The organism is Paracoccus sp. 08, assembly GCF_024105395.1.
GTDB classification, from domain to species: domain Bacteria; phylum Pseudomonadota; class Alphaproteobacteria; order Rhodobacterales; family Rhodobacteraceae; genus Paracoccus; species Paracoccus marcusii.
In genome coordinates this window covers 1-55,198 of sequence record NZ_WEKR01000071.1, presented here as the reverse complement: position 1 = coordinate 55,198, position 55,198 = coordinate 1, and the positions used below count along the sequence as shown (strand labels likewise).

At 68.3% G+C, this 55,198-nt stretch carries 54 protein-coding genes, 1 other RNA gene and 1 pseudogene; 27 read left to right on the top strand and 29 right to left on the bottom strand.

Annotated elements, in window-relative coordinates; genetic code table 11:
• Nucleotides 1–26: 26 nt before the first annotated feature.
• The gene (locus GBO37_RS18630; protein WP_252930410.1) at nt 27–1,892 is read right to left on the bottom strand and encodes an ABC-F family ATP-binding cassette domain-containing protein; all 1,866 of its coding nucleotides are present in this window, start codon (nt 1,890–1,892) and stop codon (nt 27–29) included.
• 121 nt (nt 1,893–2,013) lie between these two features.
• On the opposite strand from GBO37_RS18630, the gene GBO37_RS18625 reads away from it, so the two are divergent.
• The 4 genes from GBO37_RS18625 to GBO37_RS18610 all read left to right on the top strand — a co-directional run bounded on the left by GBO37_RS18625 (nt 2,014) and on the right by GBO37_RS18610 (nt 5,135).
• Nucleotides 2,014–3,231, top strand: coding sequence for a GTP-binding protein (locus GBO37_RS18625; RefSeq protein ID WP_252930409.1), 1,218 nt, complete (start codon nt 2,014–2,016; stop codon nt 3,229–3,231).
• Nucleotides 3,228–3,797: a DUF1826 domain-containing protein gene (locus tag GBO37_RS18620; protein ID WP_252930408.1), complete on the top strand. Its 570-nt coding sequence runs from the start codon at nt 3,228–3,230 to the stop codon at nt 3,795–3,797. Before GBO37_RS18625 ends, GBO37_RS18620 begins: the two co-directional genes overlap by 4 nt.
• Nucleotides 3,797–4,060, top strand: a complete 264-nt coding sequence (locus GBO37_RS18615) for a DUF6525 family protein (RefSeq protein ID WP_139598908.1) — start codon at nt 3,797–3,799, stop codon at nt 4,058–4,060. The genes GBO37_RS18620 and GBO37_RS18615 overlap by 1 nt, the downstream gene beginning before the upstream one ends.
• A 97-nt stretch (nt 4,061–4,157) precedes the next feature.
• Nucleotides 4,158–5,135, top strand: a complete 978-nt coding sequence (locus GBO37_RS18610; protein ID WP_252930407.1) for a zinc-binding dehydrogenase — start codon at nt 4,158–4,160, stop codon at nt 5,133–5,135.
• Nucleotides 5,136–5,159: 24 nt separating this feature from the next.
• Here GBO37_RS18610 and GBO37_RS18605 read toward each other — a convergent pair whose 3' ends face one another.
• Together GBO37_RS18605 and GBO37_RS18600 are read right to left on the bottom strand one after the other, a co-directional pair.
• A complete protein-coding gene (locus tag GBO37_RS18605; RefSeq protein ID WP_252930406.1) occupies nt 5,160–5,516 on the bottom strand; it encodes a YigZ family protein in 357 nt (118 codons plus the stop codon).
• Complete coding sequence (locus tag GBO37_RS18600; RefSeq protein ID WP_252930405.1) at nt 5,516–5,932, bottom strand: Fur family transcriptional regulator; 417 nt, start codon at nt 5,930–5,932, stop codon at nt 5,516–5,518. Before GBO37_RS18600 ends, GBO37_RS18605 begins: the two co-directional genes overlap by 1 nt.
• A 97-nt stretch (nt 5,933–6,029) precedes the next feature.
• Here GBO37_RS18600 and GBO37_RS18595 point away from each other — a divergent pair, with 97 nt between their 5' ends.
• The 5 genes from GBO37_RS18595 to GBO37_RS18575 all read left to right on the top strand — a co-directional run bounded on the left by GBO37_RS18595 (nt 6,030) and on the right by GBO37_RS18575 (nt 10,878).
• On the top strand, nt 6,030–6,905 hold the full coding sequence (locus tag GBO37_RS18595; protein WP_252930404.1) for a metal ABC transporter solute-binding protein, Zn/Mn family: 876 nt from the start codon (nt 6,030–6,032) through the stop codon (nt 6,903–6,905).
• On the top strand, nt 6,898–7,770 hold the full coding sequence (locus tag GBO37_RS18590; protein WP_252930403.1) for a manganese/iron ABC transporter ATP-binding protein: 873 nt from the start codon (nt 6,898–6,900) through the stop codon (nt 7,768–7,770). The genes GBO37_RS18595 and GBO37_RS18590 overlap by 8 nt, the downstream gene beginning before the upstream one ends.
• Nucleotides 7,771–7,837: 67 nt before the next feature.
• Entirely contained in the window at nt 7,838–8,698 is an 861-nt protein-coding gene (locus GBO37_RS18585) for a metal ABC transporter permease (protein ID WP_127897993.1), read from the top strand.
• Complete coding sequence (locus tag GBO37_RS18580) at nt 8,695–9,510, top strand: metal ABC transporter permease (protein ID WP_252930402.1); 816 nt, start codon at nt 8,695–8,697, stop codon at nt 9,508–9,510. The genes GBO37_RS18585 and GBO37_RS18580 overlap by 4 nt, the downstream gene beginning before the upstream one ends.
• Nucleotides 9,511–9,582: 72 nt before the next feature.
• Complete coding sequence (locus GBO37_RS18575) at nt 9,583–10,878, top strand: GH1 family beta-glucosidase (RefSeq protein WP_252930401.1); 1,296 nt, start codon at nt 9,583–9,585, stop codon at nt 10,876–10,878.
• On the opposite strand, the gene GBO37_RS18570 is transcribed toward GBO37_RS18575, so the two are convergent.
• Nucleotides 10,875–12,473 carry a GMC family oxidoreductase gene (locus GBO37_RS18570; RefSeq protein WP_252930400.1) on the bottom strand — a complete coding sequence of 533 codons (1,599 nt, stop codon included), beginning with the start codon at nt 12,471–12,473 and terminating at the stop codon, nt 10,875–10,877. The genes GBO37_RS18575 and GBO37_RS18570 overlap by 4 nt on opposite strands.
• A 124-nt stretch (nt 12,474–12,597) precedes the next feature.
• Here GBO37_RS18570 and GBO37_RS18565 point away from each other — a divergent pair, with 124 nt between their 5' ends.
• From GBO37_RS18565 to GBO37_RS18540, 6 genes are all read left to right on the top strand, one after another.
• A complete protein-coding gene (locus tag GBO37_RS18565; RefSeq protein ID WP_164871398.1) occupies nt 12,598–12,762 on the top strand; it encodes a hypothetical protein in 165 nt (54 codons plus the stop codon).
• The gene (locus GBO37_RS18560; protein ID WP_252930399.1) at nt 12,762–13,943 is read left to right on the top strand and encodes a VWA domain-containing protein; all 1,182 of its coding nucleotides are present in this window, start codon (nt 12,762–12,764) and stop codon (nt 13,941–13,943) included. Before GBO37_RS18565 ends, GBO37_RS18560 begins: the two co-directional genes overlap by 1 nt.
• The gene (locus GBO37_RS18555) at nt 13,940–14,521 is read left to right on the top strand and encodes a DedA family protein (RefSeq protein ID WP_252930398.1); all 582 of its coding nucleotides are present in this window, start codon (nt 13,940–13,942) and stop codon (nt 14,519–14,521) included. The genes GBO37_RS18560 and GBO37_RS18555 overlap by 4 nt, the downstream gene beginning before the upstream one ends.
• 5 nt (nt 14,522–14,526) lie before the next feature.
• Nucleotides 14,527–15,210, top strand: coding sequence for a M48 family metallopeptidase (locus GBO37_RS18550; RefSeq protein ID WP_045981511.1), 684 nt, complete (start codon nt 14,527–14,529; stop codon nt 15,208–15,210).
• A 59-nt stretch (nt 15,211–15,269) separates the two neighbouring features.
• Complete coding sequence (locus tag GBO37_RS18545; RefSeq protein WP_252930397.1) at nt 15,270–16,433, top strand: hypothetical protein; 1,164 nt, start codon at nt 15,270–15,272, stop codon at nt 16,431–16,433.
• Nucleotides 16,430–17,758 carry a cytochrome P450 gene (locus GBO37_RS18540; protein WP_252930396.1) on the top strand — a complete coding sequence of 443 codons (1,329 nt, stop codon included), beginning with the start codon at nt 16,430–16,432 and terminating at the stop codon, nt 17,756–17,758. Before GBO37_RS18545 ends, GBO37_RS18540 begins: the two co-directional genes overlap by 4 nt.
• Nucleotides 17,759–17,771: 13 nt before the next feature.
• Here the strand turns inward: GBO37_RS18540 and GBO37_RS18535 are convergent, their stop codons facing one another.
• The 11 genes and pseudogenes from GBO37_RS18535 to GBO37_RS18485 form a co-directional block, all read right to left on the bottom strand.
• Nucleotides 17,772–18,872, bottom strand: a complete 1,101-nt coding sequence (locus GBO37_RS18535) for an ABC transporter ATP-binding protein (protein WP_252930432.1) — start codon at nt 18,870–18,872, stop codon at nt 17,772–17,774.
• 14 nt (nt 18,873–18,886) lie between these two features.
• Nucleotides 18,887–19,699 carry an ABC transporter permease gene (locus GBO37_RS18530; protein WP_045981508.1) on the bottom strand — a complete coding sequence of 271 codons (813 nt, stop codon included), beginning with the start codon at nt 19,697–19,699 and terminating at the stop codon, nt 18,887–18,889.
• Nucleotides 19,696–20,568: an ABC transporter permease gene (locus GBO37_RS18525; RefSeq protein ID WP_046000153.1), complete on the bottom strand. Its 873-nt coding sequence runs from the start codon at nt 20,566–20,568 to the stop codon at nt 19,696–19,698. The genes GBO37_RS18530 and GBO37_RS18525 overlap by 4 nt, the downstream gene beginning before the upstream one ends.
• Before the next feature lie 84 nt (nt 20,569–20,652).
• Nucleotides 20,653–21,423 (bottom strand): squalene/phytoene synthase family protein, encoded by a 771-nt coding sequence (locus GBO37_RS18520; RefSeq protein ID WP_252930395.1) that lies wholly within the window; start codon nt 21,421–21,423, stop codon nt 20,653–20,655.
• Nucleotides 21,420–22,645 (bottom strand): annotated as a pseudogene (locus GBO37_RS18515) (cysteine--tRNA ligase). Before GBO37_RS18515 ends, GBO37_RS18520 begins: the two are co-directional and overlap by 4 nt.
• A gap of 33 nt (nt 22,646–22,678) precedes the next feature.
• Nucleotides 22,679–23,902: a glycosyltransferase gene (locus GBO37_RS18510; protein ID WP_252930394.1), complete on the bottom strand. Its 1,224-nt coding sequence runs from the start codon at nt 23,900–23,902 to the stop codon at nt 22,679–22,681.
• Nucleotides 23,899–25,533, bottom strand: a complete 1,635-nt coding sequence (locus GBO37_RS18505) for an ABC transporter ATP-binding protein (RefSeq protein ID WP_252930431.1) — start codon at nt 25,531–25,533, stop codon at nt 23,899–23,901. Before GBO37_RS18505 ends, GBO37_RS18510 begins: the two co-directional genes overlap by 4 nt.
• 65 nt (nt 25,534–25,598) lie before the next feature.
• On the bottom strand, nt 25,599–26,702 hold the full coding sequence (locus GBO37_RS18500; RefSeq protein WP_045981503.1) for an ABC transporter permease: 1,104 nt from the start codon (nt 26,700–26,702) through the stop codon (nt 25,599–25,601).
• The gene (locus tag GBO37_RS18495; RefSeq protein ID WP_252930393.1) at nt 26,702–27,784 is read right to left on the bottom strand and encodes a microcin C ABC transporter permease YejB; all 1,083 of its coding nucleotides are present in this window, start codon (nt 27,782–27,784) and stop codon (nt 26,702–26,704) included. Before GBO37_RS18495 ends, GBO37_RS18500 begins: the two co-directional genes overlap by 1 nt.
• Before the next feature lie 102 nt (nt 27,785–27,886).
• Entirely contained in the window at nt 27,887–29,743 is a 1,857-nt protein-coding gene (locus tag GBO37_RS18490; RefSeq protein WP_252930392.1) for an extracellular solute-binding protein, read from the bottom strand.
• A 142-nt stretch (nt 29,744–29,885) separates the two neighbouring features.
• Nucleotides 29,886–30,419 (bottom strand): cytochrome c family protein, encoded by a 534-nt coding sequence (locus GBO37_RS18485; RefSeq protein ID WP_046000146.1) that lies wholly within the window; start codon nt 30,417–30,419, stop codon nt 29,886–29,888.
• A 120-nt stretch (nt 30,420–30,539) separates the two neighbouring features.
• Between GBO37_RS18485 and GBO37_RS18480 the strand changes: the two genes are divergently transcribed.
• Entirely contained in the window at nt 30,540–31,400 is an 861-nt protein-coding gene (locus tag GBO37_RS18480) for a prephenate dehydratase (protein WP_045981499.1), read from the top strand.
• A 6-nt stretch (nt 31,401–31,406) separates the two neighbouring features.
• Here GBO37_RS18480 and GBO37_RS18475 read toward each other — a convergent pair whose 3' ends face one another.
• Nucleotides 31,407–31,865, bottom strand: coding sequence for a hypothetical protein (locus tag GBO37_RS18475; protein ID WP_252930390.1), 459 nt, complete (start codon nt 31,863–31,865; stop codon nt 31,407–31,409).
• A gap of 332 nt (nt 31,866–32,197) precedes the next feature.
• Here GBO37_RS18475 and GBO37_RS18470 point away from each other — a divergent pair, with 332 nt between their 5' ends.
• Nucleotides 32,198–33,937, top strand: a complete 1,740-nt coding sequence (locus GBO37_RS18470) for a bifunctional 2',3'-cyclic-nucleotide 2'-phosphodiesterase/3'-nucleotidase (protein WP_252930388.1) — start codon at nt 32,198–32,200, stop codon at nt 33,935–33,937.
• A gap of 88 nt (nt 33,938–34,025) precedes the next feature.
• Nucleotides 34,026–34,124, top strand: an RNA gene (gene ffs / locus GBO37_RS18465) — signal recognition particle sRNA small type.
• 267 nt (nt 34,125–34,391) lie between these two features.
• On the opposite strand, the gene pheT is transcribed toward ffs, so the two are convergent.
• Entirely contained in the window at nt 34,392–36,779 is a 2,388-nt protein-coding gene (pheT, locus tag GBO37_RS18460) for a phenylalanine--tRNA ligase subunit beta (RefSeq protein ID WP_252930386.1), read from the bottom strand.
• 171 nt (nt 36,780–36,950) lie between these two features.
• Here pheT and GBO37_RS18455 point away from each other — a divergent pair, with 171 nt between their 5' ends.
• The 3 genes from GBO37_RS18455 (at nt 36,951) to GBO37_RS18445 (ending at nt 39,153) form a co-directional block, all read left to right on the top strand.
• On the top strand, nt 36,951–38,162 hold the full coding sequence (locus tag GBO37_RS18455; RefSeq protein WP_252930384.1) for a hypothetical protein: 1,212 nt from the start codon (nt 36,951–36,953) through the stop codon (nt 38,160–38,162).
• Between the two features lie 204 nt (nt 38,163–38,366).
• Nucleotides 38,367–38,666, top strand: coding sequence for a TM2 domain-containing protein (locus GBO37_RS18450; protein ID WP_042244914.1), 300 nt, complete (start codon nt 38,367–38,369; stop codon nt 38,664–38,666).
• Nucleotides 38,667–38,838: 172 nt separating this feature from the next.
• Nucleotides 38,839–39,153, top strand: coding sequence for an NINE protein (locus GBO37_RS18445; protein ID WP_252930383.1), 315 nt, complete (start codon nt 38,839–38,841; stop codon nt 39,151–39,153).
• Between the two features lie 42 nt (nt 39,154–39,195).
• Here the strand turns inward: GBO37_RS18445 and pheS are convergent, their stop codons facing one another.
• The 4 genes from pheS to GBO37_RS18425 form a co-directional block, all read right to left on the bottom strand.
• The gene (gene pheS / locus GBO37_RS18440) at nt 39,196–40,278 is read right to left on the bottom strand and encodes a phenylalanine--tRNA ligase subunit alpha (protein WP_127897976.1); all 1,083 of its coding nucleotides are present in this window, start codon (nt 40,276–40,278) and stop codon (nt 39,196–39,198) included.
• A 75-nt stretch (nt 40,279–40,353) separates the two neighbouring features.
• A complete protein-coding gene (locus GBO37_RS18435; protein WP_194885138.1) occupies nt 40,354–41,760 on the bottom strand; it encodes a sodium:alanine symporter family protein in 1,407 nt (468 codons plus the stop codon).
• 63 nt (nt 41,761–41,823) lie between these two features.
• A complete protein-coding gene (locus tag GBO37_RS18430) occupies nt 41,824–43,179 on the bottom strand; it encodes a cytochrome P450 (RefSeq protein WP_252930381.1) in 1,356 nt (451 codons plus the stop codon).
• 56 nt (nt 43,180–43,235) lie between these two features.
• A complete protein-coding gene (locus tag GBO37_RS18425) occupies nt 43,236–44,156 on the bottom strand; it encodes a LysR family transcriptional regulator ArgP (RefSeq protein ID WP_252930379.1) in 921 nt (306 codons plus the stop codon).
• 91 nt (nt 44,157–44,247) lie between these two features.
• Here GBO37_RS18425 and GBO37_RS18420 point away from each other — a divergent pair, with 91 nt between their 5' ends.
• Nucleotides 44,248–44,856, top strand: a complete 609-nt coding sequence (locus tag GBO37_RS18420) for a LysE/ArgO family amino acid transporter (protein WP_252930376.1) — start codon at nt 44,248–44,250, stop codon at nt 44,854–44,856.
• Nucleotides 44,857–44,913: 57 nt separating this feature from the next.
• On the opposite strand, the gene GBO37_RS18415 is transcribed toward GBO37_RS18420, so the two are convergent.
• The 5 genes from GBO37_RS18415 to pyk all read right to left on the bottom strand — a co-directional run bounded on the left by GBO37_RS18415 (nt 44,914) and on the right by pyk (nt 47,606).
• A complete protein-coding gene (locus GBO37_RS18415; RefSeq protein ID WP_252930375.1) occupies nt 44,914–45,096 on the bottom strand; it encodes a CsbD family protein in 183 nt (60 codons plus the stop codon).
• Between the two features lie 125 nt (nt 45,097–45,221).
• Nucleotides 45,222–45,581 (bottom strand): 50S ribosomal protein L20, encoded by a 360-nt coding sequence (gene rplT, locus GBO37_RS18410; RefSeq protein WP_045981489.1) that lies wholly within the window; start codon nt 45,579–45,581, stop codon nt 45,222–45,224.
• A 15-nt stretch (nt 45,582–45,596) separates the two neighbouring features.
• Nucleotides 45,597–45,797: a 50S ribosomal protein L35 gene (gene rpmI / locus GBO37_RS18405; RefSeq protein WP_042244892.1), complete on the bottom strand. Its 201-nt coding sequence runs from the start codon at nt 45,795–45,797 to the stop codon at nt 45,597–45,599.
• Nucleotides 45,798–45,905: 108 nt separating this feature from the next.
• Nucleotides 45,906–46,130 carry a hypothetical protein gene (locus GBO37_RS18400; protein WP_252930373.1) on the bottom strand — a complete coding sequence of 75 codons (225 nt, stop codon included), beginning with the start codon at nt 46,128–46,130 and terminating at the stop codon, nt 45,906–45,908.
• 30 nt (nt 46,131–46,160) lie between these two features.
• Nucleotides 46,161–47,606 (bottom strand): pyruvate kinase, encoded by a 1,446-nt coding sequence (gene pyk / locus GBO37_RS18395; RefSeq protein WP_046000136.1) that lies wholly within the window; start codon nt 47,604–47,606, stop codon nt 46,161–46,163.
• Nucleotides 47,607–47,704: 98 nt separating this feature from the next.
• On the opposite strand from pyk, the gene GBO37_RS18390 reads away from it, so the two are divergent.
• A complete protein-coding gene (locus GBO37_RS18390; RefSeq protein WP_252930371.1) occupies nt 47,705–48,457 on the top strand; it encodes an N-formylglutamate amidohydrolase in 753 nt (250 codons plus the stop codon).
• A gap of 50 nt (nt 48,458–48,507) precedes the next feature.
• Here the strand turns inward: GBO37_RS18390 and GBO37_RS18385 are convergent, their stop codons facing one another.
• Nucleotides 48,508–49,368, bottom strand: coding sequence for a D-amino-acid transaminase (locus tag GBO37_RS18385; protein ID WP_252930368.1), 861 nt, complete (start codon nt 49,366–49,368; stop codon nt 48,508–48,510).
• Between the two features lie 164 nt (nt 49,369–49,532).
• Here GBO37_RS18385 and GBO37_RS18380 point away from each other — a divergent pair, with 164 nt between their 5' ends.
• The gene (locus GBO37_RS18380; RefSeq protein ID WP_148910535.1) at nt 49,533–50,489 is read left to right on the top strand and encodes an L-malyl-CoA/beta-methylmalyl-CoA lyase; all 957 of its coding nucleotides are present in this window, start codon (nt 49,533–49,535) and stop codon (nt 50,487–50,489) included.
• Between the two features lie 828 nt (nt 50,490–51,317).
• Here the strand turns inward: GBO37_RS18380 and GBO37_RS18375 are convergent.
• Together GBO37_RS18375 and GBO37_RS18370 are read right to left on the bottom strand one after the other, a co-directional pair.
• Nucleotides 51,318–52,220, bottom strand: coding sequence for a TIGR02186 family protein (locus GBO37_RS18375; RefSeq protein WP_252930365.1), 903 nt, complete (start codon nt 52,218–52,220; stop codon nt 51,318–51,320).
• The gene (locus GBO37_RS18370; protein WP_045981483.1) at nt 52,217–53,131 is read right to left on the bottom strand and encodes a sulfite exporter TauE/SafE family protein; all 915 of its coding nucleotides are present in this window, start codon (nt 53,129–53,131) and stop codon (nt 52,217–52,219) included. The genes GBO37_RS18375 and GBO37_RS18370 overlap by 4 nt, the downstream gene beginning before the upstream one ends.
• A gap of 170 nt (nt 53,132–53,301) precedes the next feature.
• Between GBO37_RS18370 and surE the strand changes: the two genes are divergently transcribed.
• The 3 genes from surE to GBO37_RS18355 all read left to right on the top strand — a co-directional run.
• Nucleotides 53,302–54,111, top strand: coding sequence for a 5'/3'-nucleotidase SurE (gene surE, locus GBO37_RS18365; protein WP_252930363.1), 810 nt, complete (start codon nt 53,302–53,304; stop codon nt 54,109–54,111).
• On the top strand, nt 54,108–54,758 hold the full coding sequence (locus tag GBO37_RS18360; protein ID WP_045981481.1) for a protein-L-isoaspartate(D-aspartate) O-methyltransferase: 651 nt from the start codon (nt 54,108–54,110) through the stop codon (nt 54,756–54,758). The genes surE and GBO37_RS18360 overlap by 4 nt, the downstream gene beginning before the upstream one ends.
• Before the next feature lie 36 nt (nt 54,759–54,794).
• On the top strand, nt 54,795–55,198 hold a 404-nt coding region (locus GBO37_RS18355; protein ID WP_252930362.1), incomplete at its 3' end, for a LysM domain-containing protein.

Below are 55,198 nucleotides of genomic sequence, written 5' to 3'. Positions count from 1 at the left end.
GCAACAGCGCGATGATCACCCCGCCGTCAGCCCTTTTCGGCCGCGTCCAGCTTTTCCAGCGCGGCCATCCACAGCTCCTCGGCAAAGGCCAGGGCGCGCACGGCCTCGGCCCGCTTCTTGCCCCATTTCTCGGCCTCGTAGGGATCGTTGTAGAGGCCCGGATCAGCCAGCTTGACGTCCAGCTTGCCCATCATCTCGGTCAGCTTCTGGACCCGCTCCTCGGACTTGCGCACGTCCGACCGCAGGGCCAGCACCGCATCGCGGTTCGGCTTTTTCGGGGCGGCAGACTTTGGCGCCTCGGGGGTCTTCTCGCCGGACTTCTCGGCGGGCGCGTCGCCCGACAGCAGGAACTTGCGGTAATCATCCAGATCGCCCTCGTAGGGGGCGACGGCGCCGTCCTTGACCAGCCACAGCCGGTCCGCGACCAGTCCCAGCAGGTGCATGTCGTGACTGACCAGCACGACCGCGCCGGTGTAATCGTTCAGCGCCTCGGACAGGGCCTCGCGGCTTTCGATGTCCAGGTGGTTGGTCGGTTCGTCCAGGATCAGCAGATGCGGTGCGTCGATCGTGGCCAGCAGCAGCGACAGGCGCGCCTTCTGGCCGCCGGACAGGGCGCGGACCTTTGTCTCGACCTGCGCCTCCATCAGGCCGAAACCGGCCAAACGGGCCCGCTGGCGCGCCTGCGCCTCGTTCGGGCGCACGGCGCGGATGTGGTCAAGCGGCGTGTCGTCCAGCGACAGCTCGTCGACCTGGTGCTGGGCGAAATAGCCGACGCGCAGCTTGTTCGACTGCACCACCTTGCCAGCCATCGGCGTCAGGCGCCCGGCCAGCAGCTTGGACAGCGTCGACTTGCCCTGGCCGTTGCGGCCCAGCAGCGCGATGCGGTCGTCCTGATCGATGCGCAGCCCCAGGCGCGACAGCACGGTGCGGTCGCCATAGCCGACATTGACCCCTTCCATCGCGACGATGGGGGGCGACAGCTCCTCGGGCTGAGGAAAGCTGAAGCGGAAGAACTTGGCTTCTTCGGGGGCGGTGATCGGCTCCATCTTGGCCAGCGCCTTGACGCGGGCCTGGGCCTGCCGTGCCTTGCTGGCCTTGGCACCAAAGCGGTCGACGAAGCTTTGCAGATGGGCGCGGCGCTCTGACTGCTTCTTGGCCTCGGCGGCCTGCAATGCGCGCTTTTCGGCGCGGATGCGGGTGAAGCTGTCATAGCCGCCGGTATACAGCGTCAGCTTCTTGTCCTCGACATGCAGGATATGGCCGACGGCGCGGTTCAGCAGGCCGCGGTCGTGGCTGATGATGATGACCGTGTGCGGATAGCGGGCCAGATAGGTCTCCAGCCACAGCGCGCCTTCCAGGTCCAGATAGTTGGTCGGTTCGTCCAGAAGCAGCAGGTCGGGCTGCGCGAACAGCACCCCCGCCAGCGCCACGCGCATCCGCCAGCCGCCGCTGAAGTCGCTGGTCGGTCGCTGCTGGTCTGTGGTGTCGAAGCCCAGCCCGTCCAGGATCGTCGCGGCGCGGGCCTCGGCCGACCAGGCGTCGATGTCGGTCAGGCGGGTCTGGATGTCCGCGATGCGGTGCGCGTCCGTCGCGGTCAGCGATTCCGCCATCAGTGCGGTGCGTTCCTGGTCTGCCTCCAGGACGGTCTCCAGCACGGACAGCGCGGTCGCGGCCGATTCCTGGGCCACGCCGCCGATGCGGGCGCGCGTCGGCAGGCTGATGGCGCCGCCGTCCAGGCCCAGTTCGCCGCGGATCAGCTTGAACAGCGTCGTCTTGCCCGCGCCGTTCGGACCCACAAGGCCGACCTTGTGCCCTTCGGGCACGGATGCCGAGGCGCCGGCGAACAGCGGGCGGCCCTGGATGGAATAGGAGATGTCATCGATGTGCAGCATCCGCGCGGCATGGCCCATCGGGGGCGGGTCGTCAATGGGGCGGGCAAGGCAGGCTGCAGGATTGTCATCAGTAATGTTATAATATAACTAACCTGACCAGCCACAGCACCGAGGACCTGCCATGACCCACGATCCCCGCCTGCCCGTCACCGTCCTGTCCGGCTTTCTGGGCGCCGGCAAGACGACCCTGCTGAACGCCGTCCTGAACAATCGCGACGGGCTGCGCGTCGCCGTCATCGTCAACGACATGTCCGAGGTGAACATCGACGCCGACCTGATCCGCGCCGAGGGCGGCATGTCGCAGACCCAGGAGACTCTGGTCGAGATGTCGAACGGCTGCATCTGCTGCACCCTGCGCGAGGACCTGCTGCTGGAGGTGCGCCGTCTGGCCCAGGCGGGGCGGTTCGACTATCTGCTGATCGAATCGACCGGGATCAGCGAGCCGCTGCCCGTCGCCACCACCTTCGAGTTCGCAGATGACAGCGGCGCCAGCCTGTCCGACGTGGCGCGGCTGGACACGATGGTGACGGTGGTCGATGCGGTGAACCTGACGGCCGACTTCTCCAGCCACGATTTCCTGTCCGACCGCGGAGAGGTAATGGGCGACGCCGATGCGCGCACGCTGGTCGATCTGCTGACCGACCAGATGGAATTCGCCGACGTGATCGTGCTGAACAAATGCAGCGATGCCGGTCCCGCCCGCGTGGATGCCGCGCGCGAGATCATCCGCGCGCTGAACGCCGACGCGCGCATCATCGAGACGGATCACAGCCACGTCGCGCCCCGCGACATCCTGAACACCGGCCTGTTTGATTTCGACCGCGCCCATACCCATCCGATGTGGGCCAAGGAGCTGTACGGCCATGCCGACCACACCCCCGAGACCGAGGAATACGGCGTCGCCAGCTTCGTCTATCGCGCCCGCCAGCCGTTCGAGCCGCGCAAGATCCACGAGCTGCTGAACGGCCCCCTGCCCGGCGTGATCCGCGCCAAGGGGCATTTCTGGGTCGCCACGCGGCCCGACTGGGTGGCCGAGTTCTCGCTTGCGGGGGCGCTGTCCTCGGTCCGGCCCCTGGGGCAGTGGTGGGCCTCGGTCCCACGCGACCGCTGGCCGACCCACCCCGAGGGGCGCGCCTATCTGGACGCGCATTGGTCCGACCCCTTCGGCGACCGGCGGCAGGAGCTGGTCTTCATCGGCACCGGCATGGACGAGGACCGCATCCGCGCCCGCCTGGACGCCTGCCTTCTGGGCGAGGAATGGGGCGACAACCCGGCGGGCTGGACCGCCCTGCCCGACCCCTTCCCCGCCTGGCGCCGCGCGACGGAGGTCGCGGCATGAACCAGCGCGTCGCCCTGCGCCCGACCCCCGGCGTCGCGGTCGCGCTGTGGCAGCGGACCACCGATCCTGCATGGCAGGCCTGGCTGGATGCATTGCCGCCGGACCGGTTGCCGCGTCTGCGCCAGACCCTGCGCCCGCAGGACGCCGCGACGGCCCTGCGCCATGCCTGCGACGCGGCCGCGCTGGCGGATTGCGATCACCGCAGGGCGCTGATCGACCAGATCGCCGCGCTGGCGCAGCACGCGGCGCGTTCCCTGGGCGCGTTGATGGTCACCCTGCGGGTCGAGGTCACGGATGGCCAGTCCTGTCCGAAATGGCATCTGGATGCAGTGCGCGCACGGCTGCTTTGCACGCTGCGCGGGGCGGGCACGCAGTTCGGTCCCGTGAGTGGTCCGGCCCAGGTCGACCGCATCCAGCAGATGCCCACGGGCACCGCCGCACTGTTCCGCGGCCGGACCTGGGGGGCCCAGCCGACGGGCATCCTGCACCGGTCGCCGCCCGCCATCCCCGGCCAGACGCAGCTGCTGGTGGTGGTCGATCCGGTGGAGGAGGCCGCATCGTGCTGATGCGCCGCTGTGCCAACCTGGGCCGGACCGCGCAGCGCCAGCGGCGGCGCACGCGCGACCCCATGGCGGCCTTCGACGCGCTGCCTGCGCCGTTGCGCGCCTGGCTGAGCCGCGCCGCACTGCCCTGGTCGCCCGCCTCCTGCTTGCGCATCTGGCAGCGACAGCGGGCGCGGGGGGCCACGATCGACCAGATCCTGGCCACCCTGGACCGGGCCGAGGCGCGGGCGCTGGCCCGCGAGGTTCCCGCCGAACGGGCCGCTTGACGCGGAGTCATCCTGTCGCCGCCCGCGCGCCGGCACTGGCAACGGCGGGGGGCAATGCCTAGGTCAGCTGCAACGAACAGGACCGAAAGGATATCTTATGCGCAGCGTCACCCATGACCGCTTCGGCGAACCCGCCGACGTGCTGCAGTCGACAGACACCGACCGTCCCGCCCCACAGGATGGCGAGCTGCTGGTCCGCGTGCTTCTGTCGCCCATCCACAATCACGACCTGTGGACCATCCGCGGCAATTACGGCGTGCGTCCCGACCTGCCCGCCACCGCCGGCAGCGAGGCCGTGGGCATCGTCGAGGAGACCGGCCCCGGCGTCGACCCCGCCCTGAAGGGCCGCCGCGTCGCCGTCGCGGGCCTCAAGGGGTCCTGGGCCGAATACGCCGTGGCGCAGGCCGCCGGCGCCATCCCCGTCCCCGACGAGATGCCCGACGCGGCCGCGGCCCAGCTGATCGCCATGCCCTTCAGCGCCATCACGCTGCTGGAATTCCTGCACGTATCGCGCGGTGACTGGGTAATCCAGACCGCCGCCAACGGCGCGGTGGGCAAGATCATGGCCGTGCTGGCGCAGTCGCGCGGCGTGCGCCTGCTGAACCTGGTCCGCCGCCCCGAAGCGGTCGAGGAACTGACCGCGATGGGCATGACCGACGTCATCTCGACCAGCGACCCGGACTGGGTGGCCAAGGCCCGCGCGATCATCGGCAAGGACGGCGCCCGCGCGGCGGTCGATTCCGTGGGCGGCGCGGTCGCGGCCGGGCTGGTCGACCTGCTGGGCACCGAGGGGCTGCTGGTCACCTTCGTTTCGACCACCGGAGAGGACCTGCAGCTGCCTGCCGGGCCGATCATCTTCAAGCATCTGTCCGTCAAGGGCTTCTGGGGTGCCAAGGTGATGCCCGCCACTCCGGCAGAGGATCGCCAGCGCATGTTCGGCGAACTGATCGGGCTGGTCATGGACGGCAAGCTGGACCTGACCGCGGGCGGCACCTTCGGACTGGACGAACCGACCCAAGCCGTCACCGCCGCCCTGACGCCAGGCCGCACCGGCAAGGTGATGTTCCGGCCCTAGCCGAGGGGGTGACCCGTTGCCGGGTCAGCCCGCCCCCGTCTCGCGCAGGTAATGGCGCACCGCATCGGCGACATGCCGGAACCGGTCCCCGCCCAGATGCTTGCCGCCGTACCAGCGCGTGACGATGATCACATGATCCTGCAGGCCGGCGCGTTCCAGCATCTGCAGGATCAGCTGCCCTGCGCCGCTTTCCCCATCATCGTCCTTGACGCCCTCTCCGCCCAGGATGGCGGCCCAGCTGTGATGGGTGGCCTGTCGGAACCGCTTGACCCGCGTCAGTTCGGCCAGCATCGCGGCCACCGCCGCCCGATCGGCGGCATGCCCGCCCGACACCGCATAGCGCGACCCCCGGTCGCTGATGATCTTGTCGAACACCTGCATCAGCGCCGCCGCACATACAGCTCCAGCCGGTGATGGACGATGTCATATCCCATCTCGGCGGCGATCTCGGCCTGAAGGCGCTCGATCCGTTCGTTGGTGAACTCCATGACCTCGCCGCTGTCCACGTCGATCATGTGGTCGTGGTGGCGCTGGTCGGCGGCCTCCCAGCGGGCGGGTTCGCCCTGGAACTCCAGCTTCTCGATCACGCCCTGCGCCTGCAGCGTCGTCAGCGTGCGATAGACCGTGGCCAGCGACACCCCCGCCCCGACGGTGACCGCGCGGGCATGCAGCTCGGCCGCGTCGGGGTGGTCGTCGGCCGCGGCGATCACCTGCAGCAGCGCCGCGCGCTGGCGCGTGACGCGGACCCCCGCATCCCGCAACGCCTGCTCCAACCTGTCCGCACGTCGTCTGGTCATCCGCGCATTCTGCCGCAGTCGGGGTCCAGTTGCAACTGGTTCTCAACTGTTGACAGTTGCGAACCGTTCGCAGATAACGGGGGCATTGGAGGATGCGATGTATCGATTCCTGACGCCGTTCCTGTTCCTGATCCCGACCCATGCGACCGCCGACCAGCTGCAGGTCGCCACCAGCTTCACCATCATCGCCGACATGGCCCGCAACGTGGGCGGCCACCTGGCCGAGGTCCGTTCGATCACCCCGCCGGGGGCGGAGATCCACGACTATCAACCCAGCCCGCGCGACATCATCGGCATCGCCGATGCCGATCTGATCCTGGTCAACGGCCTGAACCTGGACGGATGGGCCCAGCAATACCTGGACCGTGCGGGCGACGTGCCCATCGTCACGGTGACGCAGGGCATCGACCCCCTGCCGATCCGCAGCGGCGATTACGAAGGCAAGCCGAACCCCCATGCGTGGATGGCGCTGGATTCGGCGCGGATCTATGTCGACAACATCGCCGCCGCGATGGCCCAGGCCGACCCCGACAATGCCGCCGCCTACGCCGCGAATGCGGACGACTACAAGCAGCAGATCGCCGATGTCGTGGGCCCGCTGCGCGACGCCGCCCGCGCCCTGCCCCAGGATCGTCGCTATCTGGTCACCTCCGAAGGCGCCTTTAGCTATCTGGCCCGCGATTTCGGCCTGACCGAGATGTATCTCTGGCCCATCAACGCCGAGGGCCAAGGCACGCCCCAGCAGGTCCGTGGCCTGATCGACGCCATGCGTGACACCGGCGCGCCGGTGATCTTCTCGGAAAGCACCATCTCGGATCGTCCGGCGCGCAGCATCGCAGCGGAAACCGGGGCGGACTATGGCGGCGTCCTCTATGTGGACAGCCTGTCGGACACGGACGGGCCCGTGCCCACCTATCTGGACTTGCTGCGGGTCACGTCGCAGACCATCGTGGACGCGCTGGCCGATGGCTGACCCTCAAACCCAGCGCGACCCCCTGGGCATCGAGGTCGGCGACCTGACGGTTGCCTATCGCAACGGCCACCGCGCCCTGGCGCAAGCCAGCTTCACCGTGCCACAGGGCTCGGTCACCGCGCTGGTCGGCGTGAACGGCGCGGGAAAATCGACGCTGTTCAAGGCGCTGATGGACCTGCTGCCCCATGCCACGGGTCAGGTGCGCATCCTGGGCCTGACCGTGCGCCAGGCCCTGTCGCGCAACCTGGTCGCCTATGTCCCACAGGCGGAGGAGGTCGACTGGACCTTCCCCGTGCTGGTGCGCGACGTGGTGATGATGGGCCGCTACGGCCATATGGGCTTCCTGCGCCGCGCCCGCCCTGCAGACCGACAGGCGGTGACCGACGCACTGGCCCGCGTCGGACTGACCGATTACGCCACCCGCCAGATCGGCGAACTGTCGGGCGGCCAGAAGAAGCGCGTCTTCCTGGCCCGCGCGCTGGCGCAGGAGGCGCGGGTGATCCTGCTGGACGAACCCTTCACCGGCGTCGACGTGCAGACCGAACAGACGATCATCACGCTTCTGCGCCAGATGCGCGACGAAGGCCGGGTGATGCTGGTCTCGACCCATGATCTGGGCTCGGTCCCTGAATATTGCGACCGCGTTGTGCTGGTCAAAGGCACGGTGCTGGCCTTCGGCCCGACCGAGACGACCTTCACACCCACCAACCTGCGCCAGGCCTTTGGTGGCACGCTGCGCCATTTCATGCTGGGCGGCACCGACCTGCATGCCGACGCGGACGCGCGCAACGTGGACGTCTTCACCGACGACGAACGCCCGCTGATCTTCTACGACGACCGTCACCGGACGGGGGGCGGCGCATGAGCATTTCTCCTTTGCCCCAATACCCTGCGGGGGTGCGGGGGTGCAAAACCCCCGCGCGCGACGCCCGATGATCGATCTGGCCCTAACGCCCTTTACCTATGGCTACATGGCGACCGCGATCTGGGTCTCCGCCCTGGTCGGGGGCGTCTGTGCGTTCCTGTCGGCCTACCTGATGCTCAAGGGGTGGAGCCTGATCGGCGACGCGCTGTCCCATTCCATCGTGCCGGGCGTGGCGGGGGCCTACATGCTGGGCCTGCCCTTCGCGCTTGGGGCGTTCCTGTCGGGTGGACTTGCGGCGCTGACCATGCTGTTCCTGAACACCCGCACGGGGCTCAAACAGGACGCGATCATCGGCCTGATCTTCACAGGCTTCTTCGGCATCGGGCTGTTCATGGTGTCACTGAACCCGGTCGCGGTGGACCTGCAGGCGATCACCATGGGCAACATCCTGGCCATCGCGCCGGGCGACGTGATCCAGCTGGTGCTGATCTCGGGCGTCTCGCTGGCGATCCTGCTGATGAAATGGCGCGACCTGATGGTGGTCTTCTTCGACGAAACGCATGCCCGCACCATCGGCCTGCACCCGAACCGCATGAAGGCGCTGTTCTTCACCCTGCTGGCCGCCTCGACGGTGGCGGCGATGCAGACCGTCGGCGCCTTCCTGGTCATCGCCCTGGTGGTGACGCCGGGGGCCACGGCCTATCTGCTGACCGACCGCTTTCCGCGGCTGATCGTGATCTCGGTCGTGATCGGCACGACGACCTCGGCCATCGGCGCCTATGCCAGCTTCTTCCTGGACGGGGCCACGGGCGGCATCATCGTGACGCTGCAGACGCTGATCTTCCTGGCAGCCTTCACCTTCGCCCCCACCCACGGGCTGCGCGCCACGCGCCGCCGCGCCCGCGATGCCGTGCGGACGCAGCCATGAATGCGCTGATCCTGCCCTTCACCTTTCCCGTCATGGCGGACGCGGCGCTGATCGCGGTGATCGTGGCCATCCCGGCGGCGCTGCTGTCCTGCTTTCTGGTCCTCAAGGGCTGGGCGCTGATGGGCGACGGGATCAGCCACGCGGTCCTGCCGGGCATCGTGCTGGCCTATGCCCTGGGCCTGCCGCTGCTGGTCGGAGCCTTCGCGGCGGGCATGGTCTGCGCGCTGTCCTCGGGCTGGCTGGACGCCAACAGCCGCATCAAGTCCGACACCGCGCTTGGCGTGGTCATGGCGGGCATGTTCGCCGTCGGCCTGATCCTGTTCACGGTCTTTCCGCCCGGGGTGCATCTGGACCATATCCTGTTCGGTAACATTCTCGGCATCGGGCCGGGCGATTTCGCCCAGGCCCTGCCCATCGCCGCCGTGGTGACGCTGGCGCTGCTGCTCAAATGGCGGGACTTTGCGCTCTTGGCCTTCGATCCGGTGCAGGCGCGGGTGTCGGGGCTGCGGGTGGGCTGGCTGCACTACGGGATGCTGGCGATGATCGCGGCCTCGGTCGTGGCGATGCTGTCGGCGGTGGGGATCATCCTGGCCGTGGGCCTGCTGATCGCGCCCGGCGCCATCGCCTTCCTGCTGACCCGCCGCCTGACGGTGATGATGGCGCTGGCGACCGCCATCGCGGTGGCCAGCGCGCTGGCGGGCATCTGGGCCAGCTTCTGGCTGGACAGCGCGCCCGCCCCCACGATCATCGTGATCCTGACCGCGGTCTTCGTTCTGGCCTTCGCCTGGCGGCAGATGGCGCCCCGCGCGTGAACGGCGGCGCCTGACCCCTTTCCCGCCCCGCGCGGACATGCCAGCATGGTTGCGCCATCAGGAGGATCCCCCATGCTGCCGCCCCGCACCGACTTTCCCGCAGGTTTCACCTTCGGCGCCGCCACCTCGGCCTATCAGATCGAGGGCACGGCCGGCGCGGGCCCGTCGCATTGGGACACCTTCGCCGCCACGCCCGGCAACATCATGGATGACAGCGACGGCAGCCGCGCCTGCGATCACCTGCGGCTGTGGCCGCAGGACCTGGACCTGATCCGCGACGCAGGCTTTGACGGCTACCGCTTTTCGACCTCCTGGGCGCGGGTGATGCCGGACGGGGTGACGGTGAACCCCGATGGTCTGGATTTCTACGACAAGCTGGTCGACGGCATGCTGGAACGCGGCCTGAAGCCCTTCCTGACCTATCACCACTGGGATCTGCCCGCAGCGCTGTCGTCGCAGGGCGGCTGGCAGAACCGCGACATCGCGCAGCGTTTCGCGGACCTGTGCACCACGATCAACGCCCGCATCGGCGACCGCGTGGCATCGGCCGCCACCCTGAACGAGCCGTGGTGCATCGCCTGGCTGTCGCATTTCCTCGGCCACCACGCCCCCGGCCTGCGTGACATCCGTGCCGCCAGCCGGGCCATGCACTATGTCCTGCTGGCCCATGGCACCGCGATGCAGGCGCTGCGGGCGGATGGCGCCACGAACCTGGGCATCGTGCTGAACTTCGAGACCAGCCACCCCGCCGACACCACCGCCGAGGCGGAACAGGCGGCAGAGACGCAGGACGCGATCTATAACCAGTGGTTCATCCGCGCGCTGATGGGCCAGGGATACCCGGACGCCGCGCTGGCCGGGATCGGTCCGCATCTGCCCGACCGCTGGCAGGATGACATGGACCTGATCGCGCAGCCGCTGGACTGGCTGGGGGTCAACTACTACACCCGGCGACTGTACACCCGGAACGACGGGCTGTGGCCCCACGCCTCCGAGGTGCCGGGCCCCCTGCCCAAGACCCAGATGGACTGGGAGATCCGCCCCGAGGGCCTGACCGAATTCCTGACCCGCCTGGCACGCGACCACACCGGCAACCTGCCGCTGTATGTCACCGAGAACGGCATGGCCTCCGAGGTGCCGACCGACGATCAGGCCCGCATCCGGTTCATCGGCGATCACCTGCGCGCGACCAAGGCGGCGATGGATCAGGGCGTGGACGTGCGCGGGTTCTTCTACTGGTCGCTGCTGGACAATTACGAATGGGGCTGGGGATACGGCCCGCGCTTCGGCCTGGTCCATGTGGACTATGACACGATGGTGCGGACCCCCAAGGCCAGCTGGCACGCGTTCCGCGAAATGCTGACCTAACGCGCCAGGATCATCCCCGCCGCCTTGTCCGCGATCATTGTGACCGGTGCATGGGTGTTGCCCGACACGATCGCGGGCATCACCCCGGCATCGGCGATGCGCAGGCCCGACAGCCCGTGCACGCGCAGCTGCGCATCGACCACGGCCATGGGGTCCGACCCCATCCGCGTCGTGCCGACCGGGTGGAAGATGGTCGTGCCGACCTCTCCCGCCGCCTGCGCCAGATCGGCATCGCTTTGCAGATGCGCGCCCGGCTTGTGTTCCTCGGGTGCGAATTCGGCCATGCGGGCGGTCGCCATCAGGCGGCGCGCATGGCGCAGGCTGTCGATGGCCACCTGTCGGTCGCCCTCGGTCGTCAGATAGCGCGGCGCGATGGCGGGCGCCGTCCGGGGATCGGGCACGGTGATGTGCACGGACCCCGTGCTTTCGGGCCGCAGATTGCAGACCGACACCGTCAGCCCCGAAAAATCGTCCAGCGGGTCGCCGAACTTGCCCAGGGACAACGGCTGCACATGATATTCGATGTTGGGCGTGTCGAACGCATCGGACGATTTCGCGAATATCCCCAGCTGGCTGGGCGCCATCGCCATCGGCCCCGTCCGGCGCAGCGCGTATTCCAGCGCGATGCCGGCCTTGCCCCAGATCGTCCGCGCCCGGTCGTTCAGCGTCCGCGCGCCGCGGATGCGGAACACGGTGCGCAGCTGCAGGTGATCCTGCAGGTTCTCGCCCACCCCCGGCAGGGCATGGACGGGCGCGATGCCCAAGGCCGCCAGGCGGTCCGGCTGACCGATGCCCGACAGTTCCAGCAACGCGGGCGAATTGACTGCGCCCGCGGCCAGGATCACCTCGCCCCGCGCGCGCGCCAGCCGGCGCTGGCCGTGCTGGTCGAACAGGACGCCCGTGACGCGGCGTCCGTCCATCTGCAAGCGCAGGACCTGGGCATCCGTCTCGATCCGCAGGTTAGGGCGGCCGCGGGCGGGGTTCAGGAAGGCCTTCCTTGCGTTCCAGCGGATGCCCTTGCGCTGCGTGACCGGAAAATAGCCGACACCCAGGTTGTCGCCCCGGTTGAAGTCCGGGTTGGCGGGCAGGCCCAGCTCCTGCGCGGCCTGGGCCACCGCGTCTAGGATCGGCCAGCGCAGCCGCTGCTGTTCGACCCGCAATTCGCCCTGGTCGCCGTGGATGTCGCAGGCCGGTTCGTAATGACGCTCTGTCGCGCGGAAATGCGGCAGCACGTCGGACCAGGACCAGCCCGCGTTGCCCATCTGCCGCCAGCGGTCGTAATCGGCCGCCTGCCCGCGCATGTAGATCATGCCGTTGATCGACGAACACCCGCCCAGGACGCGCCCGCGCGGATAGTTCAGGCGGCGCCCGTTCAGACCGGGTTCCGGTTCTGTCTGATAGCACCAGTCCAGCGTCGGGTTGCCCATCGCATAGAGATAGCCCACCGGCACATGCACCCAGAAGCGGTTGTCATGCCCCCCCGCCTCCAGCAGCAGGACCCGGTTCGCGGGATCGGCCGACAGCCGGTTCGCCAGCACGCACCCGCCCGAGCCCGCGCCCACGATGATATAGTCGTAATCCCCGAAATCCTGCATGCCGATCCTCCGTCCCGGTGGCGACGCTAGTGGCACGGCCGCGCGGGGACAAGCGGTCGCGGTTGCGGGCGGGGGCCGGGCACGGTATCTGCTGGGGGCCTTGGGTGCCACGGGAAGGACCGTCATGATCGTCATTGCAGCCGTCATCATCGGTGCCATCCTGGGCTGGCGCCGCGCCGGCCAGCTGGGCGGCACGCGCGCCGACCGCATCCAGTATGCCGTGGCATTCGCGCTTGGCCTGGCCATGATCGGCGTCGTCGCCACTATCATCGTTCATCGGATGAGCTGATGTTCCTGCCCTTTCTGGACAATCTGCGCAGGCACGGGGTTCCCGTCTCGCTGCGGGAATGGCTGGATCTGATGGAGGGCATGGGCGCTGGCCTGGACGGCATGACGGTCGAGGGGTTCCACGGCCTGGCCCGGCTGGTGCTGGTCAAGGACGAACGCCATATCGACCGCTTCGACCGCGCGTTCTCGGACACGTTCTCGGGGCTTGAGCAGGTCGATGTCGGCGACCTGCTGGACCCCCGCGCCCTGCCCGAGGGGTGGCTGGAGAAGCTGGCCGAAAAGCTGCTGTCGGACGACGAAAAGGCGCAGGTCCAGGGCCTGGGCAGCCTGCAGGCGCTGATGGATACGCTGCGCAAGCGGCTGGCCGAACAGCAGGGGCGCCATCAGGGCGGCAACAAGTGGGTCGGCACCGCGGGCACCTCGCCCTTCGGTGCCTATGGCTACAACCCCGAAGGCGTGCGCATCGGCCAGGACGGCAGCCGCCACCGCCGCGCCGTCAAGGTCTGGGACAAGCGCGAGTTCCGCGATTTCGACGACACGGCCGAACTGGGCACCCGCAACATCAAGGTCGCGCTGAAGCGGTTGCGCCAATGGGCCCGCCACGGCGCCGCGGACGAGCTGGACCTGCCCGGCACGATCCGCGCCACCGCTGACCACGGCTATATCGACGTGCAGACGCGGCCCGAACGGCGCAACGCGGTCAAGGTGCTGCTGTTCCTGGACGTGGGCGGCAGCATGGATGACCATATCCGCGTCGTGGACGAGCTGTTCAGCGCTGCCCGCGCCGAATTCAAGCACATGCAGCATTTCTATTTCCACAACTGCCTGTACGAAGGCGTCTGGACCGACAACCGCCGCCGGTGGGACGCGCAGACGCCCACCTGGGACGTGCTGCACCGCTATGGCCGCGACTACAAATGCATCGTGGTGGGCGACGCGTCGATGTCGCCCTACGAGATCGCGGTGCCGGGCGGGGCCAACGAACACTGGAATCCCGAATCCGGGCAGGTCTGGCTGCAGCGCCTTGCCGGGGCCTGGCCCGACCATGTCTGGCTGAACCCCGTCCCCGAGGCGCATTGGGGATACACCCAGTCCATCAGCATGGTGCAGCAGGTCTTTCCCGACCGGATGCTGCCCCTGACGCTGGACGGGCTGACGCGCGCCATGCGGGTGCTGGGATGATCGCCCAGCTGACGGCCCTGCTGCCGGTCTGGGGGCCGTGGCTGGTGGGGGCGATGGCGTTCCTGTCCTGCATGATGGTCCCGGTGCCGACCTCGGCGGTGCTGGTGGCGGCGGGGGCGCTGACAGGGACCGGGCACCTGGACCTGGGGCTGATCGGCGCGGGCGCGGTGCTGGGGGCCAGCGCGGGCGACGCGGCGGCGTTCCTGCTGGCGCGCCGGATGCGGCCGTGGCTGATGCGCGGCAGGCGGGGGGCGATCCTGGCGCGGGCGCAGGCGCTGATCGCCCGGCGCGGCGCGGGAGCGGTGTTCCTGTCGCGCTGGCTGGTCACGCCGCTTGGTCCGGCCACCAATTACGTCGCCGGGGCCGCGGGGGTGTCGCTGGCGCGGTTCATGGCCGCCTCGGTCCCCGGAGAGGCGATCTGGGCCACGCTGCATCTGGGCGCGGGGCATCTGGCCGGGCGCGGCTTTCGCGGGGACGAGGCCGCGGCGCTCAAGGCACTTGCGGCGGCCGCGGTGCTGGCTGCGGCAATCTGGGCGGGGCGCAGGCTCTGGCATCGGCGGTCCGGCGCCGCCATATAAGGGCCATGATGCGTTACCTGCCCTTCATCCTGCTGGCGCTGTACCTGGTCGCGATGTGGTTCTTTTCCGCATGGCGCCTGCGGCAGGAGCTGAATCAGAAGGCCACGCCCCTGACCCATCCGCGCCTGACGCCCATGCTGGACCGGCTTGGCCGCGCGATGGACCTGCCCCCGATCCGCGCCCATGTCTATGAGATCGAGCCGGTGAACGGCCTTGCCGCCCCCGACGGGCGCATCTTCCTGACCCGCGGCTTTCTGCGCAAGCTGGACGCCGAAGAGGTCACGCCCGAGGAACTGGCCAGCGTCATCGCGCACGAACTGGGCCATGTCAGCCTGGGCCATTCGCGCCGCCGGATGATCGATTTCGCAGGCCAGAACGCGATCCGCATGGCGCTGGCCGGGGTTCTGGGGCGCATCCTGCCGGGCATCGGCGCCTGGATCGCCAACCTGATCGCGACCGCCGTCGCCGCCCGCCTGTCGCGCCAGGACGAGTTCGAGGCCGACCGTTTCGCCAGCGCCCTGATGATCAAGGCGGGCCTTGGCACCGCCCCGCAGAAATCGCTGTTCCGCAAGCTGGACCGCCTGACCGGCAGCGGTGGCGCAGGCGCCCCCGCATGGTTCCTGTCCCACCCCCCCGCCGCCCGCCGCATCGCCGCGATCGAGGCGCACGAGGCACGCTGGCGCGGCTGACCGGGTCTTGCCGCGGCGGCATTTCCACCTAAGGTGGTGCCGGACAGTCAAGGGCCCCCATGACCGCNCCGTTCCGCCGCCACGTCCTGTACCTGCCGGGTTTCGACCCCATCCCGCCGCGCCGCTATCGCGAGCTGTATCGGCGCGAGGCCGCGGATCAGGCGCGGATTTCGGGCCACCGGCTGCGTATCACCAAGGCGCAGGCGCAGGGCTTTGCCTGGGCCGTCCACGGCCGGGTCGAGGGTCGCGACACCACCACCGTGATCGAGGTCGCGCTGTGGTCCGACATCGTTCAGGCCTCGATGCGGCAGGGCATCGCGGGGACGTTCGCACAGCTGGCGCGGACGTCCTGGACCTATATCGCGACGGGCACCCTGTCGCGGCTGATGCGGTTGCGGCGCGGGCCGGTCATCGCGGCGCTTTATCCCATCGCGGTGCTGCTGGCACAGTTGGTGCTGGCTTTGCTGGCTGGGGGGCTGGCGGCGTGGCTGGTCGGCGGCTGGCCGGGCCTGCCCGTCGGGGTGACGGTGGCCTGGGGCGTGCTGGTCCTGGGGCGGCGGCTGGATCACCGGCTGTTCGCCTATTACCTGATGCACGATTACGCCTTCACCGCGCGCCATCGCGGCGCCTATCCCCCCGCGCTGGAGGACCGGCTGGCCCAGTTCCGCGCCCGCCTGACGGCGATCCTGGACGACGGACCGGACGAGGTGCTGGTCGTCGGCCATTCCTCGGGCGCCTATCTGGCGGTGTCGCTGATGGCCGATCTGCTGCGCGAACGTGCCGACCCCGGCCCGGCGCTGTCGCTGCTGACGCTTGGGCATGTGGTGCCGATGGCGGCGTTCCTGCCCGATGCCGGGCGGCTGCGCGACGACCTGGGCTGGCTGGCGCGCAGCGACCGGCTGTTCTGGCTGGACGTGACGGCACCGGGCGATGCCTGCTGTTTCGCGCTGTGCGATCCGGTGGCGGTCTGCGGACAGGCCGGCCCGGACCAGCGCTGGCCGCTGGTGATTTCGGCGGCGTTCACGCACACGCTGTCGCCGGACCGGCAGGCCGCGTTGAGGAACCGATGGTTCAAGCTGCATTTCCAGTATCTGTGCGCCTTTGATCGGCCGGGCGATTACGACTATTTCGCGATCACCGCCGGGCCGCGGACGCTGGCGCAGCGGTTCGCCGGGCGCAAGCCGTCGCCGGGGCGGATCACCCGGCCCGTGGGCGCGCGGTGACGCCCCGGCCCCGGGGAGCGGAGGGGCGCGGCACCCTGCGCGGGCTGATCCGCGGGTTCAGGCGCGACTTGCTGGGCGCGCTGCCGGAACGCCTGTACGGCGCGTGGATGGCGGAATTCCGCAGTCCGGTGATCCACAGCTTCTTCTGCAACGACCCGGCGCTGATCCGGCTGATCCTGCAGGATCGGCCGGGCGATTTCCCGAAATCGAACCGCATGCGCGAGGGTCTGGTGCCGCTGTTGGGCAACGGCGTCTTCATCGCGAACGGCGCGGATTGGGCGCGCCAGCGGCGCATCATCGACCCGGCCTTTGACGGCGGCCGCCTGCGCGACAGCTTTCCCGCCGTTTTGGCCGCCGCACGCGCGGCCAGCCAGCGGCTAGCGCCGGGGGTGCAGGACATCGAGCCGCAGGCCGCCCATGCCGCCGCCGACGTGATCTTTCGTACGCTGTTCTCGATGCCCGTCGAACACCGCATTGCGTTCGACGTGTTCGAGGCGTTCCGCGACCATCAGGCCGCTCAACCGTTGGTGAACCTGGCGGCCCTGCTGCCCCTGCCCGCCTGGATGCCGAGGCCCCATTCGCGCCGCACCCGCGTCACGGCCACGCGCATTCGCGGGCTGATCGGCGATCTGGTGCGCGAGCGTCGCGGGGCCATCGCAGCGGGCACGGCGCCCGACGATCTGGCCACGCGGATCATGACAACCCCAGACCCCGACACCGGCACGCCGTTTTCCGAAGCCGAGATGATCGACCAGGTCGCGGTCATGTTCCTGGCCGGGCACGAGACCAGCGCCTCGGTCCTGGCCTGGGCGCTGTGGTTGCTGGCGGCTCATCCTGACTGGCAGGACCGCGTGGCCGCAGAGGCCACGACCCTGGACGACTTCGCCAGCGTCGGCGGGTTGCGCGTCACCCGCGCCGTGTTCCGCGAGGCGCTGCGCCTGTATCCGGCCGTCGCGATGTTCGTGCGCGAGGCCACCGCCCCCGAGACGTTCCGAGACCGTCCCGTGCCGCGCGGGGCGCAGCTGGTCATCTCTCCGTGGCATCTGCACCGGCACAATCGGCTGTGGGACCGGCCCGACGATTTCGACCCCTCCCGGTGGGACACGCCGGAGGGCAAGGCCAGCGCCCGCGCGGCCTTCCTGCCGTTCTCGGCCGGGCCGCGTGCCTGCCCCGGCGCGGGGCTGGCGATGATCGAGGGGGTGGTGATGCTGGCCGCGATCACCGCGCGGTGGCGGCTGGAGGTGACCGACCGCCAGCCGATGCCCATCGCCCGGCTGACGATCCGGGCGCGCGACGGGATCTGGGTCAGGCTGACGCCGCGCTAAGGCGCTGCGCGCCTCAGCGGAACAGCACCAGCGATCCGGGCGACCAGGCCAACCGGGTCCGCGTCCCGACCTCCTGCACGTCGCGGCCAAAGACGTTGCGCATCGAGATGCGGACCGTGCGCGACTTGCCGTCGCCCCGCGCCACGCCGTCCAGGCGCAGGTCGTAATAGGTCATGTCGCCGTAATAGACGACCTCGTCGATGGTGGCGTTGGTCTCGCGCGGCTGCGTGTGGGTCGCGCCCGGACCGACCAGGGTCATCGTCTCGGGGCGGAAACCGATCACTGCACCCGCATCGTCGGGATTGGCGCGACTGACCTGGCGTTCGGGCAGCTCGACCGTACCCAGGCCCGCGACATCGACGGTGACCGCGCCGCCCGCCTCGGACAGGATCGTGGCAGGCAGAAAGTTCATCACCCCGATGAAATCCGCGACCCGGCGCGTGGCCGGGCGGGCATACAGCGCCTCGGGGCCGTCCAGCTGCGCGATCTCGCCCTCGAACATGACAGCGATGCGGTCGGACATGACCAGCGCCTCCTCCTGGTCATGGGTGACCAGGACGAAGGTGATGCCGACCTGACGCTGCAGCTTGATCAGCTCGACCTGCATCTGCTCGCGCATCTTGCGGTCCAGGGCCGACAGCGGCTCGTCCAGAAGCAGCACCTTGGGCTTGAGGATCAGCGCGCGGGCCAGTGCCACCCGCTGCCGCTGGCCGCCCGACAGGGCATGCGCGGATCGCGCGCCGTATCCCTTGAGCCCGACCATGGTCAGCGCCTCCTCGACCGCGGCGGCCTTTTCGGCCTTGCTGCGCGGATCGCGGCGCAGGCCGAAGGCCACGTTCTCGGCGACGGTCAGATGCGGGAAGATGGCATAGGACTGGAACACCATGTTGGTGGGCCGCTTGTTCGCGGGCACCTCCTCCATGCGCTTGCCGCCGATCAGGATGGCGCCGTCGCTGATGTCCTCGAAGCCCGCGATGGTGCGCAGAAGCGTGGTCTTGCCGCAGCCTGACGGGCCCAGCAGGGAGAAGAACTCTCCGGCCCGGATGGTCAGGTCGATCCCGCGCAGCGCGTGATAGTCGCCGTAATACTTGTGGACGCCCTGACATTCGATCATCGGCTTGGCTTCGGTCACATCAACCCTCCGGTGGGCTTGCCGCCGATGCGGGCATTGCCCCGGCGGCGGAAATATTCGCCGATCGCCAGAAGGACGATCGACAGGATCACCAGCACCGTGCCCAACGCCATGATGACGGGGATCGCGCGCGGAAAACGCAGCTGGCTGAAGATGTAGGTGGGCAGCGTCGGTTCGTTCCCCGCCAGGAAGAAGGCCAGGATGAACTCGTCCAAACTGATGGTGAAGCTGATCAGCAGTGCGCTGATGATGCCCGGCATGACCAGGGGCAGCGTGACAAGACGGAATGCGCCCCACTTGCTTTCGCCCAGGTCATAGGCCGCCTCCTCCAGGCTGCGGTCCAGCGACGAGAAGGCGGTGGTCAGCACCGCGATGGCATAGGGCATGCAGATCAGCGTGTGCCCCGCGATGACCGTCATCAGCGACAGCTGCACCCCCATGCCCAGCAGCACGACCAGCAGCGACATGGCCACGATGATTTCCGGCAGCACCATGGGCAGCATGATGAACCCCATCATCCCGCCCTTGCCCGGAAACACGAAGCGGGTCGAGGCGCGCGCCGCGAAGATGCCAAAGCAGGTGGCCAGGATGGACGAGGCCACCGCCACGGTCAGCGAATTGGTCAGCGCCCGGCGCAGCGTCGCGTCGGCCCACATCTGCCGGAACCAGTCTGTCGTCACCCCCTGCAGCGGAAAGGCGATGATCGTGCCCGAGTTGAACGCGAACATCGGCAGCAGGATGATCGGCGCATACAGGAACAGCAGATAGAAGATTGCATAGGCCTGCAGGCCGCGTCCCTGGCGGTTCATTGGCGCACCTTGAGGAAGCGGCGGTTGAGGAACAGGAAGACCAGGCTGACCACCGCCACGATGGCCATGGCCGTCACCGCCAGCGCCGATCCCAGGGGCCGGTTGTCCAGCGCCAGCATCTGGACCTGGATCAGGTTGGCGATCATCGGGATCTTGCCGCCGCCGATCACCTCTGGCGTGACATAGTCGCCGATGGTCGGGATGAACACGATCAGCACTGCCGCGATGACGCCCGGCATCGCCAGCGGCAGCGTCACCCGCCAGAAGGTCATCAGCCGGCTTTCGCCCAGGTCGCGCCCGGCCTCCAGCAGGGATCGGTCGATCTTCTCCAGCGCGACGAAGATCGGCAGGATCGCGAAGGGCGCATAGGCATGGGCCAGCGTCAGCACGATCGCGTTGGTGTTGTAGAGGATGAAGGTCAGCGGCTCGTCGATGATGCCAAGGCCCGTCAGGGACGAGTTGATGACGCCATTATATCCCAGGATCACTTTCCACAGGAACACCCGGATCAGATAGCTGGTCCAGAAGGGAATCGTGATCAGGAACAGCCACATGGCCTTCTTTTCGGGCCGCACGCAGAAGCTGACGTAATAGGCGACCGGGAAGGCCATCACCACGGTCGCCAGCGTGACGATGGCCGCCACGACCAGCGACCGCAGCATCACCGTCCGCACGATCGGGTCGGTCAGCACCTGGGTGTAATTGTCCAGCGTGAAGTCGCGGATGATCTCAAGATAGCCGTCGGTCAGGAAGCTGTAGGCCAGGATGGTCAGCAGCGGCGCCGCCAGGATCACCAGCGCATACAGGAACGGCGGCGCGATCAGCGACAGCCCGGCCCGTGCCTGGTCGTCGAACTTGGCCTTTGCCATGGCGATCCCCTTCCGTCCGCCCCGCCGGGCCTTTCGCAATTGCTGTCACAGGCCGCGCGCGAGGAAAAGAGGTTTCTAGCCCGCCTAGCGCCACCAATGCCCGGTCAGCGCCAGCCGCGCCAGCGATGCGCGCCGCTGAAACGGCGTGATCGCGGTGGTGGCCTCGAACGGATCGGTGCGCCCGGCCATGATCTCGGACAGCAGGCGCGGCACGCGGGGGCCGGGATACAGCGCAGCCGCCGCCCGGCGCGGCAGCTTGCGGTGCATCCGCGCCGCCATGCGCAGCCCATCGCGCGCCTGTTCCGCCAAGGCCCGCGCGTCCTCAGGGCGGGCCGGTTCCAGCCCCAGCCGGACTGCCTGCAATTGCGGCAGCGCGCGCAGCCACGCAGCCAGACCGGCACCGCGGGCCTGATGGGCCACGATCTCTCGCGTGCCTTCGCGCGCGCCGCAGCAGCGCGCGGCGGTCCACATCAGCGCGCCCGCCGTCGCGTCGACATAGGCCAGCACCGCCTGCGGCCCGTCAAAGGGCTGGCGTTCGCAATCCCTGCGCCGGGCCTCGGCCAGGGGCGACAGGGCGCCGGCATCGGTCCCCCAGGCCTCCCACAGGGGCGTCAGCACGTCGTGCAGCGGGGGCGCGGTGCCCTGCCCCATCTCGTCCAGGCGGTCGATCCACCATTGCAGCCGCATCTCGGCCAGCATCGGCTCGGCCGACTGGAACGGCGCGCGGGCGATCTCCAGGTTCAGCGCATAGAGCGTGACCAGCGCCGGACGGTCCGCCGCCTCGGCCACCAGCACCGCGCCGAACCGGTCGGGGTCATGCTGGCGCAGCGCCTCGGTGCAGGCCTCCAGGGTCATGTGCCGTGGGTCCGCGCCAGATCGGACAGTCGTGCCGGATCGAACCCCGCGGCCAGCGACCATTCGGGCCCCTTGGCCGTGTCCTTGACCTCGACGCCCGCTGCCGCGAACCCGTCGCGGATCGCATCCGCACGGGCGAAATCACGGGCTTGGCGCGCCGCCAGTCGCGCCGCCAGCAACGCCTCGATCTGGCCCGCCGCACCGGCATCGGCCTGGGCCCACTCGCCCATACCCGGCAGCAGCAGGCCCAGCATCCGGGCCGATGCCAACAGAGTCTCCGCGTCCCCCCGACCCGCCAGGTCGTGCAACGCGGCGATGGCACCCGCAGCGTTCAGGTCATCGGCAAGCGCCTCGATCAGCGCGGGTGCCGGGCTTGTTGCGGGTTCGGCGCCCGCAACAAGCCCATGCCACCGCAGAAGCACGGCTTCGGCCTCCTGCGCCTTGGCCTCGGTCCAATCCATCGGCTTGCGGTAATGCGTGGACAGCATCACGAAGCGGATCACCTCGCCGGGCACGCCCCGGTCCAGCAGGTCGCGCACGGTGAAGAAGTTGCCCAGGGACTTGGACATCTTCTTGCCCTCGACCTGCAGCATCTCGTTGTGCAGCCAGACATTGGCGAAACCCGCGCCGGGATGGGCGCAGCAACTCTGTGCGATCTCGTTCTCGTGGTGCGGGAACTGCAGGTCGATGCCGCCGCCGTGGACGTCGAAATGCGGCCCCAGCAGCGCCGCCGACATGGCCGAGCATTCGATGTGCCAACCCGGACGCCCCCGGCCCCAGGGGCTGTCCCAGCCCGGCAGGTCGTCCGAGGACGGCTTCCACAGCACGAAATCCATCGGGTCGCGCTCGGCTCGTGGTCCGGACGAGCCGCGCCAAGCGCGTCCATGTCGGCGTGATACCAGCCGATCGTCTCCTCGGTCCGCTCGGCGATCAGCGCCTCCAGGGACAGGTCGGACCCGGCCGCACGGCGGCGCTGCGCCTCGGCGTTGATCTTGTCGTCGACATCGGTGAAGTTGCGCACATACGTGACCGCACGGTCGCCGTATTCATGCCGCAGCAGCCGCACCAGCAGGTCAAACACCAGGACCGGCCGGGCATTGCCCAGATGGGCGCGGTCATAGACCGTGGGTCCACACAGATACAGACGCACGTTGGCCGGGTCGATGGGGACGAACTCCTCCTTGCGGCGGGTGCGGGTGTTGGTCAGCCTGATCTGCGTCATGATGCGGCCCTTTTGGCAAGCGTGGCCAAGGGTCTATCGCATCGCGCCCTGGCTTTCCACCCAGGCAATCTGGCGCGGCAGCGATTGCGACGCCAGATCATAGCCCCCCAGGATCGTGGCCCGCGCCGCCTTGCGGATCGCCGCCGCCTGCGGGTCGCCCGCCAAGCCGCGGATCAGGGCCGCCGACAGGGCGGCCTCGTCAAAGAACGGCACCAACCGCCCGTTCACCCCGTCGGTGATCAGCTCGCGCACCGGTTCGGTATCGGACGCCACGACATACCCCCCCGCCGCCATCGCCTCGGTCAGCGACCAGGACAGCACGAACGGATAGGTCAGATAGCAATGCACCCGCGCCACCTGCATCAGCGACAGATAGTCGCCATAGGGCACGCGGCCCAGGAAATGCACCCGCGACAGGTCCAGGCGGGCGCCTACCTCTGCCAGCAGCTTGTCCTTCCAGCTGTTCGCATCGCGCGGCTTGGCGCCATAGCTGGTGCCCTCGGCGCCGACCAGGACCACTTGCGCGTCGGGGCGCGCCGCCAGCACGTCGGGCAATGCCCGCATCAGCACGTGAAACCCGCGGTAAGGCTCCAGAGAACGGGACACGAAGGACAGCACCTCGTCCCCCGCGCGCAGGATCGTGCCGCCCGGAAGGGTCAGGCGGGCCGCGGGATCGGGGGCCACGCGGGCGGTGTCGATGCCGTCATGGATGACGGTGATCTTGCCACGCAGCTCGGGCGGAAAGCTGTCGGCCTGATAACGGGTGGGCGCGATGGCCGCATCGGCCTGCACCATCGCCTGGACCAGATGCGCCGACCGCGCGACCGTCATGAAGCGCACCTCGTCCCGGTCGGGGCTGATCTCGGGGTCGAAGCCCACGTCGTGCCCGCGGGTGCGGTACATCAGCTCGGCATAGACCAGCAGGCGCGCGTGGGGCCAGATCTCCTTTAGGAACAGCGTCTCTCCCCAGCCCGGATGGCCGATGACGATGTCGGGGTGAAACCCGTGCCGGTCGCGCAGCGCACGCGCGCCCCGCGCCGCCAGCAGGCCGCGTTCCGCATGGTCCGCATAGGTCCGACCCAAGGCGCTGTCGGTCTGCACCGCCGCCGGCGCCTTGTAGCGCAGGGTCCGGATCGGGCTGGGCCGCTGGTTGTTCTCATCCGTCAGGGCCAGGACCTGGTGCCCGCGCGCGGCCAGGGCCGGGGCCAGATGCGGAAACTGGCCCGGAAAGTTCTGGTGGACGAACAGGATCTTCATTCGTGGATCGGAAAGGCCGCGCGCAGCAGGGCGCGGGTGTAATCCTGCCGGGGCGCGTCAAAGATCTGCACGACGCTGCCATGTTCGACGACCTCTCCGGCGCGCATGACCATGATGTGATGCGCCATCGCGCGCACCACGCGCAGGTCGTGGCTGATGAACAGGTAGGCCAGACCGTATTTCCGCTGAAGGTCGCGCAGCAGATCCACGATCTGCACCTGCACGGTCATGTCCAGCGCGCTGGTCGGCTCGTCCAGGACGACGACCTTGGGGCGCAGGATCATCGCGCGGGCGATGGCGATGCGCTGACGCTGACCGCCGCTGAATTCGTGCGGATAGCGGTGCATCATCTGGGGGTTCAGCCCGACCTCGGTCATGATCTCGGTGACCAGCTGGCGGCGGTCGCGGCCGGGTTCGACCCCGTGCACGCCCAAGCCCTCGGTGATGATCTGTTCGATCGTCATGCGGGGCGACAGGCTGCCATAAGGGTCCTGGAACACGATCTGCATGTCGCGGCGCAGGCGGCGCAGCTGGCCGCTGGTCCAGGCCTGGATATCCTGCCCCAGATACAGGATCGGGCCGTCGCTTTCGATCAGGCGCATGATGCTCAGGGCCAGCGTGGTCTTGCCCGATCCCGATTCGCCGACGATGCCCAACGTCTCTCCCGCGCGCAGCGACAGGGTCGCGCCGTTCACCGCCTTGACGTGCCCCGTCACGCGGCGCAGCAGGCCGCGCTTGATGGGAAACCAGACCTTCAGGTCGCGCGTCTCGACCAGGACCGGCGCATCGGGGGCTATGGGATCGGCCTGCCCGGTCGGCTCGGCGGCCAGCAGCTTGCGGGTATAGGGGTGCTGGGGCCGGGCAAAGATGTCCTCGACCGCGCCCTGTTCGACGATCTCTCCGTCCTTCATCACGCAGACGCGGTCGGCGATGCGGCGCACGATGCCCAGATCGTGGCTGATGAACAGCATCGACAGGCCCTCGTCGGCCTTCAGCTCGGCCAGCAGGGCCAGGATCTGGGCCTGGATGGTCACGTCCAGCGCCGTGGTGGGTTCATCCGCGATCAGCAGGTCGGGACCGTTGGCCAGGGCCATAGCGATCATCACGCGCTGACGCTGACCGCCCGACAGCTGGTGCGGATAATCGGCCAAGCGCGTTTCCGGGTCGCGGATGCCGACGCGGGTCAGCAGTTCGATGATCCGCGCCCGCGCCTTGGCGCCCGACAGCCCCTGGTGCAGCGCCAGGCTTTCCGACAGCTGCTTTTCCAGCGTGTGCAGCGGGTTCAGCGAGGTCATCGGCTCCTGGAAGATGAAGCTGATGTCGTTGCCGCGGATGTCGCGCAGGGTGCGGTCCGATGCGCCGACCATCTCGCGGCCCGCGTATTTCACCGACCCCTGGACCTCGGCCGAGGCGCCCAGCAGCTGCACGGCGGACAGCGCCGTGATCGACTTGCCCGACCCGGATTCGCCCACCAGGGCCACGGTCTCACCACGGTCGATGTGAAAGCTGACGCCCTTGACGGCCGCGGTCAGGACGCCTTCGGACCGGAACCCGATGCGCAGGTCGCTGACCGCCAGCACGGCATCGCTGGACGGTGCGGGCACGGGACGCGCCTGTGATGCGCCGGGCATCGAGCCGCCATGGCTCTCGGCCACGGCCGCGGGGGCGCCGGGGGCGGGGCGGACGGGCTGATCGCTCATCGGAAGGTCTTTCTGGGGTCGAAGGCGTCGCGGATGCCCTCGAAGATGAACACCAGAAGCGACAGCATGATCGCGAAGGTGAAGAAGGACGTGAAGGCCAGCCAGGGCGCCTGCAGGTTCTGTTTCGCCTGCAGCGCCATCTCTCCCAAAGATGCCGATCCGGCGGGCAGGCCATAGCCAAGGTAGTCTAGCGCAGCCAGGCCGCTGATCGTCCCGGTGACGACAAAGGGCATCATCGTCAGCGTGGCGACCATCGCGTTGGGCAGGATGTGGCGGAACATGATCTTGCGGTCGCTGACGCCCAGGGCGCGCGCCGCGCGGACATATTCAAAGTTCCGCGCGCGCAGGAATTCTGCCCGCACCACGCCCACCAGCGCGGGCCAGCCGAACAGGATGGTGACGAAGACCAGAAGCCAGAAGCTGCGCCCCAGGATCGCGAACAGGATGATGATGACGTAAAGGCTGGGCGTCGAGGCCCAGATCTCCAGCACGCGCTGGAACACCAGGTCGGTGCGGCCGCCGAAATAGCCCTGGATCGCGCCCGCCGTGATGCCGATGGTCGAGGCCACCACCGTCACGATCAGCGTGAACAGGATCGAGGTGCGGAACCCGTAGATCACCCGCGCCAGAACGTCCCGCGCGGTGTCGTCCGTACCCAGCAGGTGGTTGCCGTCGGGTGCAGAGGGCGCGGTGCCCACGTTGTTGATGGTGCGGTAGTGATAGGGAATCGGCGGCCAGATCATCCAGCCCTGTTCGGCCTTGGGCACATCGGTCGAACCCGACCGCACCGCCGCCATGAAGCCCTCCGGCTCGTCCCAGCACTCCTCGCGGCCGCCCGACACGATCAGGCATTGCACCGCTTCGTCGCGATAGATCGCCTCGGTCCCGAAATCGCCGCCGAACGCGGTCTCGGGATAGAAGTTGTAGGCGGGCCAGTACAGTTCGCCCTGATAGCGGACGACGATGGGTTTGTCGTTGGCCACGATCTCGGCGAACATCGCGGTCACGAACAGGACCGCAAAGATCACCAGCGACCAGAAGGCGCGTCCGTTCCGGCGGAAGTTGCGCCAGCGGCGGCGGTTCAGTTCCGACATCGCCATCAGCCCGCCCTCTTCTCAAAGTCGATGCGCGGATCGACAAAGACGTACATCAGGTCCGACAGGATGCCGACCACCAGGCTCATCAGGCCGAAGACATACAGCGTGCCGAAGATCACCGGATAGTCGCGCTGCACCGCCGCCTCGAAGCCCAGGCGCCCCAGCCCGTCCAGCGAGAAGATCGTCTCGATCAGGATGCTTGATCCGAAGAACACGCCCAGGAACATCGCCGGAAAGCCCGCGATCACGATCAGCATCGCGTTGCGGAAGACGTGGCCGTACAGGACGCGGCGTTCGGTCAGCCCCTTGGCCCGCGCGGTCATCACGTACTGCTTGTTGATCTCGTCCAGGAAGCTGTTCTTGGTCAGCAGCGTCAGCGTCGCGAAGCTGCTGATCGTAGCCGCGATCACCGGCAGGGCCGCGTGCCAGGCATAGTCCTTGACCTTGCCCCAGACCGACAGGTCCGCGAAATTGTCCGATGTCAGGCCGCGCAGCGGAAAGATCTGCCAATAGCTGCCGCCCGCGAACAGCACCATCAGGATGACCGCGAACAGGAAGGCCGGGATTGCATAGGCCATGATGATCACGCCCGACGTCCAGGTGTCGAAGCGCGATCCGTCGCGCACCGCCTTGCGGATGCCCAGCGGGATCGAGATGACATAGGCGATCAGCGTCGACCACAGCCCCAGCGTGATCGAGACCGGCATCTTCTCGACGACCAGGTCCATCACGCTGATCGACCGGAACCAGCTGGTCCCGAAATCGAAGCGGATGTAGTTCCACATCATGGATAAGAACCGCTCGACCGGGGGCTTGTCGAAGCCGAACTCCTTTTCAAGCTGGGCGATGAATTCGGGGGGCAGGCCGCGCGCACCCTCGTATCCCGCATCGCCGCCCAGCTGTTCGGCGCTGTCGGCCGTGGCGCCGGCCAGGTTGCCCAGCACGTCGCCCTCGCCCCGGACCTGGGCCGCGATCTGTTCGATCGGGCCGCCGGGGACGAACTGCGTCAGGGTAAAGTTCACCACCATGATCCCGATCAGGGTCGGGATGATCAGCAGCAGTCGCCGCAAGATGTAGGCGCCCATCAGCGCATGCCCTTCCCCGTTGGGTCCGTGCCCCTTGGCGGGGCCTTGTCGTTATCTGGGCTTGTCGGCAATCCGCGCCGGGAAATCAAGCGCATCGCCGTCTCAGCGCAGCTGGCCCGCCGCCCGCAGCTCGTCCGCACGGGTCTGGTCGTACCACCAGAAGTCCGTGACCCCCAGGCCAAGGGCGGGCAGGGTCTCGGGGCGGTCATAGACGTCCCAATAGGCGACCGTGGTTACCGGCTTGTACCATTGCGGGATCCAGAAGCGCAGGCTGCGCAGCGCCCGGTCCAGCGCGCGGATGGCGACGCGGTTCTCGGCATCCGTCGTGGCGGCGCTGCCGATCTCGATCAGGCGGTCGATGGCGGGGTTGGCCAGGCCCATCGGGTTGAACACGTCGTCGCTGTGCTCGGACCCAAAGGCCTGCGCCGTGCCGCCGCCGATGCCGTAACCGTTGCCCAGGCTGTCGCGCACGATGTCGAAATCATGGCTGCGGGTGCGGGTGGTCAGTTCCGACGGATCGACCCGCGACAGGACCGCGTCCACGCCGATCGCACGCAGGTTCTCGACATAGGGGTTCACGATGCGGTCATAGCTCTGGTTGAAGTCCAGGAACTCGACCCGCAGCGTCTGGCCTGCGGCGTTGCGGCGCATGCCGTCCGTGCCGGTCGTCCAGCCCGCCTCGTCCAGCAGCGCCGCCGCGCGGCGCGCATTGCCGCGGTCCAGCTGGCGTTCGCCGCTGACCGGGGCCGAGACCGGATCGTCGGTCAGGATGCCCGGCGGCAGATCGGCCGCGACGGGTTCCAGCAGGGCCAGCTCTTCTGGCGTGGGCGGGCCTTCGGCCTGCAGGTCGCTGTTGTCCCAGAAGCTGTCCAGCCGGGTGTTCATGCCATAGAACAGCGCCTGGTTCGACCATTCGAAGTTGAACATCAGCCCGATCGCCTCGCGCACGCGGATGTCCTTGAACTTGTCGCGTCGCAGGTTGAAGACCCAGGCATCGCCCGATGCGATCACGCCGTCGGGGATCTCCTCCTTGACGACGGCGCCCGCCGCCACCGCCGGAAAGTCATAGCCGGTCGACCACAGCTGTTCGGACGGCTCGACCCGGAAGGTATAGATGCCGGCCTTGAACGCCTCGAAGGCCGCGTCGAAATCGCCGAAATACTCGAACCGCAGGGTGTCGAAATTGTGCCGGCCCTTGTTGATGGGCAGGTCCTTGCCCCAATAGTCCGGGTTGCGCCGCATCGTGATCGACCGCCCGAAATCCGCACTGTCGAAGACATAGGGGCCGGACCCCAGGAACGGCGTCGTGCTGGTCTGCTGGATGTCACGGCCAGTCGCTTCGAACTCGGCGCGCGAGAAGATCGACTGGTTGCCCATCAGCCCAAGCACGTCGCGGCGTTCGATGTCGGGCATGAAATCGAACCGGATGCGGTGCGTGTCCAGCACCGTGGCACTGGCGACGCGTGTCTTCAGCGCCTCGCTGTAGGACGGAAAGCCCTTGTCACGCAGCAGTTCGAACGTGAACAGGACGTCGTCTGCGGTCAGCGGGCTGCCGTCGCTGAAGCGCGCTTCGGGGCGCAGGTTGAAGATGATCCAGTCGCGGCTTTCGGGATATTCGACCGTCTCGCACAGCAGGCAATACATCGAATACGGATCGTCCAGGACCGACTCCATCAGCGGTTCCAGCATCATCACCGACGGCGCCGTGGCCCGCCCCCGGAACGTGTAGGGATTGTAGCTGTCAAAGGTGCCGATGCCGTGCTGGGACATCTCGCCGCCCTTGGGTGCGTCCGGGTTCACGTAGGGCAGATGCGGAAAGTCCGCGGGCAGTGCGGGCTCGCCGAAGGTGGCGATGCCATGCGTCTTGATGACCGTCGGATCGCCGGCCGCGTCCTGCGCCCAGGCTGGGACCGCGGCGATCCCAAGAAGCAGCGTGGCAAGTCGGGCGGCGTGGCGCATGTCGTCTCTCCGGTCTGGACCAGCGAGAGGCTAGGCCAGCGGGGGGCCGGGCTTCAAGCCGCGATTTCGTGAACGCGGGCCATGAAAAAACCCCGACGCCGGGCCGGGGTTTTCTGGATGGCGCACGGTCTGGCGGGACCGATCAGGGATTGGTTTCCAGATAGGCGATCAGGTTGGCGCGGGCCTGCGGATCGCGGATGCCCGCAAAGCTCATCGCGGTGCCCGAGACGAAGCCGCGCGGGTTCTCCAGGAACGCCTGCAGGTGGTCGGGATCCCAGGTGGGGTATTCGGCCGCATGTTCGGTCATCGCGCTGGAATAGCTGAACCCGTCGATGCTGGCGGTCGGGCGTCCGACGACGCCGTTCAGGTGCGGGCCGACGCCGTCGCTGCCGTCCAGGGCGTGGCACGACCGGCACTTGGCCCATTCACGCTCGCCCGCGGCCGCATCGGCCGAGGCCATCAGCGCGGCAAAGTCCAGCGGCGCTTCCTCTTCGCCCGCGGGGACGGTTTCCGGGACCGGGATGGTATAGGCCTGCGCAATTTCCTCGTCGCCGTGATGACCGCCGCCATGTCCGACAGTGAACAGGCCGCTGGCCGCCCAGTTGGCCAGCATCAAAAACAGCAGCGCGCCAATGAAGGCGCCGGCTGCCTTGGTCAGGGTCATCGTATTGAACATCGCGTGCGGTCCCGCCTTGGTAAGCTCGTCAGGTCGTGCGGTATGTATCCGCTTTCGCTTTCAAGGATCAAGGTATAGTTACCCCGGCACGCTCAAATTTAGAACAGCGGGGGCCCGGCCATGACCACGAATCGCATCGCGTTCCAGGGAGAACCGGGTGCCTACAGCCACGAGGCCTGCCGCAGCGCGCGCCCTGGAATGGAGGCCCTGCCCTGCCGCACCTTCGAGGACGTGATCGAGGCCGTGCGCGCGGGCGACGCCGATCTGGCCATGCTGCCGGTCGAGAACTCGACCTATGGACGGGTGGCCGACATCCATCACCTGCTGCCCGAATCCGGCCTGCGCATCATCGACGAGGCCTTCGTGCGCGTCCATATCAGCCTGCTGGCCGTGCCCGGAACGACCCTGGATCAGGTCCGCGAGGCGATGAGCCATACCGTCCTGCTGGGCCAGTGCCGCGGGTTCCTGCGCCGGAACGCCATCCACGCGATCACCGGGGCTGACACCGCCGGTTCCGCCAAGGAGGTCGCCGCGCGCGGCAATCCGTCGCTGGCCGCGCTGGCCGCGCCCTTGGCGGGCGAGATCTATGGCCTGGACCGCTTGGCCGACCGGATCGAGGACCGGCAGAACAACACCACGCGGTTCCTGATCATGTCGCGCCAGGCCGACGACAGCCGGCGCGCCGAGCGGATGCTGACCAGCTTTGTCTTCCGGGTCCGCAACATCCCGGCGGCGCTCTACAAAGCGATGGGCGGGTTCGCGACGAACGGCGTGAACATGACCAAGCTGGAAAGCTACATGGTCGACGGCGTGTTCACCGCGACCCAGTTCTATGCCGACATCGAGGGTCACCCCGAGGACGCGAACGTCGCCCGCGCGCTGGACGAGTTGCGCTACTTCACCTCCAGCCTGGACATCCTGGGCGTCTATCCGGCCGATCCGCTGCGCGAGACGCAGCGACAGGCAAGCATGGCGGACTGATCCCGCCTAGCGGGCAAAGTTGCGCATCTGATGGACGAAATCCTCGATCCGGCGCTGATAGCGGCGGTCAAGCTGCGCCTTGCCCAGCTTGGCGGTCTGCAGCATCAGCCTGGCCTTCATGTTGCGCGGGCGGACCTCGGTCTCGAAGATCAGGCGCGACTTGACACGGCTCAGCGCGACGACGGTGGCCACCACCGTCAGGTCCAGCGCATCGGAATGACCGGCCATCATCATCTGTTCGGGGCGGTCGAACCGCGTGACGGCCNGCCGCAGCTGCCGCGCCTTGCCCCGCCAGTCGAACCCGATGTTCCAGCCCATGCCGATCCCCGGTTCGTTCGACGGATCGATGCGCGCCACGGTTGCACCGCGGCCGATCACCATTCGTTCCAGCGCGTCGAAATTCCCGACCAACTCGAACAGGCGTTCCGCGGGAAGGTCCGTGTCGATCCGCGTGGAGAACTTCATCTGAAACGACCCAATGACCCATCCGGGGCGGCCAGGACCGCCGACCCCTCCCTTGGCAGATAATCCGGATCGCGCGGCAGGTTCAACCGGGGGATTAGCAAAGGGCGACATTGACATCTGCAAGTCGGAGCGCAGCTGAATTTGTCGAAACAGTTCCGATTTGTGAAATTCCACGCCACAATGACCTGATAAAGCGTGCGTTGTTCAATCTTTGGTTGTGTGGTCCGAATTGTATACAGTAAGCATGGTATCGGTATGTCGTCCGTGCCCGGAAAGGACATGACGGCATGCGCAACGCGGCGTCGGGCGATCACATGTTTGACAGGAAGACGATGCAAATGCCCGCAACGGCCGCGGATGATCCGCCCCCGGACGGCATGACGCTGCGCATCCTGGCCACCAGCGACCTGCACATGCACCTGCTGCCCTACGATTACCTGGCGGATCGTCCGTCGGACCGGATCGGGCTGGCGCGCACCGCATCGCTGATCGAGGCGCGGCGGACCGGGCCGCATGCCAGCATCCTCTTGGACAACGGCGATTTTCTGCAGGGCGGTCCGATGGGCGACCTGGTCGCGCGGCGCAGCGGACCCTTCGCCGGCACCCACCCGGCCATCGCGGCGATGAACGCGCTTGGCTATGACGCGGCGGCGTTGGGGAACCACGATTTCAACTTCGGCCTGCCCTTCCTGCGGCGCGCCGTGGCACGGGCGCGCTTTCCGATGCTGGCCGCGAACCTGACCGTGCGCCGGGGGGCCGATTTCGCCGCCACCTGCGTGATCGAGCGTGAGCTGACCGACCCGCAGGGCAACCGCCTGCCGCTGCGCATCGGCGTCATCGGCTTTCTGCCGCCCCAGACCGAGGAGTGGGACCAGGACCTGCGCGCCGTCATGCGCAGCGACGACATCCTGGACTGTGCCCGCCGCCTGGTGCCGCGGCTGCGCGCCCAAGGGGTCGATCTGGTCGTGGCGCTGGCCCACAGCGGCATCGGCGGCCCCGAGCCCCTGCCCCGGATGGAGCACGCCGCCCATGCGCTGGCCGCCCTGCCCGGCATCGACGTGCTGATCGCCGGCCACACGCACGAGGTCTTTCCCGGCCCCCGCTGGCGCGGCCGCCCCGGCATCGACGCCGATCGGGGAACGCTGGCGGGCAAGCCCGCGGTCATGCCCGGCTTTGGCGGATCGCATCTGGGGGTGATCGACCTGCGCTTTGCCCCGCGGGCGGATGGCGGGCTGGCGGTCGACCGTTTTGCCGTGCGCGCCGAATCGGTCACGCCGGCGATGCCGACCGCGGTGCTGGTGGCGCGCCAGGTGGCGACCGCGCACAAGGCCACCCTGCGGCAGCTGTCCACGCGCATCGGCCGCACGGCGCAACCCCTGAACAGCCATTTCGCGGTGATCGGCCATGATTGCGGCCTGCGCCTGGTGAACCTCGCACAGCGCTGGCATGTCCGGCAGCGGCTGGCCGGCACGCCGGATGCGGACCTGCCGGTGCTGTCTGCCTCGGCGCCCTATCGGGCCGGGGGGCGGGGCGGGCCGCAGCATTACACCGACGTGCCGGCGGGCACGCTGAGCCTGCGGCACCTGGCCGACCTCTACTCCTTTCCGAACCGGATCACCGCCATCCGCCTGACGGGCGCGCAGCTGCGCGGCTGGCTGGAACGTTCCGCCAGCCTGTTTCACCGCGTCCAACCCGGCGCGCGCGACGCGCCGCTGCTGAACCCCGAGTTTCCGGCCTACAACTTCGACGTCATCGACGGGGTCAGCTGGCGGATCGACCTGTCCGCCCCGGCGCGGTTTCACCCCGACGGGCGGCTTGCCGACCCGAATGCCCACCGCATCCGCGACCTGACCTGGCAGACCCGGCCCGTCGCGGACGACCAGGCCTTCGTGCTGGCCACGAACTCGTATCGGCTGGCAAGCTGCGGGCTGTTCAGTCCGCTGGTCTCGTGCAACCGGGTCCCACCGGGGCCTTCGCGCCCCAGCCCGGCACCACGGTCCTGTTCGAGACCACGCCCGCCGCGCTGGACCGTCCCCTGCCCGAACCAGACCGGCTGCAGGGCGTGGGACTGAACGAGGACGGTTTCGCGGTGATGCGCCTGTCGCTGTAAGACATGCGCATGGGCTTGCATCCGCCGCGCGACCATCCTATCTGTGCGCCCGAGAGGTTGGCGCGGGCAAGCGCCTCGCCAAATCGGTCAGGTCCGGAAGGAAGCAGCCGTAACGAGTCCCGCATGGGTCGTTGTCCAGCCTCTCACCGTATTCCCCGCATGATCATCCGGTTTTCCTGCACCGCGCGGCGCATGCCGGGGAACAACAGCGCGCCTTTCCGGTTGTCCTGCGTAACAAACAGGAGACCGACATGCTCAAGTTCATCGGCGGCGCCGCTGGCATCATCTTCATCATCGGCCTGCTGGTCGTGATCGGCATCCTGTCGCTGATCTTCTGAGACGCGCCAGACGGCCGACAGGAAAAGACCCCGCCCGGACCACCGGGCGGGGTCTTTTCGTGTCCGTGACCGGACGGATCAGGCGCGCAGGCGGCCGCCCGTGGCCTTTTCGACCTTCTCGACGACCTTGCGGCTGACCGCCTCGATGTCGGCATCGGTCAGCGTCTTGTCGCGCGGCTGCAGGCGCACGGTGATGGCCAGCGACTTCTGGCCGCCCTCCAGCCCCTCGAACTGGTCAAAGACGGACACGCCCGCGATCAGCGCCTTGTCGGCCCCGGCGGCGGCGTTGACCAGGGTCAGCGCCTCGACCCCCGCATCCACAACGAAGGCGAAATCGCGATCGACGGCCTGCAGTTCGGACAGCTCCAGCGCGGGTTGCGTGGGCGTCTTGACCTTGGGGAAGGGCACCGCGGCCAGCTGGATCGTGAAGCCCACGGCCGGCCCCTTGACGTCCATCTGGCGCAGGACCTTGGGGTGGATCTCGCCGAAGGTTGCCAGCACGTTCGGCCCGAGCGCGATGTTGCCCGCACGCCCCGGATGCCACCAGCCGTCCAGCTTGCGGTTGATCTGCGCACGCGCAGGCGCGCCGATGGCGTTCAGGATCGCCTCGGCATCGGCCTTGGCGTCGTAAAGGTCCACCTTGCGGCGGCTGCCGAAGGGATCGCGGGGCGCGGTCTGGCCGACCAGCAGCCCGCTGATGCGAACCGCCTGCTCGCCCGGCTCTCCGCCCGAGAAGACCGGACCCAGCTCGAACAGCGCCAGATCGGCGAAGCCGCGCGCCTGGTTGCGCGCCGCGGCCTGCAGCAGGCCGGGCAGCAGGTCGGGGCGCAGATGGCTCATCTCGCTGCTGATCGGGTTCTCGACGCGCACCGCATCATCCCCGCCGCCGAACAGCGCCGCCGAGGCCTGGTCGATGAAGCTGTAGGTCACGCATTCGTTGTAGCCCAAGGCCGCCGCCATGCGCCGCGCCGTCTTCTCGCGGACCTGCAGGGGCGTCAGCACGGGCTTTGGCACCCCGGCCTGGGCCCGCGGCAGGGGCTTGCCCTGCAGCTTGGTCAGGCTGGCGATGCGGGCGATCTCCTCGACCAGATCGGCCTCGCCCAGCACGTCGGGACGCCAGGAGGGGACATGCGCCATCTCGCCCTCCAGCCGGAAGCCCAGGGCTTCCAGCGTGGCGCGCTGATCGGCCTCGTCGATATCCATGCCGACCAGGCGGCTGGNGCGCGCGGGGTCCAGGCGATAGGCGCGCCCCGTGTCGGGCAACGCGCCGGCGGTCACCACCTCGGAGGCCTCGCCGCCGCACAGGTCCAGCACCATTCGCGTGGCCAGCTCCAGCCCCGGCAGGGTGAAGGCCGGGTCGATGCCGCGTTCAAAGCGATAGCGCGCATCGCTGTTGATCTTCAGCGCGCGGCCGGTGGCGGCGGTGCTGATCGGATCGAAATAGGCGGCCTCGATGAAGACGTCGCGCGTCTCCTCGGACGCGCCCGATGCCGCGCCGCCCATGATGCCCGCGATGCTCTCAATGCCGTTGTCGTCGCAGATCACCACCGCGCCTTCGGGCAGGGCATAGGTCTTGTCGTCCAGCGCCACCAGCTCCTCTCCGGCCCGTGCGCCGCGCAGGATCAGGTCGCCCGCGACCTTGCCCGCGTCGAACACGTGCAGCGGCCGGTTCAGGTCGAAGGTGAAGAAGTTGGTGATGTCCACCAGCGCATTGATCGGACGCAGGCCGATCGCGCGCAGGCGCTTCTGCAGCCAGGCGGGCGACGGGCCGTTCGTCACGCCCCGCACCACGCGGCCGGCAAAGAACGGCGCCTTGGCGGCCACGCCCGCGTCGATCGTCACCCCCACCGGGCAGGGAAAGGCGCCGGGCACCCCATCGACCGTCACGGCCTTCAACGTGCCCAGGCCGCGCGCGGCCAGGTCGCGGGCGACGCCGTGGACGCCCAGGGCGTCGGGGCGGTTCGGCGTGATCTTGATGTGGATCATCGGGTCGATCTTGTCCGGCGCGTTCTGCGCCAGCCAGTCGACGAAGCGCTGCCCGACCTCGCCGGACGGCAGTTCGATGATGCCGTCATGCTCTTCGGACAGCTCCAGCTCGCGTTCGGAGGCCATCATGCCGTGGCTTTCGACGCCGCGGATCTTGCCCACGCCAAGCGTCGTGTCGATGCCGGGGACATAATCGCCGGGCTTGGCCAGAACGACCGTGATGCCCGCCCGCGCATTGGGCGCGCCGCAGACGATCTGCTTTTCGCCCTCGTCCGTCATCACCCGGCAGACGCGCAGGCGATCGGCATCGGGATGCTGTTCGGCATGATCGATCCGCGCCAGGGTAAAGGTCCCCAGCTTGGCGGCAGGGTCCGCGATCTCCTCGACCTCCAGGCCAAGATCGGTCAGCGCCTCGGCGATCTGGTCGATGGTCGCGGTGGTGTCGAGATGCTCCTTGAGCCAGGAGAGGGTGAACTTCATGGCGTCTGCCTTCCGGGTCGGCCCGCGCGGGGACTTTGCCGCCTTGAACCGTGCCATGCGTCCTGGGTCAAGCCGGATCAGCGGATTTCCCCGAATCCCCGGCCCGTTACCACGCTTGCCGGGCCCTGCGCAGGGTGCAACTGTAGCGCGAAGCAAACCGAAGGTGTCATCATGAGTCTCATGTCCCGTCTTGCCCCCCTCCCCCTCCTGCTGTTGGCAGCCCTGCCCGCGCAGGCGCAGGACGCCCCGGCCCAGCCGCAGTGTTCCGGTCAGCCCGCCACCTGGCTGGGCGACGATCCCGATGCCAGCGACATCACCGCGGCGGGGGCCGCGCTGTCGCGGCAGATGACCACGACCGCCGGCACCAACCCCTATGCGATGTTCCGGGTGACGGGCGACATGCAGCCCCTGAGGCTGGAGGCGATGTCGGACGGCGACCCGTCCATCAGGCTGGAAACCCCCGACGGCGACCTGCTGGCCGAGAATGACGATGCCGTCGGGCTGAATTCGCGGATCGAACAGTCCGTCGGACCGGGCGACTATTGCGTGCGGCTGATCCCCGTCGGGGACGCGGACATGACCGCGACCGTCCAGCTGACGCGTCCCGACATGCCCGCCCTGCTGGTCGATCCCGTGGACACGACCATCGCTGCCTGCACCCCTGAAACGCCTGCCGAGACCCTGGGCCAGGGGCCGCTGAATGCCGCCCTGCCCGTTGAGGCGCAGACGGACGGCACTGTCCGCTATCTGCGATTCGCGCTGGACGGCAGCGCCTCCGTGACCCTGCGTGCGGTCAGCGACGGGCTGGACCCGAACATGATCCTGTTCGATGGGTCGGGCACGCAGATCGCCGCCAACGACGATGCCGACGGGTTGAACGCGCGCCTCGATTTCCCAAGCGGTCTGGCCGGAGGCGACTATTGCCTGGGTGTCGCGCCGATCTCCTCGGGCGAGGGCACGATCACCGTCACCGTCGAGGCGCTGGACCGCGACAGCTATCTGCGCACCGCCTGGCGCAAGGGAGAGTTGGCACCGCCCACGGATGGCGACTATCCGATGCAGGCCATCGACCTGGCCGCCGACCGCGAGACGGTCGTCCTGCAGGACGGCACCGCGCAATGGCTGACCTTCACCCTGGACCGAGAGACCGCGCTGATTGTCAGCGCCTATGGCGAACTGGTCGGCGTCGATGCCAAGCTGGCGCTGTTTTCGCGGGACGGGGCGGTCTTGGCGCAGGCCGACGACAGGGACGGCAGCGTGGACGCCCGGTTGGGGCCGGGAGAATACCGGATGGCGCTGACGGACGTGAACCGCCCCGACCAGCCCGGCGCACCGATCCGCCCCGTGGGCCTGGTGTTCGAGCGGTTCGAGCGCGTCGACTGACCCCGGACGCTGTCGATCCGATCGGCCCGGGGCACGGCGCCGTGGTCGGCGGTGCTGCCAGAAGGTCGCGGGCATCGCGGGGTCACTGACCGCGCACAGGGTCCGCCGGGTTCTGCGGTGCGGATCTTGCGTGGCGGCGGGGCGTTCCTATCTTTGCAATGCGTCCGGATGGGGCGCGCGACATGGAACAGGAGAGCCTTGCGGATGGATGTGCAGCGCGAATTGCTGATCGAGCAGCGGGTGGCCAATGAGGCGAAATCGCCGCTGATCGCCTATCTGCTGCTGATCTTCCTGTGGGGGTTCGGCGTGCACCGCATGTATCTGGGCCGCTGGATCAGCGGGTTCATCATGCTGGCAATCTGGGGCGTGGGCTGGCTGACGGTGCCAATCCTGATCGGCTGGCCGGCGGTGGGCTTCGTGGTGCTGTGGTGCATCATCGACCTGTTCCTGATCCCTGGAATGGTCCGCGCGGATCGCGAGGACATCCGGCGGCGGCTGCGGTGATGGCGCGCCGTTAACCTGAGGTTGAAATTTCCGTGATCTGTAAAGGCGGCCCGTGCTAGGGCGGTCACCGTACCAACATTCCCTTTTTAGATCCGGAGATTTTGACGTGCCCCTTGATACCCAACAGCGAATCCTCATCGAACAGCGTGTCACGAACGACACCAGGTCGCCCGTGATCGCCTATTTTCTGCTGGTTTTTCTGGGTGGATTCGGGGCGCACCGGTTCTATCTGGGCAAGACCGGCACGGCAGTCGCAATGCTGATCCTGTGGGTGCTGGGCTGGATGACGCTGATCCTCGGGGTCGGGCTGATCATGCTGGCCGCAGTCGGGATCTGGGCGTTCGTCGATCTGTTCCTGATCCCCGGGATCATCAGGGCCGATCAGGACGCCCTGCGGCAGAGGCTGGCCGTGGAGTTCGGGGGTCATTCCGGACCGCACCCAACCGCCTTCCCCGCATCCGCACCGGGCGTTCCGTTCACCGCCTGACGTCCACGGCGCGCGCCCCTTGATCGCTAGGGCGCGCCGCCTTCAGCGCGACAGCCCGCCGCTGACGCTCGGCACGTCGCCTGCTGCAAAGCCATAGTGGCGCAGCCAGCGCAGGTCGCTTTCGAAAAAGGCGCGCAGATCGGGGATGCCGTATTTCAGCATCGCGATCCGGTCGATGCCCATGCCAAAGGCAAAGCCCTGCCACTGATCCGGGTCGATCCCGCCAGATCGCAGGACATGCGGATGCATCATCCCCGAACCCAGGATCTCCAGCCAGGAATTGCCCTCGCCGATCTTCAGCTGGCCGCCTTCCCAGGAACACCGGATGTCCACCTCGGCCGAGGGTTCGGTAAAGGGGAAATGCGACGCGCGGAAGCGCAGCTCGACCGATGGCACCTCGAAGAAGGCCCGGCAGAACTCCTCCAGCGTCCATTTCAGATGCGCCATGCTGATGTCGCGGTCGATGGCCACGCCCTCGATCTGGTGGAACATCGGCGTGTGCGTCTGGTCCATGTCCATGCGATAGACGCGGCCCGGCGCGATCACGCGGACCGGGGCGCCGTGATCCTGCATGGCGCGGATCTGCACCGGCGACGTGTGGGTGCGCAACACGTGCGGCGGACGGTCGTCGCCCGGCGCGCGGTGCATGAAGAAGGTGTCGTGCTCCTGGCGCGCGGGATGTTCGGGGGCGATGTTCAGGGCGTCGAAATTGTACCAGTCGCTTTCGACCTGCGGCCCTTCGGCGACCGCAAAGCCCATGTCGGCAAAGATCGCCGTGACCTCGTCGGTGACCTGGCTGATCGGGTGGATCGACCCCTGACGGCGCGGGCGGCCCGGAAGGGTCACGTCCAGCCATTCGTCGCGCAGACGCGCGTCCAGCGCCGCATCCTCAAGCGCCAGCTTGCGCGCGCGCAGGGCGGCGTCGATTTCGTCGCGGATCTGGTTCAGCGCCTTGCCGGTGGTCTGGCGCTCCTCGGGGGACATGCGGCCCAGTTCGCGCATCATCAGGCTCAGCTCGCCCTTCTTGCCAAGCGCGGACAGGCGTACGTCCTCGATGGCCTGAGGGTCGGAGGCGGCAGAAATGCGGTCCAGCCATTGCTGGCGCAGGGGGGTCAGATCGTCCATCGCGGGGCCTTTCCTGGTTGCGCCCGCGTTAGCATGGCCGGGCGCGCGGGGTAAAGACCGCGCGCCCGTGCCGCCTTATTTCCAGATGTCGCGGTTCACGCCCGGCGCGATGCCGGGGTGATCGCCGATGCGGAAGGTCGGCTCGTGCCCGGCCTTGCGCTGGCGCAGATAGTCGCGGGTGACGACCGCGACGGTCCCCGACAGCGCGACGATGGCGATCAGGTTGATCGTGGCCATCAGCCCCATGCTGGCATCGGCGAAGTTGAAGACGGTCGTGACCGCCTGCAGCGAGCCCCAGACCACCATGCCCAGTGCCGCCAGCCGCAGGACCATGATGCCCGGCTTGCCCGCGCCCAGATAGACGATGGCGTTCTCGGCATAGGAATAGTTGCCGATGATCGAGGTGAAGGCGAAGAAGAAGATCGCCACCGCCACGAAGATCTGGCCGAAGCCGCCGAAATGGTCGGTCAGTGCGGCCTGGGTCAGGTTCACCCCGGTCAGCTGGTCCGAAGGCATGACATCGGCCAGCAGGATCATCACCGCGGTCGCCGTGCAGACCAGGATGGTGTCGATGAAGACGCCCAGGGCCTGCACGAAGCCCTGGCTGGAGGGGTGATGCGGGTTGGGCACTGCCACCGCGGCGATGTTGGGCGCCGAACCCATGCCGGCCTCGTTCGAGAAGAGGCCGCGCTTGACCCCGTTCAGCATGGCCGCCGCGACGCCGCCCGCGACCCCGCCCACGGTCTCCTGCAGGCCGAAGGCCGAACGCACGATACCGCCCAGGATGCCCGGCACCTCGGTGATGTTCATCACCAGGATGACGACCGCCGCCAGTAGGTACAGACCCGCCATGATCGGCACGATGAACTGGGCCGCCCGCGCGATCTGGGGGATGCCGCCGAAGATGATGATGCCCGACAGGATCGCCACGCCGATACCGACCATGCCCGCGCCGATGCCGAAAGCGCCCTCGACCGCCTGCGCGATCGAGTTGGCCTGGACCGCGTTGAACACCAGGCCGAAGGCGACGATCAGCGCGACCGCGAACAGCGCGGCCAGCCAGGGCAGGCCCAGGCCGCGGGCGATGTATTGCGCCGGTCCGCCGCGATACATCCCGTCCGACCCGTGCACCTTGTAAAGCTGCGCCAGCGTCGATTCCGCATAGGCCGTGGCCATGCCGACCAGTGCCACCATCCACATCCAGAAGATCGCGCCCGGCCCGCCCAGCGTCAGCGCCACAGCGACCCCCGCGATGTTGCCGGTGCCCACGCGGCTGGCCAGCGACACCGACAGCGCCTGGAACGGGGTGATGCCGTCCTTGTCCGTCTCTCCCGATCCGCGCACGCAGCGCCACATCTCGGCGAAGTGGACGAACTGCAGGAAGCCCAGGCGCAGGGTAAAGTAGATGCCCACGGCCAGCAGGCCGTAGATCAGCACGTAGCCCCAGAAGATGGTGTTGAGGAAATCGATGATGGCGGTCATGGCGTTCTCCGCTGCCTTTTCAAGGGGCAGTCTGTAACAGCCATGTGAGCAATCGCAAGCCGCTTAGTCGCGGGGCGTCACGGTCAGCCAGACCCCGCCTTCGGGGCGCAGCGTCAGGATCATGCGCGGCTGCGGCTCTCGCCCCGGCACGCGGGCAAAGCGGAACCGCGCCAGCAGCGTCGACAGGATGATCACCGCCTCCTGCAGGGCAAAGCTGGCGCCGATGCAGATGCGCGGCCCCGCGCCGAAGGGCAGGAACGCATATCGGTCGGGCGCGCTCAGAAAGCGGTCGGGGTCGAAGGCGTCGGGCCGGTCCCACAGCAGGTGATGCCGGTGCAGCGCATAGATCGGCATCATGACCGTATCGCCGGGATTGATCTGGCGCCCGCACAGCGTGTCGCGGGCCTGGGCGGTGCGCGACAGGAAGGCCGCGGGCGGGTACAGGCGCAACGTCTCGTTCACGATGCGCATGGTCAGGGGAAGCGCGCCCAGATCGGCGGCGGTGGCGGCGCGGTCGCCCAAGGCACGGCGCGCCTCCTCGGCGGCGGCCTCCTGGATGTCGGGGGCGAAGGCCATCAGGTACAGCGCCCAGGCCAGCGTCAGGGCGGTCGTCTCGTGCCCCGCCACGATGAAGGTCAGCAGGTTGTCGCGCAGCTCGTCGCGGGTCATCGTGCGCCCGGTCTCGGGGTCCTGCGCGACCAGCAGCAGGTCCAGCAGGTCGGGCGGCCCGTGCTTTTCGGCGGCCTGCGCGCGGGCGGCGATGGACTGGTCGGCGATGGCCTTCATCCGCTTCAGCCCCGGACCGGAAAACAGCCGCCCCGGCCGCGGCAGCCAGGCGGGCAGGCCCAGCACGTCCATCAGCGACAGTTTGGCCGTCTGCGCGATATAGGCGTCGATCGACTGATGCACCGCATCGCGGTCGAACATCCCGTCGCCGGAAAAGGTCACATCGGAAATCACGTCGAAGGTGGCGGCCACCGTCTCCTCGAACAGATCGACCGGACCGCGCGCGCCCGCCAGACGGCGGCAGGACGCCTCGGCGGCGGCGGTCATCACGGGGCCAAGCGCCTCGACATGGCGTTGAGCAAAGGCCGGGGCGGCGGCGCGGCGCTGCCAGCGCCAATGCGCACCCTCGGCCACGAACAGGCTGTCACCGATGGCCGGGTTCAGGATCAGCTTGGTCGTCACCGATTTCGGATAATCATCCAGCTTTTCCTTGAGGATCCGGCGCAGGGCGGTCGGGTCCATCACCATGTGCCAGCTGACGCCGGTCTTGCCCGACACGATGGGCTGGCGCGTGGCGATGGCGGGGATCAGTTCCAGCACGTTGCGGCGCGCGGTCATGGCCGTGCCCCACAGGCCAAGGGGGACGGTCGCCAACGGCACCTTGGCGGGATCGGCTTGGGGCAGGTCGAACATGGCGGCGGCCTCTGGCTGGGGCTGTCCTACAAAGCTGGGGCCGCGGGGGCTGCGGGTCAACCGTTGGACAGCGGCCCAGATGTCGCGGGCAGCAGGGCCGCGACCGCCGCCGCCTGCACCGCGCGCGTCAGCCCGGACAGCCGATCCGCAGCCAGCCGCCCGATCTGCCAGTACAGCGACACATCCAGCGGCGTGCCCGGCACCATCTGCACCAGCCGACCCGAGGCAAGATCATCGGCGACCAGCATCTCCGGGTTTAGCCCCCAGCCCAGCCCCGCGCGGCACGCATCCACGAAACCCTGGGTCGAGGCCAGGCCATGCGCGGGCAGCACCGGCGATTGCCCCGTGACCTGCCGGACCCAAGCCAGCTGAAGCCCGTCCTTGCGATCAAAGGCCAGCGCCGGCGCACGGGCCAGCGCCGCCGCCGTCACCCCGTCAGGGAAATGCCGCCGCATGAAATCGGGGCTGGCCGTCGCGTGATAGCGCAGCCGCCCAAGGGGCCGCACCGCGCAGCCCTGCACCGGGCTGTCCAGCGACGTCACGGCGGCCAGCACCCTGCCCTGCCGCAGCCCGTCGGCGGTGTGCTGTTCGTCGTCGATGGCGATCTGGAACAGGTGCCCGCTGTCGCGCGCGTGGGCGGCCAGGGCGGGCATCAGCCAGGTGCCCAAGCTGTCGGCATTCGTCGCGATCGTCACTGTGACCCGCGCGGCATCCCCGTCGGCCATCCCCGGCAGGTGCTGCGCCAATGTCTGTTCCAGCATGCCCACATGGTCCATGTGGCGGCACAGGCGGGCTCCGGCTTCGGTCGCGGTACAGGGCTGTCCGCGACCGATCAGGACGGTGCCCAACCGCTCCTCCAGATTGCGGACCCGCTGCGAGATCGCCGAAGGCGTCACCCCAAGAGCCCGCGCCGCGGCCTCGAAGCTGCCGGTCCGCACGATCGTCGCAACGGCACGGGCAGCGGCATAATCCAGCATCAGTTTTCCTTACCCAACCTTAGCAGCATGAGTTTGTCTAATCCGCCACGGGCGGCTAGATCAACCGCGACCCCATGACCGGAGACGCCCCATGAGCCCTGCGATCTTTCTGACCGGCCTGATGACGGGCCTCAGCCTGATCGTGGCGATCGGTGCGCAGAACGCCTTTGTGCTGCGCCAGGGCCTGCGCGGGGATCACGTGCTGGCGGTCTGCCTGACCTGCGCGCTGTCGGATGCGGTGCTGATCGTGCTGGGCGTCACAAGCTTTGGCCGCATCGCCCAGTTGCTGCCCTGGATCGACCCGGTGATGCGCGTGGCAGGGGCGGCGTTCCTGATCTGGTACGGGGCGCGCAGCCTGCGCACGGCAATCAGCGCGACCGGGGCGCTGGAGGCAGGCGGCGGGCGCGGACCGGGCGGGCTGCGGCGAACGGTGCTGGCCTGCCTGGCGCTGACATGGCTGAACCCGCATGTCTATCTGGACACGGTCGTGCTGTTGGGCACGATCTCGACCCGGTTCACAGAGGACCGCGACGCGTTCGCGGCGGGCGCGGTGACGGGATCGTTTCTGTTCTTCTTCGCCTTGGGTTATGGCGCCGTCTGGCTGCGACCGGTCTTTGCCAACCCCACCGCCTGGCGCATCCTGGAGGCGGTCATCGCCGTCGTCATGTGGTCCATCGCCGCCAAGCTGCTGCTGGGGTGACGCACCACATGAAAAAGGCCCCGCAATCGCGGGGCCTTTCCAGACAATGGATGACGATCAGATGTCGTCGCCCAGCTTGCCCTTGACGGCGCCCGACACGTTCTGTGCGGTGCCCTTGGCCTGCTGGGCCTTGCCTTCGGCTTCCAGACGTTCGTTGTCGGTCATCTTGCCGATGCCCTCCTTGACGTTGCCTGCCAGCTTGTTCCCTGCGGCTTTCGCCTTGTCGGTCATCTCGCCCATGGGGATCTCCTTGATGGGTGTGTCTCTGTGGGGGATGAACGCCCGACACGCATGCGGGTTCCGCGCATGACAAAGGCCCGCTCCCGGATCGGGAACGGGCCTTTGCGGCAATGCGGTGGCCGCGATCAGGCGGCGGCTTTGGCCTGTGCCACGATCGCGCCGAACGCGTCGGGTTCGTTCACGGCCAGGTCGGCCAGGACCTTGCGGTCAACCTCGATGCCGGCTTTCGACAGCAGGTTGATGAAGCGCGAATAGGTCATCTCGGCATCGACGGCGCGGACGGCGGCGTTGATCCGCTGGATCCACAGCGCGCGGAAGTTGCGCTTGCGGTTCTTGCGGTCGCGTGTCGCGTACTGGTTGGCCTTGTCGACGGCCTGGGTGGCGGTGCGGAAGTTGCGCGAGCGCGCGCCATAGTAGCCCTTGGCTTGATCAAGGACTTTCTTGTGACGGGCGTGGGTCACCTTGCCGGATTTAACGCGGGACATGTGTGGTTCTCCTGATCAGCGAGCGTAGGGCATGTATTTCTTGACGATCTTGGCATCCGCATCCGACAGGATGGTGGTGCCGCGCGCGTCGCGAATGAACTTGGTCGTGCGCTTGATCATGCCGTGGCGCTTGCCGGCCTGACCTGCCTTGACCTTGCCCGAGGCCGTCATCGAGAACCGCTTCTTGGCAGCGGATTTGGTCTTCATCTTCGGCATTTTCATCTCCTTCATCAGAGTGAACGCGCGGCTCGGCAATGCCATGTCGGCCGGCCGCACGGGAACGGAAGCGTCGCCTTACACAGGCGCGCGGGAATGCGCAAGGGGTCAGGACGCGGGCTCACCGCCGGTGACCGTGTCCAGCGCGGCCGGGATGTCGGCCGGGCTGAAGGGTTCGGGATCCATCCAGGCCCCCGCGAACAGCAGCACGATCCCGCCCAAAAGCGCCAAGATCGCCGCGCGCGGCGGCTGCGTCTGCAGCAGCTGGACCACCGCAAGCACCACGGACAGAAGGCACAGGGCAACCCCTGCCAGCAAAAGAAGATCGGACATCACCACCCCCCGGGTTTCAAGGCCCCAGCGTTATTCCGGGTCGGTGGCGAAGATCAAGCGGTCATCGCAGGGGGCGATGCGCAGGATGTTCGTCGTGCCCGGCACGTTGAAGGGCACGCCCGCCATCACCACGACCTGCCGCGTCTCGTCGGCAAAGCCGTATTCGCGGGCGGCGCGGGTGCCGATGATCACGGCCTCCTTGAAGCGCGACATGCGCGGGGTCGTCACGCAATGCGTCCCCCAGGTCAGCACCATGCGGCGCGTGACCGTCAGGATCGGCGACAGCGCCAGGATCGGCACGCGGGGCCGTTCCCGGGCGATCAGGCTGATCGTCTTGCCCGACTGGCTGAAGGCGCAGATGGCGGCCACGTCGGTCGTCTCGGCGATCTCGCGCGCGGCGGTCACGATGGCGTCGGGGACCGACGACAGGCTGGCCTTGCGCGCCGCCTCGATGATCGAGCGATAGTTCGGGTCGGCCTCGACCGACCGGGCGACGTTGTCCATCGTGCGCACGGCCTCGACCGGGAAGCTGCCGGCGGCGCTCTCGGCGGACAACATGACGGCGTCGGTGCCTTCATAGATGGCGTTGGCGACGTCGCTGACCTCGGCGCGGGTGGGCATCGGGCTGTCGATCATCGATTCCAGCATCTGCGTGGCAACGATCACCGGCTTGGCGGCGCTGCGGCACAGGCGGACCAGGCGCTTCTGGATCGGCGGCACCGAATGGACCGGCAGCTCGACGCCCAGGTCGCCGCGCGCGACCATGATCCCGTCGGACGCCTGCAGGATCTCGTCAAAGGCGCGCACGGCCGCGGGCTTCTCGATCTTGGACAGGATCGCGGCGCGACCCTTGGCCAGGGTCTTGGCCTCCTCGACGTCCTCGGCACGCTGGACAAAGGACAGGGCCAGCCAGTCCACGCCCAACTCGCAGGCGAATTCCAGGTCGGCGCGGTCCTTGTCCGACAGCGCGGCCAGCGGCAGAACCACGTCCGGGACGTTCACGCCCTTGCGGTCGCTGATCGCGCCTGCGACCGTGACCACGCAATCGGCGAAATCGGGGCCGCATTTCTGCACCGTCAGGCGGATCTTGCCGTCGTTGACCAGCAGTTCCGATCCCTCGATCAGGGCCGCGAAGATCTCGGGGTGCGGCAACGAGACGCGGGTCGCATCGCCCAGATCAGGCGACAGGTCAAAGCGGAAATGATCGCCCACGGCCAGTTCGTGCGGCCCGGCGGCAAAGGGACCCACGCGCAGCTTGGGGCCCTGCAGGTCGGCCAGGATGGCGATGGGACGGCCCGTCTCGGCCTCGATCTCGCGGATCGTGTCGTGGCGTGCCCGGTGATCGTCATGGCTGCCATGGCTCATGTTCAGGCGGAACACGTCGGCCCCGGCATCGAACAGGGCGCGGATCATCTCTTTCGACGATGATGCCGGTCCCAGGGTTGCCACGATCTTCACGTTGCGATGTCGTCTCATCATCCCGCCCTTGTCTCAGGTTTAGCGCTATCTATGCCGCAAATGCCGATGGTCGGCAACTGGCGTCTGTCCGCCATCCGTCGTAGACAGCCTGCATCATGACCGATGACACGACATCGACGCCCTTCCGCATCCTGGGTCAGGACCGCCCCTCGCGGTGGCTGATCACCTGCGATCACGCCACGAACCGCGTGCCCGATTGGGTCAGCGGCGGCACCCTTGGCATCGCGCCCGCCGACATGGCCCGCCACATCGCCTACGACGTCGGCGCGGCCGGGCTGACCGAACAGTTGGCCGAACGGCTGGACGCGCCGGCGATCCTGTCCGATTTCTCTCGCCTGGTGATCGACCCGAACCGCGGAGAGGACGACCCCACCCTGCTGATGCGGCTCTATGACGGGACGGTGATCCCGACGAACCGCCTGGCGGACACGGCCGAACGCCAGCGCCGGCTGGACCGGCTGCACCGCCCCTATCACGCGGCGCTGGCCCGGGTCGCGGCGCTGCACCCGGACCGCTGCATCTGCGCCGTCCACAGCTTCACGCCGCAGCTGCGGGGGCGCCCGCCGCGGCCGTGGCAGGTGGGCATCCTCTATTCGCATGCCGATCCGCGCCTTGGCCCCGCGATGGTCGCGGCTTGCCGCGATCAGGGCTGGATCACCGGAGAGAACCAGCCCTATGACGGGCATCTGGACGGAGACAGCGTCGATCGCCACGCCTTGCGCCACGGCCGCCCTAACATGCTGATCGAGGTCCGCAACGACCTGATCGCCACCCCCGAAGGCCAGCAGATCTGGGCCGACAGGCTGGCGCCGGTGATCACGAAGGTGCTGGCCGACAGCGGGTTGTGACGACGCCGGGGGGTGCGGGGGGCTGGCCCCCCGCCGTCGCGGGACGCAACTCAGACCCCGGTCTTCAGGCTCTCTTCCAGATAGATCTCGCGCAGGCGCGTGGCCACCGGGCCGACCGTGCCCGCCCCTACCCGTGACCCGTCTATCGACACGACCGGCATGACGAAGGCCGAGGCCGAGGTGATGAAGGCCTCGTCCGCCTCCTGCGCCTCGGCGATGGTGAAGGCGCGCTCCTCGACCTGCATCTGCGCCTCGCGGGCAAAGCGCAGCACCGCCGCGCGGGTGATCCCGTGCAGGATGTCGTGGCTCAGTTCCCGCGTCACGATCGTGTTTCCCTTGACGATATAGGCGTTGTTCGAGGTTCCCTCGGTCACGCGCCCGTCCTCGACCATCCAGGCATCGTCCGCACCGCGCGCCTTGGCTTCCATCTTGGCCATCGACGGGTACAGCAGCTGCACCGTCTTGATGTCGCGCCGACCCCAGCGAAGGTCATCAACGCTGACGACGCTCCACCCGGTCTTGGCCGCGGGGGCGTCGGCCAGGCCGGGCTTCGATTGCGTGAACATCACCACTGTCGGCACCGTGTCCGCGGACGGATAGGCAAAATCGCGATCGCCCGGATTGCCGCGGGTCACCTGCAGATAGACCAGCCCGTCGGTGATGTCGTTCCGCGCCACAAGGTCGCGATGCGCGGCCAGATACGCATCGTCCGACAGCGGGTTGGCGATGGCCAGTTCCGACAGCGACCGCTTCAGCCGCACCATGTGCCCTTCGAAATCGATCAGCTTGCCACCCAGCACGCTGACCACCTCATAGACGCCGTCGGCCATCAGGAACCCCCGGTCAAAGACCGACACCATGGCCTGATCCTCAGGGGTGTAATCGCCATTCACATAGACCGTCCGCGTCATCGCTGCCTCCGTGCCGTCGCGTGTTCGCGCCCGGTCCTGCGCCCAAAGCCCCGCTGCGTCAAGAACCGCGCCCGATGCCGCATTGCGGAAATAGGGCTTGCTGCAACCGCAGCGCAACATTATTACCGATGGCAGGCCCGAATCTTGTCGAACAGGACCTTGCCATGAGCTTTCGCCAACAGCCCCTGCCCCCTGCGCGCCTGAACCGCTGTCAGTTGTTCGGCCCCGGATCGCGCCCCGCGCTGTTCGCTAAGATGGCCGCCTCTGCCGCCGATGTCATCAACCTGGACCTGGAGGATTCGGTCGCGCCCGCCGACAAGGACCAGGCGCGCGCCAACATCATCGCGGCGATCAATGATGTCGACTGGGGCTCCAAGACGCTGTCGGTGCGCATCAACGGGCTGGACACGCCCTTCTGGTACCGCGACGTGGTCGATCTGCTGGAACAGGCAGGCGACCGGCTGGACCAGATCATGATCCCCAAGGCGGGATGCGCGGCCGACATCTATGCCGTCGATGCGCTGGTCACCGCCATCGAACGCGCCAAGGGCCGTACCAAGCCGATCGCCTTCGAGGTCATCATCGAATCCGCCGCCGGCATCTGCCATGTCGAGGAGATCGCGGCCGCGTCCCCGCGCCTGCAGGCAATCAGCCTGGGGGCCGCCGATTTCGCGGCGTCGATGGGCATGGCCACCACCGGCATCGGCGGCACGCAGGAAAATTACTACATGATCCGGGACGGCCAGAAATACTGGCCCGATCCGTGGCACTGGGCCCAGACCGCCATCGTCGCGGCGTGCCGCACGCACGGGCTGCTGCCCGTGGACGGCCCCTTCGGCGACTTCAGCGACTCCGAGGGGTTCCGCGCCCAAGCCCTGCGCAGCGCCACATTGGGCATGGTCGGCAAATGGGCCATCCATCCCAGCCAGATCGCACTGGCCAACGAGGTGTTCTCGCCCAGCGAGGCCGCCGTCACCGAGGCGCGAGAGATCCTGGCCGCGATGGAGAAGGCCAAGGCCGAAGGCGCCGGCGCCACCGTCTACAAGGGCCGCCTGGTCGACATCGCGTCGATCAAGCAAGCCGAGGTGACTCTGCGCCAGTCCGACCTGATCAGCGCCTGAAGACCCCCCGCGGGCCGGACCAGTGGAGGGGGACGGCCCGCACCACGAGGGAGGAGAGGCCCCGCGAGCGATCGCGGGGCCTTATCGCATGACCGCGGGTGAGGCCTGCCGATGGCCGGACCATGGACGGTCCCGGCCACGGCAGCCATCCCGGTCAGCCGCCCTGAACCTTGCTTCCCCTCGAACTCCAGCAGTACCGCCCACCGCGCATCCCGGTATGTCCGAAGGGTGACGCGACGCGCGCCGTCAACCCGCGCGCCGGCGCGGGCGTCGCCTTAGCGGGCGTTACCGCGTGGTGGCGGAAGCGCAAGCGCGGCGCGATTCCTCATTCGCACGCATTGCTGTTCCTACCACCATCCGGCCGATGCAGGTCCAAAGTCGGCTTGCCAAGGACAAAATGACCCTCTGGGTTGCTCCCACCGATCAAACGCCGGAACAGTCCCGGTCCTCCGACGGGCCCGCCGTCGGTCACCCTGCAATATCGAGCACCGCCCTCCGCTGCCGCCGTCTGCGGTCTGTCGTCCAACATTAAATCTTGCACCGCCCGGTGCCGTGCATTCTAGCGGGCTCCAAGCCTCCAGTTCCGCCTCGACGATCAACGACGTTGGGCCATAGGATACATTGACCACATGCGCCGGCCCGCCGGTCAGGCCGACTGATCGATCCCGCGGATGGCATACCCGGACGGCTCGACAGCCAGAAAGGCTGCAAACTGTATCATGCAGTGCCCCCGACGATTGCCACGTAAGCCCATCAAGACGTGCAGACGCGGGATTAACATTGCAGGGAGACCCTACGCCGCTGCCCCGCAGCCAAGATGATCGGCGATCACGCGCGCCGCAGCTTCCTGAACGCGGCCGAGGCGCCCCAGCCGGCGATCACCGCCACCGCCAGCGACATCAAGCCATAGAGCAGCGGCTGGTCGAAGGCCAAACGGTACAGCCAGCGTTCCAGGCCCACCTTGCGCACCTCGATCGCGGCGCCATAGGCGTCGATCACCGCCCCCTCCCGCAGCAGGAAGATGCGGGCGCGGTAATCGCCCTCGATCAGGTTGGCAGGCAGGCGGATGTCCGTGCGGAACAGCGTGTCCTCGACCAGGGTCACGGCCCCCTCCTCCATCCGGTAATGGCCGTTCTGCTGGCGCAGACGCAGCAGGGCTTGGGTATAGGGCAGCGTATCCTCGACCTCGGGGGCGCCGGCAAAGGCGCGCAGCACCAGCGGCAGCGAGATGCGGTACCGATTGTCCCAGTCCGGCGCCAGGATGTCGTCCAGGGGCCGCGTCGTCGCCACCGCATAGAAGCTGGGCGCAGCCCCCACATCGACGCGTTCGGTGTTGACCCAGATGCCGAAGCGGCGGGCCTTCTGCCAGATGGTCAGCGGTTCGGACGGGGCCTCGATCGTCACGATCACGTCCAGGGGGCCGTCGGGAATCGGCGTCTCGCGCCGTACGGCGCCATAGATCAGGATGTCGCTGCCATCAAAGCTGGTCGTGATCGCCACGGCGCTGTTCGACAGACCCGCCACCACCTGCTCCCCCCCCTGGTCGGCGGGGGCGACCGGATCACCGCGCGGCGACCCCGGATCGGGGAACAGCGGCCAGACCTGGGGGGCGTCCACCGGGGGGATCAGGCCCGCATCCGGGTCCGTGGGCATGGTCGATCCCGCCCCCTGCGCCATCAGCGCACCGGGCAGCAGCGCCAGCATCATCGCCAGGACGACCCCCCGCATCATTGCCCCCGCGTGGTGATGACGAACAGGTCGTCAGGTGTCAGGAACAGGTCCAGCGCCAGCTTGCCGCAGACCGCCAGCACCAGAAGCGCCAGCAGGATGCGCAGCTGTTCGGCCCGAAGGCGCGCGCCCAGCGTGGTGCCGATCTGCGCGCCGATGACGCCGCCCACGATCAGCAGCACCGCCAGCATCACATCGACCGTGTTGTAGCTGACCGCGTGCATCAGCGTGGTGAAGGCGGTCACGAAGGTGATCTGGAACAGCGACGTTCCCACCACGACCTTGGTGGGCATGCCCAGCAGATAGATCATCGCCGGCACCATGATGAAGCCGCCGCCGACGCCCATGATCGCGGCAAGAACACCCACCGCGACCCCGACCAGAAGGGGCGGAATGACGCTGATATAGAGGCCTGAGGCACGGAACTTGACCTTCAGCGGCCAGCGGTGGACCCACATGTGCTGGTGCAGGCGCCGCCGCCCCGTGGGATGGCGCGCGCGCAACAAGGCCCGCAGGCTTTCCTGCAGCATCATCGCGCCGATCAGGCCCAGGAAGACGACATAGCACAGCTGGACGACCAACTCGACCTGGCCCAGCTGCTGCAGGATGTTGAAGACCACGACCCCCAGGCCCGATCCGACCATGCCGCCGGCCAGCAGGACGCCCCCCATACGGAAATCGACGGTCTTGCGCTTCATGTGCGCCAGCACGCCCGACACCGACGATGCAACCACTTGGTTCGCGCCGGTCGCCACCGCGATGGCGGGCGGGATGCCGATGAAGAACAGCAGGGGCGTGATCAGGAAGCCGCCACCGACACCGAACAGGCCGGACATGACGCCCACCAGCCCGCCCAACCCCATCAGGGTGAAGGCGTTGACCGAGACTTCGGCGATGGGAAGAAAGATCTGCATCGCATCCCGGCCCGTTGCGCACCGTCCCACGATGCAACGCGGCGCGCCCGACGTCAAACCGCTTCCGCCCTGCGGCGCAGGAACGGGTTGAAGCAGAAAGCCGCCCCCGCTAAGCAGATCGGGTCACATCCGCGTGCGCAGGGGCGCGGTCAGCCGGAACAGGGGACAGGATGCGCATTCTCATCACCAATGACGACGGGATCAACGCCCCGGGCCTGGAGGTGCTGCACCAGATCGCCACCGAACTGGCCGGCCCGCATGGCGAGGTCTGGACCGTCGCGCCCGCGTTCGAGCAGTCGGGCGTGGCTCATTGCATCAGCTATACCCACCCCACCATGGTCGCCCGCCTGGCCGAACGCCGCTATGCCGCCGAGGGCAGCCCGGCCGACTGCGTTCTGGCGGCCCTGGGCGACATCGTGGGCGCGGCCCCCGACCTGGTGCTGTCGGGCGTCAACCGCGGCAACAATGCCGGAGAGAATGCCATGTATTCGGGCACCATCGGCGGCGCGATGGAAGCCGCGCTGCAGGGCCTGCCCGCGATCGCGCTGTCGCAGTACCTGGGCCCGCGCACCGCGGACCTTGCCGACCCCTTCGAAGGCGCGCGCACGCATGGCGCCGCGGTGATCCGCCGCCTGCTGGATCATGGCGACTGGTCGACGGATGCCGACTTCCGCCTGTTCTACAACGTGAACTTTCCGCCGGTCCCGGCCGCGGAGGTCCGGGGCCTGCGCGTCGCACCCCAGGGCCAGCGCCAGGGATCGCGCTTTGCCGCCCAGCCCTACAGCGCGCCGAACGGGCGCCGGTTCATGTGGATCGCGGGCGGGTCGCAGCAGGCGCCGGCGCGCGACGGGACCGATGTGGCCGCCAACATGGAGGGGTTCGTCTCGGTCACGCCGATGCGGGCGGACCTGACCTGCCATGCGTCGCTGGACCGACTGGCGGCGGCGCTGGACGATCCGCTGGCACGGGCTGCCGAATGAGCGACGAGGACGACGACGCGGAACGCAAGATGCGGTTCGTCTTTCAGCTGCGGTCCCGCGGGGTGACCGATCCGCGGGTCATGGCCGCGATGGAGGGGATCGACCGCGGCCTGTTCGTGCGCGGCCAGTTCGCCGACCGCGCCTATGAGGACACCCCCCTGCCCATCCCCTGCGGCCAGACGATCAGCCAGCCCTCGGTCGTCGGCCTGATGACCCAGGCCCTGGACGTCGGTCCCCGCGACACCGTGCTGGAGGTCGGCACCGGTTCGGGATACCAGGCCGCGGTCCTGTCGGGACTGTGCCGGCGCGTCTACACCGTCGACCGCCACCGCCGCCTGGTCCACGAGGCCGAGGCGATCTTTCGCGAACTGGGTCTCTACAACATCATCGCGCAGGTGGCCGACGGATCGCGGGGCCTGCCCGACCAGGCCCCCTTCGACCGCATACTTGTGACCGCCGCGGCCGAGGATCCGCCCGGGCCCCTGTTGGCACAGCTGAAGATCGGCGGTATCATGGTGGTGCCTGTCGGACAGTCGGACGCGGTCCAGACCCTGATCCGCGTGACGCGGACCCAAGAGGGTTTCGATTACGACGAGTTGCGGCAGGTGCGGTTCGTTCCGCTGGTCGAGGGGTTGGGCCAGACATGACCCCCGGCCACCATCAGGCAGGCCGAGGACAGGACCATGACAAGACGTGATATTCGGACCGGCTGCGCCATGCTGGCCGTGCTGGCGCTGACGGCCTGCGGGCCGGACGGCAGTTTCGACCCCGACCTGCGCGGGCTGATCGGGGGCATGGACACCGCCCCCGCGGCCGCAGCCGCGGCACCCCGTCCGGCGCCCGACGCGCGCGGCGTCATCAGCTTTTCCAGCGGCCAGGTCGCGGTCGCGCAGGCGGGCGACACGCCCGCATCGATCGCCGCCCGGCTTGGACTAAATGCGGCGACTTTGGCCGCCCACAATGCCCTGCCCGCCGACGCGCCCCTGCTGGCGGGTGCGGTCCTGGTCCTGCCGACGCAGGTCGCCGCCGGTGCGCCCGCGGGGGCCGCGACCGGTGGCGGCACGGCGATCGTGACCGACCCCTTTGC

What these genes read in the sequence shown, in the direction of transcription:
- GBO37_RS18400 (WP_252930373.1), bottom strand. Translation starts at nt 46,130, where the DNA reads ATGTCCGATCTTCTTTTGCTGGCAGGGGTTGCCCTGTGCCTTCTGTCC.
- GBO37_RS18630 (WP_252930410.1), bottom strand. Translation starts at nt 1,892, where the DNA reads ATGCTGCACATCGATGACATCTCCTATTCCATCCAGGGCCGCCCGCTG.
- GBO37_RS18555 (WP_252930398.1), top strand. Translation starts at nt 13,940, where the DNA reads ATGATCGCCCAGCTGACGGCCCTGCTGCCGGTCTGGGGGCCGTGGCTG.
- GBO37_RS18580 (WP_252930402.1), top strand. Translation starts at nt 8,695, where the DNA reads ATGAATGCGCTGATCCTGCCCTTCACCTTTCCCGTCATGGCGGACGCG.
- GBO37_RS18585 (WP_127897993.1), top strand. Translation starts at nt 7,838, where the DNA reads ATGATCGATCTGGCCCTAACGCCCTTTACCTATGGCTACATGGCGACC.
- GBO37_RS18595 (WP_252930404.1), top strand. Translation starts at nt 6,030, where the DNA reads ATGTATCGATTCCTGACGCCGTTCCTGTTCCTGATCCCGACCCATGCG.
- surE (WP_252930363.1), top strand. Translation starts at nt 53,302, where the DNA reads ATGCGCATTCTCATCACCAATGACGACGGGATCAACGCCCCGGGCCTG.
- GBO37_RS18495 (WP_252930393.1), bottom strand. Translation starts at nt 27,784, where the DNA reads ATGGGCGCCTACATCTTGCGGCGACTGCTGCTGATCATCCCGACCCTG.
- rpmI (WP_042244892.1), bottom strand. Translation starts at nt 45,797, where the DNA reads ATGCCGAAGATGAAGACCAAATCCGCTGCCAAGAAGCGGTTCTCGATG.
- GBO37_RS18520 (WP_252930395.1), bottom strand. Translation starts at nt 21,423, where the DNA reads ATGACCCTGGAGGCCTGCACCGAGGCGCTGCGCCAGCATGACCCCGAC.
- GBO37_RS18620 (WP_252930408.1), top strand. Translation starts at nt 3,228, where the DNA reads ATGAACCAGCGCGTCGCCCTGCGCCCGACCCCCGGCGTCGCGGTCGCG.
- GBO37_RS18455 (WP_252930384.1), top strand. Translation starts at nt 36,951, where the DNA reads ATGAGTCTCATGTCCCGTCTTGCCCCCCTCCCCCTCCTGCTGTTGGCA.
- GBO37_RS18385 (WP_252930368.1), bottom strand. Translation starts at nt 49,368, where the DNA reads ATGACGCGGACGGTCTATGTGAATGGCGATTACACCCCTGAGGATCAG.
- GBO37_RS18470 (WP_252930388.1), top strand. Translation starts at nt 32,198, where the DNA reads ATGCAAATGCCCGCAACGGCCGCGGATGATCCGCCCCCGGACGGCATG.
- GBO37_RS18560 (WP_252930399.1), top strand. Translation starts at nt 12,762, where the DNA reads ATGTTCCTGCCCTTTCTGGACAATCTGCGCAGGCACGGGGTTCCCGTC.
- GBO37_RS18370 (WP_045981483.1), bottom strand. Translation starts at nt 53,131, where the DNA reads ATGCAGATCTTTCTTCCCATCGCCGAAGTCTCGGTCAACGCCTTCACC.
- GBO37_RS18615 (WP_139598908.1), top strand. Translation starts at nt 3,797, where the DNA reads ATGCGCCGCTGTGCCAACCTGGGCCGGACCGCGCAGCGCCAGCGGCGG.
- GBO37_RS18535 (WP_252930432.1), bottom strand. Translation starts at nt 18,872, where the DNA reads ATGATCGAATGTCAGGGCGTCCACAAGTATTACGGCGACTATCACGCG.
- GBO37_RS18430 (WP_252930381.1), bottom strand. Translation starts at nt 43,179, where the DNA reads ATGTTCGACCTGCCCCAAGCCGATCCCGCCAAGGTGCCGTTGGCGACC.
- GBO37_RS18375 (WP_252930365.1), bottom strand. Translation starts at nt 52,220, where the DNA reads ATGATGCGGGGGGTCGTCCTGGCGATGATGCTGGCGCTGCTGCCCGGT.
- GBO37_RS18610 (WP_252930407.1), top strand. Translation starts at nt 4,158, where the DNA reads ATGCGCAGCGTCACCCATGACCGCTTCGGCGAACCCGCCGACGTGCTG.
- GBO37_RS18565 (WP_164871398.1), top strand. Translation starts at nt 12,598, where the DNA reads ATGATCGTCATTGCAGCCGTCATCATCGGTGCCATCCTGGGCTGGCGC.
- GBO37_RS18435 (WP_194885138.1), bottom strand. Translation starts at nt 41,760, where the DNA reads ATGACCGCCATCATCGATTTCCTCAACACCATCTTCTGGGGCTACGTG.
- GBO37_RS18485 (WP_046000146.1), bottom strand. Translation starts at nt 30,419, where the DNA reads ATGTTCAATACGATGACCCTGACCAAGGCAGCCGGCGCCTTCATTGGC.
- GBO37_RS18625 (WP_252930409.1), top strand. Translation starts at nt 2,014, where the DNA reads ATGACCCACGATCCCCGCCTGCCCGTCACCGTCCTGTCCGGCTTTCTG.
- GBO37_RS18380 (WP_148910535.1), top strand. Translation starts at nt 49,533, where the DNA reads ATGAGCTTTCGCCAACAGCCCCTGCCCCCTGCGCGCCTGAACCGCTGT.
- GBO37_RS18480 (WP_045981499.1), top strand. Translation starts at nt 30,540, where the DNA reads ATGACCACGAATCGCATCGCGTTCCAGGGAGAACCGGGTGCCTACAGC.
- GBO37_RS18570 (WP_252930400.1), bottom strand. Translation starts at nt 12,473, where the DNA reads ATGCAGGATTTCGGGGATTACGACTATATCATCGTGGGCGCGGGCTCG.
- GBO37_RS18450 (WP_042244914.1), top strand. Translation starts at nt 38,367, where the DNA reads ATGGATGTGCAGCGCGAATTGCTGATCGAGCAGCGGGTGGCCAATGAG.
- GBO37_RS18510 (WP_252930394.1), bottom strand. Translation starts at nt 23,902, where the DNA reads ATGAAGATCCTGTTCGTCCACCAGAACTTTCCGGGCCAGTTTCCGCAT.
- GBO37_RS18550 (WP_045981511.1), top strand. Translation starts at nt 14,527, where the DNA reads ATGATGCGTTACCTGCCCTTCATCCTGCTGGCGCTGTACCTGGTCGCG.
- GBO37_RS18500 (WP_045981503.1), bottom strand. Translation starts at nt 26,702, where the DNA reads ATGGCGATGTCGGAACTGAACCGCCGCCGCTGGCGCAACTTCCGCCGG.
- GBO37_RS18490 (WP_252930392.1), bottom strand. Translation starts at nt 29,743, where the DNA reads ATGCGCCACGCCGCCCGACTTGCCACGCTGCTTCTTGGGATCGCCGCG.
- GBO37_RS18575 (WP_252930401.1), top strand. Translation starts at nt 9,583, where the DNA reads ATGCTGCCGCCCCGCACCGACTTTCCCGCAGGTTTCACCTTCGGCGCC.
- GBO37_RS18420 (WP_252930376.1), top strand. Translation starts at nt 44,248, where the DNA reads ATGAGCCCTGCGATCTTTCTGACCGGCCTGATGACGGGCCTCAGCCTG.
- GBO37_RS18600 (WP_252930405.1), bottom strand. Translation starts at nt 5,932, where the DNA reads ATGACCAGACGACGTGCGGACAGGTTGGAGCAGGCGTTGCGGGATGCG.
- pheS (WP_127897976.1), bottom strand. Translation starts at nt 40,278, where the DNA reads ATGGACGATCTGACCCCCCTGCGCCAGCAATGGCTGGACCGCATTTCT.
- GBO37_RS18425 (WP_252930379.1), bottom strand. Translation starts at nt 44,156, where the DNA reads ATGCTGGATTATGCCGCTGCCCGTGCCGTTGCGACGATCGTGCGGACC.
- GBO37_RS18415 (WP_252930375.1), bottom strand. Translation starts at nt 45,096, where the DNA reads ATGGGCGAGATGACCGACAAGGCGAAAGCCGCAGGGAACAAGCTGGCA.
- GBO37_RS18605 (WP_252930406.1), bottom strand. Translation starts at nt 5,516, where the DNA reads ATGCAGGTGTTCGACAAGATCATCAGCGACCGGGGGTCGCGCTATGCG.
- GBO37_RS18390 (WP_252930371.1), top strand. Translation starts at nt 47,705, where the DNA reads ATGACCGATGACACGACATCGACGCCCTTCCGCATCCTGGGTCAGGAC.
- GBO37_RS18360 (WP_045981481.1), top strand. Translation starts at nt 54,108, where the DNA reads ATGAGCGACGAGGACGACGACGCGGAACGCAAGATGCGGTTCGTCTTT.
- GBO37_RS18505 (WP_252930431.1), bottom strand. Translation starts at nt 25,533, where the DNA reads ATGCCCGGCGCATCACAGGCGCGTCCCGTGCCCGCACCGTCCAGCGAT.
- GBO37_RS18530 (WP_045981508.1), bottom strand. Translation starts at nt 19,699, where the DNA reads ATGAACCGCCAGGGACGCGGCCTGCAGGCCTATGCAATCTTCTATCTG.
- GBO37_RS18590 (WP_252930403.1), top strand. Translation starts at nt 6,898, where the DNA reads ATGGCTGACCCTCAAACCCAGCGCGACCCCCTGGGCATCGAGGTCGGC.
- GBO37_RS18525 (WP_046000153.1), bottom strand. Translation starts at nt 20,568, where the DNA reads ATGGCAAAGGCCAAGTTCGACGACCAGGCACGGGCCGGGCTGTCGCTG.
- pyk (WP_046000136.1), bottom strand. Translation starts at nt 47,606, where the DNA reads ATGAGACGACATCGCAACGTGAAGATCGTGGCAACCCTGGGACCGGCA.
- rplT (WP_045981489.1), bottom strand. Translation starts at nt 45,581, where the DNA reads ATGTCCCGCGTTAAATCCGGCAAGGTGACCCACGCCCGTCACAAGAAA.